A 43,096-nucleotide genomic window follows, 5' to 3' on the forward strand; every position below is an offset into this window, starting at 1 on the left:
CAACGCCAAAGGCGTCGGCGTCGGGGAGCGTTCGCGCGGTCTCGAGGAGACCGTGTCCGTAAGCGTTCGCTTTCACCACTGCAACCAGCTTGCTGGCGGGAGCCAGTTCACGCAGGCGTTGCAGATTGTGTCGCAGAGCGCGGCGGTTAACTACTACGGTTGCCGCTTGCATGTTATTCCTTATAAAAAAGACGAATCCTCAAAATCATTCGCGTTGCAGGAAGGCGACAAGTCCGGGAAGCCCCAGGAGCTTACTGAAGTAAGTGACTGGGGTGAGCGGACGCAGTCAACACACCTGCGGCGTGAAGGATGAAGAGGATTTATTCATCGTCATACTGTGGTCCCGCATAATTATCAAAACGCGACCACTGCCCGTTAAAGGTCAGGCGTACCGTGCCAATCGGGCCGTTACGCTGCTTACCAATAATAATTTCCGCGATGCCTTTCAGATCGCTGTTCTCGTGGTACACCTCATCACGATAGATAAACATGATCAGGTCGGCATCCTGTTCGATAGAGCCGGACTCACGCAGGTCGGAGTTGACCGGGCGCTTATCGGCACGCTGCTCCAGAGAGCGGTTAAGCTGCGACAGGGCCACCACCGGCACCTGTAACTCTTTCGCCAGCGCCTTCAGCGAGCGGGAGATCTCAGCGATCTCCAGCGTACGGTTGTCGGAGAGCGACGGGACGCGCATCAGCTGCAGGTAGTCGATCATGATCATGCTCAGGCCGTCATGCTCACGGAAAATGCGGCGGGCGCGGGAGCGTACCTCGGTTGGCGTCAGGCCGGAGGAGTCGTCGATATACATGTTACGCTTCTCCAGCAGTATGCCCATGGTGCCGGAGATACGCGCCCAGTCCTCATCGTCGAGCTGGCCGGTACGAATGCGGGTCTGATCGACGCGGGAGAGCGACGCCAGCATACGCATCATGATCTGCTCGGCGGGCATCTCAAGGCTGAAGATCAGCACCGGTTTATCCTGGAGCATCGCGGCGTTTTCGCACAGGTTCATGGCGAAGGTGGTTTTACCCATCGACGGACGCGCCGCCACGATGATCAGATCCGAGCGTTGCAGGCCCGCCGTCTTCTTGTTCAGATCCTGATAGCCGGTATCGACGCCGGTAACGCCGTCATGGGGCTGCTGAAACAGCTGCTCAATTCGCGCAACGGTGGCCTCAAGGATCTGGTCGATGCTTTTCGGCCCTTCATCCTTATTCGCCCGGTTTTCGGCAATCTGGAAAACGCGGGATTCGGCGAGGTCGAGCAGATCTTCACTGGAGCGGCCCTGAGGATCAAAGCCAGCGGTAGCGATCTCGTTGGCGACGGAGATCATCTCACGCACGACCGCACGTTCGCGAACGATGTCGGCATAAGCGCTAATGTTCGCCGCGCTTGGCGTATTTTTCGATAGCTCTGCCAGGTAGGCGAAGCCGCCGACGCTGTCCAGCTGGCCCTGCTGCTCCAGCGACTCCGCGAGGGTGATCAGGTCGATGGGCTTGCTCATCTCCTGCAGGCGGTGCATCTCCGTGAAGATATGCCGGTGTGGGCGGGTATAAAAGTCTTCCGCAACAACGCGCTCGGCAACATCGTCCCAGCGTTCGTTATCCAGCATTAAACCGCCCAACACCGACTGCTCCGCTTCGATTGAGTGTGGCGGCACTTTCATCCCCTCGACTTGCATATCGCGGGGTTCAGTCTGTTTGTTGAAGGGTTTATTTCCTGCCATAGTGAATGGAGTACCGAGATAAATTGTGGGTCGAAATTTTATCATATTTTAGATTATGCACCGACCCTAATGTCGCATTGGCTTAGGATCTTTGGGAGGAAACATGGCAACAAGAATTGAATTTCACAAGCATGGTGGCCCTGAGGTATTAAAAGCGGTGGAGTTTACTCCCACCGATCCGGCAGAGAACGAGGTGCAGGTCGAGAACAAGGCCATTGGTATCAACTATATCGATACCTACATCCGTAGCGGGCTTTATCCGCCGCCGGCACTGCCAAGCGGTCTCGGTACAGAGGCGGCAGGCGTAGTCAGCAAAGTGGGAAAAAACGTTAGCCACATTAAGGCTGGCGATCGGGTGGTCTATGCCCAGTCGGCGCTGGGGGCCTACAGCTCGGTGCACAACGTACCTGCTGATAAGGTTGCTATTCTGCCCAACGCCATCTCCTTTGAGCAGGCGGCAGCCTCGTTCCTGAAGGGGCTGACGGTTTTCTACCTGCTGCGTAAAACCTATGAGATTAAGCCCGACGAGCCGTTTCTGTTCCATGCGGCAGCAGGCGGCGTAGGGCTGATCGCCTGCCAGTGGTCCAAGGCGCTGGGCGGCAAGCTGATTGGCACGGTAGGCAGCGCGCAGAAGGCGCAGCGGGCGTTGCAGGCTGGTGCATGGCAGGTGATTAACTACCGCGAAGAGAGCATCGTTGAGCGCGTCAAGGAGATCACTGGCGGTAAAAAAGTGCGCGTAGTCTATGACTCGGTAGGCAAAGATACCTGGGAGTCATCGCTGGACTGCCTGCAACGTCACGGCCTGATGGTCAGCTTCGGCAACGCCTCTGGCCCGGTCACCGGCGTTAACCTTGGCATTCTCAACCAGAAAGGCTCCCTCTACGCTACCCGCCCTTCCCTTCAGGGCTACATCACTAACCGTGAGGAGCTGGAAGAGGCGAGCAACGAGCTGTTTTCGCTGATTGCCAGTGGCGTGATTAAAGTCGACGTGGCGGAGGATCAGAAGTTCCCGCTGGCGGAGGCGCAGCGCGCGCACGAGACGCTGGAGAGCCGCTCAACTCAGGGGTCGAGCTTACTGATCCCCTAAAAGAATTAGGGCTTCCCTTAAGGAAGCCCTTTCTTTTTTTAGTTCGGCTGTATGTAGGGTACAGCTCGATGAATACTAAGACGCGCAATAGTGACAGATTCGATACCTAAATCCTATGCGGTTTGGCTGAACCTGCCAGAGAAAAGTGCCAGGTTGTGATCAAGACCGCATAACTTAGTAACGCCAGCGGCTATTACGCTGATACAGCGGCAGTTTTGGTTTTTTCACCGCCCGGATCACCCAAACAATGGCCACCGCCAGCAGCAGCCAGGGTAACAGCTTAAACATTAACGCAAACAGTCCGCCGACAAACATCAGCGCCGTGGCCACCGCAAGGGCGACAATAATGCCCAGCAGCGAGACGCCCGTTACCAGCAGCATCATAAAAAATCCAATTACAAACAGTAGCTCCAGCATGGTTCTTCCCCCTCAATAGTTACCTGAGGTATTACAAGAAACGTGCCAGATTGTAATCTATTGATAATAAAACAAAACGCCCCGCAGAGGGCTGCGAGGCGTGGTGAATTTAGCTAACTTTTAGCGGATTTGCTAACGCTTATCAGCTACCAACTTTAGTGCCTGCTCCAGGACATTAATATCTGCCCCAGCCTTATGGGCGTTTTCACTCAGGTAGCGACGCCACTGGCGCGCACCGGGAACGCCCTGGAAAAGCCCGAGCATATGGCGGGTAATATGACCGAGATAGGCTCCGTTGCTCAGCTCGCGCTCAATGTAAGGATACATGGCGCGCACCACCGCAACCGGATCGGCATCGTCACGCTCGACACCAAAAATCTCACGGTCAACCGCGGCCAGAATGCCTGGATTTTGATACGCCTCGCGCCCCACCATTACCCCATCCATATGCTCAAGGTGCGTCTTCGCCTCCTCAAGCGATTTGATGCCGCCGTTGATCGACATGGTCAGATGAGGGAAGTCGCGCTTAAGCTGATAGACACGCGGATAATCCAGGGGCGGGATCTCGCGGTTCTCTTTTGGGCTGAGACCAGAGAGCCAGGCTTTACGGGCATGGATAATAAACGTTTCACACTCGCCTTTGCCGGAAACGGTATCAATAAAGTCGCAGAGAAACGCGTAGCTATCCTGATCGTCAATGCCGATACGGGTTTTCACCGTCACCGGGATGGAGACCACATCGCGCATGGCTTTGATGCAGTCCGCCACCAGTTGCGCATTGCCCATCAGGCAGGCCCCGAACATGCCGTTCTGCACGCGATCGGACGGGCAGCCGACGTTAAGGTTGATCTCATCGTAGCCGCGGGCTTCTGCCAGCTTCGCACAGTGGGCCAGCTGCGCCGGATCGCTGCCGCCTAGCTGAAGCGCCACGGGATGTTCTTCTTCGCTGTAGGCCAGGTAGTCGCCTTTGCCATGAATAATCGCCCCGGTAGTCACCATCTCGGTATAGAGTAGCGTCTCCCGCGACAGCAGGCGCAGGAAATAGCGACAGTGGCGGTCGGTCCAGTCGAGCATGGGCGCGATGGAGAAGCGGTGGGCGGCGAAGGCGGTAGCGGGCGTGACTGGCGGCATAGCGTACGTTTTTTCATCAAAATGGAAAAGGGGCGCTACTATAGCATACTCATTTAGCCTGAACAGCCCGCCGGAGGCATTGCGCCTTCGGCGGGTTAATCATCAGAACGTCAGGCTAAGCTGCGCGCCTGCGCCCCAGGTTTCATCTTCGCCATACAGGCCCATCAGGTCAACGTGGACGCGGTTAAACGGCGCAAAACCGATACCGGCGGTAGCAACATTGCTGTCGTCCCCTTTCACATCGGCGCGATAGCCCGCCCGAACAGCCAGCCAGTCGAGCGGACGCACCTCGGCACCGACGCCAACATACTGGGAAGCCTCTTCACTTTTGAAACCTTTGGTTTCGGTCAGATCGCCGTCGGCGCTCAGAGTAACCAGATCTGTATGCCAGGCCAGGCCAGCGGTAACTACCGGGCTTATCTGGTAGGTATCTTTATAGTTGCGAACTTCCTGAGTACGGCCATCGCGGATCTGGATATCTTTGGTATCGATATCGCGGGAGATCAGGTTCTGCCCACTCAGGCCCACCGTCCAGTTATCGCCAAAGTCAGCGGCAATACCGGCGTCAACGTTGAAGCCGGTATCGTCGTTACGGTAGCGGCTGCTGTTGAAGTCGCTGCTGTCGTAGTCGTAGATGGAAGTGGTATAGTTGAACAGCCAGGTTTTTTGCAACTTCGGCGTCACGCCGATTGAGACAGGCACGTCACCAAACTGGAACTGGTGCGCTACGGCCACGCCGTAGTCGGAAACAATAGCCGCCCGTCCGGAGGCGGTGGAGTTGAGGTTACGAGTGATGATATCCGAGCTGCTTCCAATGGCAACAAGTCCAGCATCCGCAACAATCCGATCGCCGCGCAAGTAGTCAATATCCTGCTGATCGATGTTGGAGCTGACCCGAGCGTGAGCATAAGCCTTTGCCACGAAAGCAAATGACAGCACATCGTTAGGAATGCTTACCGCAATACCGGCTCCCGCATTGGCGCGTGCGGTTTTGCCGTCGAGATACTCCAGCTCATCGGCTAAATCGGTTGCTGCACCGCGCACCTGATTAATTGTTCCCGTTGGGTTGGTAATGAACTGGGCAAAGGTCAGGTTATCAATAACGTCATCGTAATAGTCAACCTTATCGCTGATATCATCGATTTCGTCCTGCAAATTATCCTTGTCGCTAATCTGCGCCCGTACGCTCGGCAGGATAACCGTTACGTTATCCTCCGGTTTAGCCTTGGCCAGCAGCGCCGGGTTAATCAGTACGCCGCTGCCGTAGCTGGCGGAGGCTACCCCGGTTCCGCCCATAGCATCGCTACGTGCTTCTGCCCAAGTATTAGCAGCCCCAGCCTGAGTGACTACCCCAAAAGAGACCGCAAGTGTTACCACTGAAAGTTTAAAAATTTTTTTCACAGTATGCCCGTCTTATTGATCAAAGGTCGATTTATGCCCTGCCAGTTATCGCCTGGCGAGAGGTGAACTATTGCTGTGAAAAGCGATGCTAATTGCGGCTATTTCATTTTTTTTGCCGCATGAGGATATATTTATTGGTAACAAACTGCGTCTTTTTATAAACGCTATTTACTTATAGAGGAGGAAAATCGTTTCGGGAAGGTTTTCTGAGCGCGTAACGAAATTTTCAGGTAAATGCCAGAGTTGCGATCCGCACTGAGTGCGTAAGCATCGCCCGGATCTCGGCGTTTGCTGCGGAATATGGTAAAGTAGCGGTTTCAACGTTATTACATCACGTAACCTGAGGATGCCCTATGGATAAGACCACTTCGCAGCAGATGCTGGCACAGGCTGAAACGCTGTGCGCGCAGCGCAACGTGCGCCTGACCCCGCAGCGTCTTGAGGTTCTGCGCCTGATGAGCCTCCAGCAGGGTGCAATCAGCGCCTACGATCTGCTCGATCTGCTGCGCGCTTCGGAGCCGCAGGCTAAGCCGCCTACGGTATACCGCGCTCTGGACTTTCTGCTAGAGCAGGGGTTCGTTCACAAGGTCGAGTCAACTAATAGCTACGTGCTATGTCACCTCTTCGATCAGCCTACCCATACGTCGGCAATGTTCATCTGCGATCGTTGTGGCGTGGTGAAAGAGGAAGCGGCAGAGGGCGTGGAAGATATTATGCATGGCCTGGCAGCAAAGATGGGATTTGCGCTGCGTCATAACGTTATAGAAGCGCATGGGCTTTGTGCAGAGTGTTCAGAAGTTGAAGCCTGCCGTCATCAGGGCACTTGTCAGCACGATCACAGCATTTTAGTGAAGAAAAAGCCACGTTAGGCTAAAAATCTGGAGTGAATCGGGTAGAGTCGGTACGTCCTTGTACCGTCGGGCAGGGTAGTCAAGCTGTTGATTTAACGTGATTACCAGCGATAGTCGTTACGGGTTTCCCATTCGCCAACTTCTTTCTCGGCCTGGTCTTTCTGATAACCGTAACGTTCCTGGATTTTACCCACCAGCTGGTCACGTTTACCTTCGATAACGGTCATATCATCGTCCGTTAATTTACCCCATTGCTCTTTCGCTTTACCTTTGAACTGTTTCCAGTTACCGCCGACTTCGTCTTTATTCATAATGGTATCCTCATCATCGTTCGGTGTTGAATAGCAATATTCGTTGGTCCTTCGTTACGTTCGCTATCTGCTGAACGTGATAATAATTGTAGTTAAGGATTTTCTAACGTGGGGATTATTCGGAATATTTAACCATGCAGGCGTAAACAAACAACAGGAAGATGAGGCTAAAAAGAGATGAAAAAGGCAGGAATAAAAAAGAGATTAAGCGCTGTGGCAGTTTAAAGCTCACTGCCACAAGCACTTATACGATGTTACAGCCACTCGCCGTTGCGAATGACGCCCACCGCCAGCCCTTCAATGCTGAAGTTCTGCTGACGCAGGTCAACAACAATAGGCTCGAAGTCGCTGTTTTCCGGCAGCAGCTGCACGGTATTACCCTGCTTTTTCAGCCGCTTTACCGTCACTTCATCGTCAATACGCGCCACGATCACCTGGCCGTTACGCGCTTCCTGGGTTTTGTGCACCGCCAGCAGATCGCCATCCATGATGCCGATATCTTTCATCGACATCCCACTTACCCGCAGCAGGAAATCGGCGCTGGGCTTGAACAGTGATGGATCGACCTGGTAATGGCCTTCAATATGCTGCTGTGCCAACAGAGGCTCACCGGCAGCCACGCGGCCAATCAGCGGCAGGCCATCCTCTTCTTCCTGCAACAGGCGAATCCCGCGCGATGCGCCGGAAACAATCTCAATAGCGCCTTTTCGTGCCAGCGCCTTCAGGTGTTCTTCCGCCGCGTTTGGCGAACGGAATCCCAAACGCTGCGCAATTTCAGCACGCGTCGGCGGCATGCCGGTCTGGCTGATGTGATCGCGAATGAGATCAAACACCTCTTGCTGCCTGGCTGTTAACGCTTTCATCCCGCCCCCTGGGTGTATATACAGTTATGCTGTGAGTATATACAGCAAAAACCGTTTTTGAAACCAAATTTTGAGCAAATCCGCCCCGCAAGGCCGATTTTGCGTACCCTAGCGGTAATATGACCAGAGCAGGATGCCCCAGGTCGCCAGAGCTAACAGAATGGACATCAGCACCGCCGCCGATCCCATGTCTTTTGCCCGCCCGGAAAGCTCATGAAAATCAGTCCCGATACGGTCTACAACCGCCTCGATCGCGCTGTTCAGGATCTCCACTATCATTACCAGCACCACGGAACCAATCAGCAACACGCGGGTAATGGCATCTACGTCAAGCCAGCAGGCAATGACAATGGCCAGGATCACCGCCACGGACTCCTGGCGGAAAGCGGCTTCGTTGAGCCACGCAGCGCGAACACCCTTCCATGAGTAGCCTGCTGCTTTAATGATTCGCGTTAAACCAGTGGTATTATTGGCCATCAAAAGAACCTTTTTACGTAATTATCGTCAATGTCTATGCGAGCGTACCGAGGTACAAAAGATATTCTGCGCGCTTTCTGATATTCTTGCGGCGCAATGGCATTATTAACCAGAGGCTTCACATTGTTTATGTCCGGCTGGCCACGAATTTACTACAAATTACTGAATTTACCATTAAGCGTGTTGGTAAAAAGCAAGTCGATTCCGGCAGAACCTGCCCAGGAACCTGGACTCGATACCTCACGCCCTATTATGTACGTTTTGCCTTATAACTCGAAGGCAGACTTACTGACGCTGCGTGCCCAATGCCTGGCGCACGAGCTGCCCGATCCGCTTGAACCGCTGGAGATCGACGGCGCGCTGCTGCCGCGCTACATCTTTATTCATAGCGGCCCGCGTGTCTTTAGCTGGTACACGCCAAAAGAAGAGTCTATTAAGCTGTTCCATGACTATCTGGACCTCCACCGTAACCATCCGGATCTGGACGTGCAGATGGTGCCGGTCTCGGTGATGTTTGGCCGCTCACCGGGGCGCGAAAAAGGCGAAGTTAACCCGCCGCTGCGCATGCTGAACGGTATCCAGAAGTTCTTTGCCGTCTCCTGGCTGGGTCGCGATAGCTTTGTGCGCTTCTCCCCACCGGTCTCCCTGCGCCGGATGGCCACCGAGCACGGTACGGACAAAATTATCGCCCAAAAGCTGGCTCGCGTAGCGCGCATGCACTTTGCCCGCCAGCGCCTCGCCGCCGTGGGGCCACGCCTGCCGGCGCGTCAGGATCTCTTCAATAAGCTGCTGGCATCAAAAGCGATCGCCCGCGCGGTCGAAGACGAAGCGCGCAGTAAAAAAATCTCTCACGAGAAAGCGCAGCAGAACGCTATTGCGCTGATGGAAGAGATTGCCGCTAACTTTTCCTATGAGATGATCCGCCTGACCGACCGTATCCTGGGCTTTACCTGGAACCGGCTTTATCAGGGGATCAATGTGCATAATGCCGAGCGGGTACGCCAGCTGGCGCACGATGGCCATGAGATTGTCTACGTGCCCTGCCACCGTAGCCACATGGACTACATGCTGCTCTCTTACGTCCTTTATCACCAGGGGCTGGTACCGCCGCATATTGCTGCGGGGATCAACCTCAACTTCTGGCCAGCCGGACCGATTTTCCGCCGTCTCGGGGCGTTCTTTATTCGCCGTACCTTCAAGGGCAATAAGCTTTACTCTACGGTGTTCCGGGAGTATCTGGGCGAGCTGTTCAGCCGCGGCTACTCCGTCGAGTACTTTGTTGAGGGCGGGCGCTCGCGTACGGGCCGCCTGCTGGATCCGAAAACCGGTACCCTGTCGATGACCCTGCAGGCCATGCTGCGCGGCGGCACCCGTCCTATTACCCTGGTACCGATCTATATCGGCTACGAGCACGTGATGGAGGTAGGAACCTACGCCAAAGAGCTGCGCGGTGCGACCAAAGAGAAAGAGAACGTCTTCCAGATGCTGCGCGGCCTGAGCAAGCTGCGTAACCTCGGCCAGGGCTACGTTAACTTCGGTGAGCCGCTGCCGCTGATGAACTATCTCAACCAGCACGTGCCGGAGTGGCGCGAGTCGATCGACCCCATTGAGGCGATACGCCCGGCCTGGCTGACGCCGACCGTGAATACCATCGCCGCCGATCTGATGGTACGTATTAACAACGCGGGCGCGGCAAACGCCATGAACCTCTGCTGTACCGCGCTGCTGGCTTCGCGCCAGCGCTCGCTGACCCGCGAGCAGCTAACCGAGCAGCTGGACTGCTACCTCGATCTGCTGCGCAACGTGCCCTACTCCCCTGACGCCACCGCCCCAACGGCGAGCGCCAGCGAGCTGATCGCCCACGCGCTGCAGATGAACAAGTTTGAGGTAGAGAAAGATACCATCGGTGACATCATCATTCTGCCGCGCGAGCAGGCGGTGCTGATGACTTACTACCGCAACAACATCGCGCATATGCTGGTCCTGCCTTCGCTGATGGCGGCTATCGTGACCCAGCATCGCCAGATCTCTCGCGAAGAGCTGCTGCGCCACGTTGATGTGCTCTATCCGATGCTGAAAGCGGAGCTGTTCCTGCGCTGGGATAACAGCGAGCTGCCGGAGGTGCTGAACGCGCTGATCGCCGAGATGGTGCGCCAGGGCCTGCTGGTGGATAAAGACGACCGTCTGTATCTCAACCCGCAGCGCTCACGCACTCTACAGCTGCTGGCGGCTGGCGCGCGCGAGACGCTGCAGCGCTATGCCATTACCTTCTGGCTGCTGAGCGCTAACCCGGCCATTAACCGTGGAACGCTGGAGAAAGAGAGCCGTACCCTGGCCCAGCGTCTGTCGGTGCTGCACGGGATCAACGCCCCGGAGTTCTTCGATAAGGCGGTGTTTAGTACCCTGGTGCTGACCCTGCGCGATGAAGGCTATATCAGTGATACGGGAGATGCCGATCCGGCTAAAACCATGCAGGTCTATCTCCTGCTGGCGGATCTGGTGACGCCTGACGTGCGATTGACCATTGAGAGCGCAACGCAGGCGGAAGCGTAATAGTGAGGCCCGGCAAGCTTGCCGGGCCTATTTTTTAGGGTAGATAGCTCACCGCCAGCCCGACAAATAGCGCCAGACCAACGTAGTTATTATTGAGGAAGGCTTTAAAGCAGGCGTCGCGATCGCGATGCACAATCATCTTCTGCTGCCAGACAAACAGCGCCCCGGCCACCGCGATCGAGGCATAGAAAGGCCAGCCCAGCCCGTTCAGCCAGCCCACCGCCGCCATCAGCACCAGCACCAGCACCTGCAAAATGCCGACGATCAGCTTATCGTGCCGTCCAAAAAGAATCGCCGTCGATTTAATACCAATCTTGACGTCGTCATCCCGATCCACCATTGCATACAGCGTATCGTAGGCCACCGCCCACAGGATGTTGGCAAAGAACATTAGCCAGCAGCTCAGCGGTACCGACTCGCTGACGGCAGCAAAGGCCATCGGAATCGACCAGCCAAAGGCGGCTCCCAGCACCACCTGCGGCAGGTGGGTATAGCGCTTCATAAAGGGGTAGGTCCAGGCCAGCGCCAGCGCCGCCACCGACAGCAGGATGGTCATCAGGTTTAGCGTGAGTACCAGTACAAAGGCGATCAGCACCAGCACAACAAACAGGTTACGCGCCTCTTTTTCGCTCACCGCGCCACTCGGCAGCGGCCGGTTGGCGGTGCGCTTCACGTGGCCGTCAAATTTGCGATCGGCGTAGTCGTTCACCACGCAGCCTGCGGCGCGCATCAGCCAGACCCCGGCGATAAACACCGCGAGGATCCCCAGCGGCGGCACGCCCGGCGTCGCCACCCATAGCGCCCACAGGGTGGGCCACAGCAACAGCAGCGCACCAATTGGCTTGTCCGTGCGCATTAAGCGGTGATAAGCCAGCAGCTTACCCTGCGTAAGACTCCACTCCATTTCTACTCCTCTCGATACAGCGGTGATGCAGGCAAAAAAAGCTCCGTCAGCAGCAGCGGCTTGCCGCCGAGGCGTAGCCGGGAGCGGCGTCCCCAGAGTTCGGCGTGACGGCCTATTTCAATAAAATCACGGGTCAGGGTTGATGAGGTAAAGAGATAGCGCCCCAGCGGCGTATTGCCTAACCGCTGTAATGCCAGCTCAGGACCGGACAGGGTCGATTCCGGCACCACCGTACGCCCGGCCAGCCACGGCTCGCCATCGGCACAGAGCAGGATCTCCCGCAGCCAGTAGCGCGATGCCTCAGGCAGCAGCGGGCGCTCTTCCGGCACCTCATCGGCGGTGACGAACGCTTCTCTTATGAGCGTAACACTCACCTGGCAACCCTGCTGCTCAAAACGCTTGGTCATTGAGTCTTCCAGCAGTAGCCAGTCAAGCAGGTGCGGTTCAAGTGCGGGGATTGCGTCAAAATAGCGCAGCGCGCGCAGTTGCGTTAGCGCAGGGTGTGGCATGCCTTACTCTCCGGTACATAACGTAGCAACAGTGTATCGCAGAACAGGCAGATCGGGAAAAAGGGTGCACCGGTGAAGGTGCACCAAGCGGACAAAATCAGCATTGTGGGGAAACGGTTACCCCTTGCCTTTTACACTGCTGATAAACGTAGCGCGGGCAGAGGTGGAGCCCAGGCTTTCAGCCTCGTTCAATAGCTTCAGCGCCTTATCGATATTGCCGCTGGCAACGGCCTGTTTAATACCTTCGTTAAAGTAGTTTTCTGTATCGTTCAGCACCGGCTCACGCTTCGCTGCTGGGGCCGGAGCCGGAGCAGGCGCTGCTGCTGGAGCTGGCGCAGGTGCAGGTGCAGCCGCCGGGGCGCTATAGGCCGTTGCCGGTGCGGCAGTGTTGCCCACGGTCACGGCCGCATGGCCGGATGAGCCAAAGATCGGCCCGACCAGAATGCTCGACGCGGAGTTGGTGCTAACTTTGAGTTTCACCGTGCCGTCCGGCGTATGGCGCGCCTGCGGGTCCGGAATATCCGGTACTGCGTTACCCACCCCTTTCGCATAGGCTTTCGCCGGGTTGATCATGGTGGTGGTCCGCTGCAAATCTTCCGGGGTAGTGAAGACCAGCAGATAGATTTTTTGCTGGCCCAGCGCGGGGGTCAGCTTGACGATCCCTTCCAGACGGTCGGCGGACATCACGCCCGGCTCCTGATAAGTGAAGTAGCTGCTCGGGAACCACGCGGCAGGAGTCAGGTTTTGATCCAGCACCAGCACGTTAGGCGCAAAGATCGATTTTTGCTTATCCGCGACGCTGGTCAGGGTAATGGTTAATTCACCGATATTGGCCGGCACGCTGTAGGCCGCCACTTTACCGGTAATGCCGGGCACGTTCAGGGTCTGACCTGCCGTTGCCAGGTTGGTGGTCTGAGTTTGTGAGTTAGCCACCGGCGTCCAGGCGAGCTGCTGGAGTGCACCTGTTGGGATAGCCGGTGCGGCTGAGGTATCCTGCGGAACCAGATTCACGTCAGCGAAGCTGACTGCGGGCACACAGGCGAGCAGCCCTGCACCGAGGCAGAGCGCGAGAAGCGTTTTTTTCATTTTCATTATAGTGACCTCTGTAGAGATGACGGGATGGTAGCCAGGCAATAGCGCGCCGCGTCAGAGATGGATCTTTACTGAGTAAGAGGGGCCGAAGCCCCTCTCTGGTACTGCGTTAAATCAATGCTGTCTTACCACCAGATTTCCATCTGGGCACCGAAGGTCCACTCGTCATCATCGCCGCGGCTGAAGGTACGTGCGGAGGTATCCTGATAGGCATAACCGGTGGTGTAAGCCGGACCATCATTGTTGTTAGCGAAGCCGAAGGACTCATCCCACTTGGCGTAGGTCGCGAATACGCGCAGCGCCGGACGGGACCAGATGCTGTCGCCTGCCTGCCACTGCTGGGCCAGGGTCACTTTGACCTGGTCGTTGGTGGAGTCAGTACGCTGAGACTTCACGTTGTCATAGCCCACTTCCAGCAGGGTGCTCATGATCGGAGTCCATTTGAACATCGGACGCACGCCCACGGTCCACCAGCGGGTGCCGTTGCCGTTATCCAGATCGATATCCTGGTACATACCGACGTACATCATGTCCCAGCGGTCGCCCATCGAGATAGAGCCGTGGTCGATAAAGCGCAGCAGGTGGCCGTCATTGTTCAGCTGAGCGCCCTGCGGAATGCCTTTACCGTTCGAGGTCATCGAGTCGGTTGCGTACTGGACGATGAACTTGTTGAAGCCGGTGCCGATGGTCTGCACATGCTCACCGGTGAACAGCCAGCCATCTTTACTGGCGTTTGGCTGCAGGTAGTAGTCATCCGGCAGGTTGGTGTGACCGTAGTCCACGCCAAACTCCAGGGTGCCGCCTGGGTTAACTTCCAGACCGGCTAAACGCACGTCAAAGACGTCGTTCGGCACGATATTGTCATAGGTACGCTCGCCGGTAATCGGATCGCGATCGGCGAAGGTGGAGGAGCCGCCGGACTCAGACGAACGGGTGCCCGCCAGAGAGAGTTTACCGAAGCCGAGATCGATGTTTTCGATACCTGCACCCGGGCCGGAGATATCCCAGTAGTAGAAGTCGATCATGTGGACGTCATGACGCTGGTAGAAGCGTTTACCTGCCCAGATGGTCGAGCCTGGCAGCGCCTCGATCAGGTTTTTACCCTGAACGTTGGCTTCACGGAAGGCCGGGCTGGTGGCTTCCCAGTCGTTCTGCTGGGAAACAGAGTAGGCGACGTTAGTGTCGAAGTAGAAGCTCTTATCGCCCTCTTTCCACACTTCCTGGCCCAGTTTTAATTCAGCATAGGTTTCACATTCGTTACCAAGACGGTATTTACTTTGAGCCCCGGTTGCCTGGAAACACTCTTGCGGGCCGCCGCTACCGGTCCAGCCGATGCCGGAACGTGCGTAGCCTTTGAAATCAACAGCACCCGCCTGGGCAGCCATCACGCCTGCTGCTATGGCGACGGCCAGAGGGAGTTTGCGCAGAGTAATCATCATTCTATCTCCTGAAGCTTTGCTTGCTTTTCTTTGTAATGGGAATGCTTAAACGCCAGGCTCCTGATGCAGTCTCCGACAGGCGCTGCCGTCCTCACGGAACAGATGGCAGCGCTCCGGCGGCAAGCCGATAGCGAATGTGGCACCCTCTTCTACCAACACCACGTCTCCCTGGCGGTAAACCAGGTTTTGACGGATGGCGGGGATCTGGATATGAATTTGTGTTTCGTGACCCAACTGCTCTACAACCTGTACCTGTCCCTCCAGCGTGACATCGGCAATGTCGCTGGGCAGCAGATGCTCGGGACGGATGCCAAGCGACATATTTGCGCCCACCTGCACGTTGGCGCTGTCTACCGGAAGCCAGACCTGCTGACGGTTCGGCAACTCCACCTGCACCTGTTCAATAGCCGTGGCGGTCACCTTAACCGGCAGGAAGTTCATCTTCGGCGAGCCGATAAAGCCCGCGACAAAACGGTCTGCCGGGTAGTGATAAAGCTCCAGCGGCTTGCCAATCTGCGCCACACGCCCGGCGTCCAGCACCACAATCTTGTCTGCCAGCGTCATCGCCTCCACCTGATCGTGGGTGACGTAGATCATCGTGCGCCCGAGACGCTTGTGCAGGCGGGAGATCTCAATCCGCATCTGCACGCGCAGCGCCGCATCAAGGTTTGAGAGCGGCTCATCGAGCAGGAAAACGCGCGGCTCCGCCACCAGCGTACGGCCAATGGCCACGCGCTGGCGCTGGCCCCCGGAGAGCGCTTTCGGCTTGCGATCCAGCAGATGGCCCAGCTGTAACACTTCAGCGACCTGGGTTACGCGCTGGTTAATCACCTCTTTCTTTGCGCCAGCCAGCTTGAGGCCGAACGACATATTTTCTGCGACCGAAAGATGGGGATAGAGCGCATAGGACTGGAACACCATGCCAACGCCGCGATCCGCAGGGGGGATCTCGTTCATTCGCGTGTCGCCAATCATTAAGTCACCGCTGGTGATGGTTTCCAGCCCGGCGATCATGCGCAGCAGGGTCGATTTTCCGCAGCCTGACGGTCCAACAAAGACCACGAACTCCCCTTCCTCGATATCGAGATTGATGTCTTTTGACACCACCACGTCGCCCCAGGCCTTCGTCACATTCCGCAGCTGCACGCTCGCCATGCCCTTCTCCCTTCCTTCGTTACAACCCTGAAACATTCAGTTGCAGTGACTATGCGTGATGTATAAGTCAGGCGAATCCTCCGCCCCCCGGTTTTTTATGGGGGAGGAGACGGGAGGATGAGCGGCCCTGCTCTGCCACCGGGGCAGCGGGCTGCGGGCGATTTTCGTGATGCCGCCTGCAAAAATTGCGGTACTTTTGTGTGCGCCGGTACGCATAACTCTGTTTTATGTAACAAAGATCACACATCGCGGTGGCAGGGCGTAGGCCGGGGGAGGATGAGAAGCGCTTGTCAAACCAGGAGACTGATAGGCGTCAATTTATCGCTACCTAAAGGACGGGATTTATGAACATGAAAACTGGCGCTCGCATTCTTGCGCTCTCCGCGCTGACGACGATGATGTTTTCCGCCTCGGCCCTCGCCAAAATTGAAGAAGGCAAGCTGGTGATCTGGATCAACGGCGACAAAGGCTATAACGGCCTTGCAGAAGTCGGCCAGAAATTCGAGAAGGATACCGGGATTAAGGTCACCGTTGAGCATCCGGATAAGCTGGAGGAGAAATACCCGCAGGTGGCGGCGACCGGTGACGGCCCGGATATTATCCTTTGGGCGCATGACCGTTTTGGTGGCTATGCCCAGTCTGGCCTGCTGGCAGAAATCACCCCGGACAAAGCCTTCCAGGACAAGCTGTTCCCGTTCACCTGGGATGCGGTGCGCTACAACGGCAAGCTGATCGCCTATCCGATCTCCGTTGAAGCCCTGTCGCTGATCTATAACAAAGACCTGGTGCCAAACCCGCCAAAAACCTGGGAAGAGATCCCGGCTCTCGATAAAGAGCTGAAAGCGAAAGGCAAGAGCGCGCTGATGTTTAACCTGCAGGAGCCGTACTTCACCTGGCCGCTGATCGCCGCTGACGGTGGTTACGCCTTTAAGCTTGCCGACGGCAAGTATGACGTGAAGGACGTGGGCGTGGACAACGCCGGGGCGAGAGCGGGCCTGAACTTCCTGGTTGATCTGATCAAGAATAAACAGATGAATGCGGACACCGACTACTCCATCGCTGAAGCCGCCTTTAATAAAGGCGAAACCGCGATGACCATCAACGGTCCGTGGGCGTGGTCAAACATCGACAAGAGCAAGGTGAACTACGGCGTGACGCTGCTGCCGACCTTCAAGGGCAAGCCGTCGAAACCGTTCGTGGGCGTGCTGAGTGCAGGTATCAACGCCGCCAGCCCGAACAAAGAGCTGGCGAAAGAGTTCATTGAGAACTACCTGCTGACCGATCAGGGTCTGGACGCGGTTAATAAAGATAAGCCGCTGGGTGCCGTGGCGCTGAAATCCTTCCAGGAGACGCTGGCGAAGGATCCACGCATTGCTGCCACCATGAGCAACGCCGAGAAGGGCGAAATCATGCCGAACGTTCCGCAGATGGCTGCCTTCTGGTACGCGGTACGTACGGCGGTGATCAACGCTGCCAGCGGTCGCCAGACCGTGGATGCGGCGCTGAAAGATGCCCAGGGACGTATTACCAAGTAATAACAATGGCGGGTGGCGCATTGCTACCCGCCCTACAACTGACAATGTTTTCCACGGTTGTTGAGGAAGTGTCTCATGGATGTCGTTAAAAAGAGTGCCTGGTGGCAAAGCAACACGCTGAAGTGGTCGGCGATCGCCCTGCTTGGGCTGCTGGTGGGCTATCTTGTTGTTTTGATGTACGCCCAGGGAGAGTACCTGTTTGCCATTACGACGCTGATCTTAAGCTCGATTGGCCTCTATATTTTTGCCAATCGTAAAGCCTACGCCTGGCGCTATGTCTACCCTGGTCTCGCCGGGATGGGCCTGTTTGTTCTCTTTCCGCTGATCTGCACCATCGCTATCGCTTTCACTAACTACAGCAGCACTAACCAGCTGGCGCAGGAGCGCGTGCGCGACGTGCTGATGGATCGCGTTTATCAGGCGGGCAAGACCTTTAACTTTGGCCTCTACCCGGCAGAAAATAAATGGCAGCTAGTGCTGACCGACGGTGAGAGCGACAAGCATTACGTTTCGGAACCTTTTACGCCCGGTGGCGAGCAGACCTTGCCTCTGAAAGAGGCGGCGGCCCTGCCTGCGGGTGAACGCGCCAACCTGCGCGTGATTACCCAGCAGCGCCAGGCGCTGACGCAGCTCACCGCCGTGCTGCCGGATGAGAGCCACGTGGTAATGAGTTCCCTGCGCCAGTTCTCCGGCACGCGCCCGCTCTATACCCTCGCCGACGACGGCACGCTCACCAATAACCAGAGCGGCGTTCAATACCGTCCCAATAACGATGTCGGTTTCTATCAGGCCGTCAACGCCGACGGCGGCTGGGAAAGCGAGCGCCTCAGCCCGGGCTATACCGTGACCATCGGCTGGGACAACTTTATGCGTGTCTTCACCGATGAGGGCATCCAGAAGCCGTTCCTGGCGATTTTCGTCTGGACCGTGGTCTTCTCGCTGCTGACGGTGGTGCTGACCGTGGCCGTCGGCATGGTGCTGGCGTGTCTGGTGCAGTGGGAGGCGCTGCGCGGCAAGGCCATCTACCGCGTGCTGCTGATCCTGCCCTATGCCGTACCGTCGTTCATCTCAATCTTGATCTTTAAGGGGCTGTTTAACCAGAGCTTCGGGGAGATCAACATGATGCTGGGGGCGCTGTTTGGTGCCAAGCCCGCCTGGTTTAGCGACCCGACCACCGCCCGGGCGATGGTGGTGATCGTTAACACCTGGCTCGGCTACCCCTACATGATGATCCTCTGCATGGGCCTGCTAAAAGCGATCCCTGACGATCTCTATGAAGCCTCGGCAATGGACGGTGCGGGACCGATGCAGAACTTCTTCCGCATTACCCTGCCGCTGCTGGTCGTGCCGCTCACGCCGCTGATGATCGCCAGCTTTGCATTTAACTTTAACAACTTCGTGCTGATCCAGCTTCTGACCAACGGTGGTCCGGATCGCCTGGGGACAACCACCCCCGCCGGCTATACCGATCTGCTGGTGAGCTATACCTACCGCATCGCCTTTGAAGGCGGCGGCGGACAGGATTTCGGCCTCGCAGCGGCCATTGCCACGCTGATCTTCCTGCTGGTGGGTGCGCTGGCGATTGTGAACCTGAAAGCCACGCGCATGAAATTTGATTAAGGGAGAGAGATTATGGCTATGGTACAACCCAAATCTCAAAAGCTACGTCTATTTGCGACTCACGCCGGCCTGCTAATTTTTATCGCGGCGATCATGTTCCCGCTGCTGATGGTTATTGCCATCTCACTGCGCCCCGGTAATTTCGCAACCGGCAGCCTGATCCCGGACCAGATCTCCTGGGAGCACTGGCGTCTGGCGCTGGGCTTCAGCGTTGAACATGCGGATGGCCGCGTTACCCCGCCCCCCTTCCCGGTGCTGCTGTGGCTGTGGAACTCGGTCAAAATCGCTGGCATCACGGCGGTGGGCATCGTAGTGCTCTCTACCACCTGCGCCTACGCGTTTGCCCGCATGCGCTTTACCGGTAAGTCGTCGCTGCTGAAAGGGATGCTGATTTTCCAGATGTTCCCGGCGGTGCTCTCCCTGGTGGCGCTCTATGCCCTGTTCGATCGCCTCGGCCAGTACGTGCCCTTTATCGGTCTCAACACCCACGGTGGGGTGATCTTCGCCTATCTGGGCGGCATTGCCCTGCATGTCTGGACCATTAAGGGTTATTTTGAAACCATCGATAATTCACTGGAAGAAGCGGCCTCGCTGGATGGCGCGACGCCGTGGCAGGCGTTCCGTCTGGTCCTGCTGCCGCTCTCGGTGCCGATTCTGGCGGTGGTGTTTATTCTGTCGTTTATCGCCGCCATTACCGAAGTGCCGGTGGCCTCGCTGCTGCTGCGCGACGTTAACAGCTATACCCTGGCGGTGGGCATGCAGCAGTATCTCAACCCGCAAAACTATCTGTGGGGCGATTTTGCCGCGGCGGCGGTGCTCTCTGCTATTCCGATTACCCTTGTCTTCCTGCTGGCCCAGCGCTGGCTGGTTAACGGCCTGACGGCAGGCGGGGTGAAAGGCTAGGTTTCATCATGTTTTGCCACTGTTATCCTCAACCTTGATCTATCCGTTTGTACTTTGACTCGTGACTGTTATTGGCGCTCCCAGGAGCGCCATTTTTTTATTCCCGCTTTAGCCGTTTCGAGTTACAGAGCCAGAGGGTGATCACCAGCAGCAGGATCGCGCCGGAGTAGATCAGCACGTCCATCGGCGTTTTATGATCGACAATGATCAGCCGCACGATGGCGGTGATCCCGATATAGACAAAGTAGCGTAGTGGGAAGTGGAAACCGGACTGAAAATACTTAACGATCAGGGCGATAAATTCGAAGTAGAGAAAATAGACCACCAGCCCCTCAACCAGTTCATATTTGCTGGTCTGTTCGGGTGCAAAGAGCACGTCCGCAAGGTGCACCGTCTCTTTACCGAGAAAGACAACCAGGATCAGGCCAAGACTCAGCAGCCCAAGATTCAGTACGGTCTGCAGGATGGTGGAGATGAACTCAACGCGTGGACGAATAAGCGATGTCATACGGCACCTCATTCTCAGTGGCGAGCTTCATGTATAGCGCAGAAGTGTGATCCAGATCTAGATTCTTTACTTATGGTTTGTGCAGACAGGCCGGGCAGCGTTGCGCCGCCCGGCGCAGTATTAACGGAAGTTCACGCTCCGATCGCTGGTCATGTCATACAGCTGGAACTTACGTCCAAGCTGCTGACCGCCGTCGCGGGTAAGCGGCGTCCAGCCGATGGCCGCCCGGCTGCGGGTCGGGCCAGCGGTAAAGAGATCCAGCGGAATCGAAACGTAGACTCCTTTTGTGAAATCCCCCTCCCCGTACTCGTCCGGCGACACGTTGGTCAGGGTGGCATAGGTGCCTACCACCACGCCGCTGTCGAAGTGCTTCGACACTTCCAGCGTACCGCCCTTATCCCCCGCCAGATACTGACCGACGCTGGCTTTAATCAGCACGTCCTGGGCGAAAGAGGGCGTCCAGTAGGCGGTCAGGTGTCCGGTTTTCACGCTGTAGTCGGTGAACTTCATCATCTCCTTCGCGCTGCGCCAGTCGCGCTGCTTAACGTAGTTAGCATCAATCCCAAACGCCCAGTTGCTGTCCACCGGTCGCCAGAGCACTTCGGCCCCGGCACCACCGTACATCGTCTCCAGATAGCCACCGTACACCTGGCCGTAGAAGCCGTTACCCAGGTACTGGAAGTAGTTGGCCTGCAGGTTGTTGACGTAGTAATCATTCGCCACATAGTCACGCACGTGGGTACGCACGCGTGGCAGATGGGAGTCGTCCGGCGGATCGGTGTAGTTAAACTTGTCGTAGTTATTGGCAATGTTGCCAAACAGGCTGCCGGTAGTCAGCAGGTGGTCGGTCAGCCAAAGATCGGCAGTCGCCATCACCCCAAGCTGGTACATATAGAAACTTTCCGGCCCGCCTACGGACTGGTTCAGTACCGGGTCGATGTGGAAATCGAAACGGGACTTCTCCATATACCAGCCCTGCTCCGTGCTCTCCGGCACCTCCGGCTCCATGCGTTTCTGCGCCAGGATCGTCTCATGCCCCAGCGGCTCCCCCGCCAGATGACGTTGCAGGCTCGCCACGTCAGTTTCGGTGGTCACCTGCGGCAGGTTGAGACGGTTCTCGGTGACGCGGATGGTTTTTACCCCTTCCGGCAAATCGTTGGCAATAATCCGGTTCGCCCGCTCAATGCCTTCCTCGGTATTACGATACTTCACCTGCTCGCCGGTGACGTAGAGCGTATCGCCTTTCACCTGGATCTTCGGATCTGCCAGCCCGGCATTGTACTTCAGCTGCGTCAGCTGATTCGCCACCACCGAGTGCTGCATAATGGCATCTTGTGGCTGCGGCTCATACTGCGGGCGGGCGTTATCGTTGTAAGAGGGGCGCAGGTCATTAAAGTTAGAGTGCAGGGTGAAGCCAAACATGACCGTGTTGCCACGCTCGTAGCTCAGGTTAACGTCGGCCCAGTCTGCCACGCGGTAGGTCGCCCCAACGTTAAACTTGCTTCGCTGCGGTAGGCGACCGGCAAAATCCTGCTGATAGTTGTTGCCTTCATACTCCAGCTTCAGGCGCAGCGGCTGCCAGGGCGTCTGGTACTCTACGCCGCCAAACAGCGATGCCGGGCCGTGGAACATCTCGCTCCCGTCAATGGAGCCGGCCTGGTTATAGCTGTTATCGCGGTAGCAATATTTCTCATCGTAGGAGCAGAGCGGGTTTTTGATATTGCCCGCCGTGCCGAGGTAGCCCCAGCCCAGCCCGAGAGTAAAATCAAACGGTCCCCAGGCCTTGCTGGCCACGAGGTACTCGGCATCAAACAGCCCCGTCCCGCCGATATCCCGCGCACCGACTGCCACCTGCGGCAGCCAGTATCCCTCCTCCCACAGACGCAGCTTCAGGTCGAAGGCTTTATCTTTGTAGGTCTGGTTACCGGAGAAGGCATCCACGCTGCTGTACTGCCGGGTGCGCACGTCGGTGTAGCGCAGGGTCGTCTCCAGCCATGGAAACAGCTGGATCGAACCGGAGTAGTAGCGGTACTGATCGTTATCGCGATAGTTAAGGCTGATCTCACCCTCGCGCGCCATCCGGGCGGTGGGGGTTTGTAGCAGCCCCACGCCGCCAAAGTCGGTCTGGGTAGGACCAGACGGCGCCGGATACGTTTCCGCATGGCAGGCGGCGCTGACGCTGAGCGCCAGCAGGCTATACAGAGAAATTTTCTTCATTAATCCGGTATCCGATGCGTCAGGGAGGTGAGAATATCGGCATTTATGCCGTCCCGGCTTTTCGTCCAGACGCTTTCAGCAAAGCCAACAAAAATCGTACTACCCGGCATGGGTTCCACATGGCGTTTGTTCCAGTAGGCCACCGGCACGCTCTGAGTGCGGCCATCGGGATAGATCACCCATGCCGTATTGCGATCGGCCCCGCTCAGCAGGCCCATCTCATCTAAATATCCCGCCACGTCGCGTCCCGGCGTGAACGGCTTTTTGCCAGGGCTACTCACCAGTCCCAATACGGTAACCGTAGAGGGCTGCGTGCCGACCCACAGGGTGTACTCCCCCTCCAGCGGCGGATTGGCACCAGGCTGCACCCGCACCCGGTCTGGATCGAGCGCCACCAGCTGGCGTCCCGTGACCTTGATGCCCTGCAGCTGCTGACGGAGAGCGTTAATTGCGGCGGCATCGTCTCCCTCTTCATCTGCCGCGAGGGCGGCCAGACGCGCCAGCAGCGCCCGGTGACGCAGCTCTTCGCGCTGGGTGGAGTGCTGCTCGCTAATAACCGCTCCCGGCCACCAGCTGTTGGCCAGCCGGGGCTGACCCACTAAATCGATGAGGTGCGCGGCATCGGTCAGCGTTTTAGGCTCCGCGCTCTCCGGGGTGTAGACCTTCACGGTGCCCGCCGCGAAAGCGAGCGCAGGGGCAAGGCTTAATATGAGCGAGGCGATCGCGGTGAGCTTCATTGTTTTGCCGCCTTGATGAGCGTGGTCTCTACCGGGAACCAGTCCGCGCCAAGGTACTGTAGCGAGCGCCGGATCTGCCCGTCGCTGTCTATCCAGAAACGGTTGGTCCAGCTTTTTTGATCGGTCTCAACGTGCTCTTCCAGCACGCGCACAAGGGTGACGTCGCTACCCACCGTGACCGTATCCTGTCCCGCCCAGCGGAACTGCGAGCGGGCAGTGGCATAGCGCACCTGGCCATGCTCGGTCCAGCCCAGGGTTCGCGTCCAGCCTGCGCCATCGGTAATGCGGTTGGGTTTGATCAGCGGATCCGCCGCCAGGTTGTTCACCTCCAGCAGGTTATCGCCGGGAAGCTGGGTTTTGACGAAGCGGCCATGCTGGGTCACCAGGATAGACTGGTCCTGGGTCGCCCACTTCTGCTGGCCGTTTTCGGAAAAAGCGAGCACCACAAAGAGCTGAGGGCCGCCGTTCAGCTGCATATACTGGCTGGCGTAGGGCATATCCTGAATATCTTCATCGGTGAGATGCACGCCGGGGGTGCCAAACATACTGTCCCACAGCGCACCGCCCAGCCCTTTAGTCGTGCCGGAGCACGCCTGCAGCAGCAGACAAAGCAGAATAATTCCCGGTCGCTTCACGACAATTCTCCAGGGGCAAAATAACCACACCGAAGTGTGGTTAGAGTTAAAGCACTAGTGATTACTGAGTGCTGGTCGTTGTTGTGGTGGTGGTGCCGGTATTAGAACCGTCTCCGCCACCGGTCGCCGCCAGGGCGACGCCTACCGCTGAGCTGACGGTGCTAACGCTGGTCGCGGAAGAGCTTCCCGCCGAGACCGACGTTGCCGCCGACCCTGCTGCGTCACCTACTTGTACCGGAGCGGCATAAGCAGAGGTCGCGGCAAGCGCGGTGATGGCAAAAATGCCATACAGGACTTTATGCATATCGATTTCCCTTCATTGAATGAATGGATATTTACCTGAACGGAGTCAGGCGCAGTCGAGTATACACAACCGATTCACGTGATTGGCGTTACCGGGAATTAGAGGGTGGGTTTTAGGATAAATGGAAATAGATGGAAATTTGAGCATAAAATTATTATATGCTGATAAAAATCAAATAGTTAAAATAAAACACAAAAACTACAATACCCGTTTTGTCCTAAAAATTTAATAAGCTCATAATCTGAGAGTGCCGATTTTCGGAATAAACTCAAGCCCATAAAAAATGCCGGCATTATGCCGGCACTTATATTTATTATGACTTAAGTAATATTAACGCCAGGACTTATAGCGGTTAATTAAGCCGTTGGTCGAGCTATCGTGGCTGCTGATATCGCTGTCGTCACCCAACTCCGGCAGAATACGGTTCGCCAGCTGTTTACCCAGCTCCACGCCCCACTGATCGAAGGTGAAGATGTTGAGAATTGCACCCTGGGTGAAGATTTTGTGCTCATACAGCGCAATCAGCGCCCCCAGGCTAAACGGAGTAATTTCCCGCAGCAGGATAGAGTTGGTCGGGCGATTACCTTCAAACACTTTAAACGGTACAACGTGCTCCAGCGTGGCCGGATCTTTACCCTGGTCACGATACTCCTGCTCAACTACCTCGCGGGATTTACCGAACGCCAGCGCTTCGGTCTGAGCGAAGAAGTTGGAGAGCAGCTTCTGGTGGTGATCCGACAGCGCGTTATGGGTGATGGCCGGGGCGATAAAGTCGCACGGTACCATCTTGGTTCCCTGATGGATCAGCTGATAGAAGGCGTGCTGGCCGTTGGTGCCTGGCTCACCCCAGATAATCGGGCCGGTCTGGTAGTCTACGGCGTTACCGTTACGGTCAACGTATTTGCCGTTGGACTCCATATTGCCCTGCTGGAAGTAGGCCGCGAAGCGGTGCATATACTGGTCGTAAGGCAGAATCGCTTCTGTCTCTGCGCCGAAGAAGTTGTTGTACCAGATACCAATCAGCGCCAGCAGCACCGGCAGGTTTTTCTCCGCCGGGGTAGTGGCAAAGTGCTGGTCCATAGCATGCGCGCCAGAGAGCAGCTCAACGAAGTTGTCGTAGCCCACGGAGAGAATGATCGACAGGCCAATTGCCGACCACAGGGAGTAGCGGCCGCCGACCCAGTCCCAGAACTCAAACATGTTGGCGGTATCGATACCGAACTCGCCCACCGCTTTCGCGTTGGTAGAGAGCGCGGCAAAGTGTTTCGCCACGTGCTGCTGGTCACCGGCCGTTTTCAGGAACCAGTCGCGCGCGCTGTGGGCGTTGGTCATGGTCTCCTGAGTGGTGAAGGTCTTCGACGCCACCAGGAAGAGAGTAGATTCAGGATTGACCTTCTTCAGCACTTCAGCGATATGCGTGCCGTCAACGTTAGAGACAAAGTGCATATTCAGGTGATTTTTGTACGGGCGCAGCGCCTCGGTCACCATGAACGGGCCAAGGTCGGAGCCGCCGATACCGATGTTAACGACGTCGGTGATCGGTTTACCGGTGTAGCCTTTCCACTGGCCGGAGATGATGGCCTCAGAGAAGGTTTTCATCTTCTCCAGCACGGCGTTCACTTCCGGCATCACGTCTTTGCCATCGACGATAATCGGCGTGTTGCTGCGGTTACGCAGCGCCACGTGCAGCACCGCACGATCTTCAGTGCGGTTGATCTTCTCGCCAGAGAACATGGATTTGATCGCGTCGGCCAGTTCAGTCTCTTTCGCTAAGTCCAGCAGCTTTGCCAGCGTCTCTTCGTTGATGCGGTTTTTAGAGAAGTCCACCAGCATCTGATCGTTAAAGGTCGCGGAGAATTTGCTGAAGCGATCGCTATCGCTGGCGAACAGCTCGGCGATAGTGACCTCTTTCATTTCATCGAAGTGTTTCTGTAGTGCCTGCCAGGCAGAAGTCTGCGTTGGGTTGATATTTTTCATAGCAATACTCTTCTGATTTAGGATCCTAACTGCGGTCGATTGTAGCGCCTGCGAGCAAAAATTGTGACGGTTTTTATGCTTTTGCCTGAACGGGATCGCTATGCGCCAATGAGAGCGGAACAGGGCAAAGTATAGCGTCTATAAGTTATTTTCCTGGGATAACCCTGAACATGAAAAATCCGCATAACCGCAGCGTTGACAGCACACCCCAGAAACCTTTATTTATAAAGAATTACTTATGTACATCAAAGTATGTATTCCCAATGGGAATAGCCAGAAGAGGCGCGTCGTCCAGGTTAATGTGCTTGAGGAGCCAGTCCGCAGAGAGCACAGGAGGGGGAACAACGCCGAGGTGGTAGAGCGTCTGGTCGCGCTTACCATCGGCTACAGGGGCTGAATCCCCTGGGCTGTCACCAGAGACGTTCGCAGTCGTGCGTTTCGCAAGGTGGAGCGCTTCTGGGTGTAATCGTAGCGGTTCATTGCTCTGCGCCTACCCCGTTTTTCGCTCTCTCCTTGTTCCAGGGCTGAACACTTGCACCTGATACGAGGTTGTTATGATCAAAGCAGTTTCCCCGCTTGTTGTTGCCAAATTTGGTGGGACCAGCGTCGCCGATTTCGAGGCCATGAACCGCAGCGCCGACGTGGTGCTCTCCGACGCCAGCGTTCGCCTGGTGGTGCTCTCCGCCTCTGCGGGGGTGACCAACCTGCTGGTGGCGCTCGCCGAAGGGCTGGAGGCCAGCGAGCGCTTCGTGAAGCTCGACGCCATTCGCAAAATTCAGTTCGATATCCTTGAGCGCCTGACGCGCCCTGACGTCATCCGCGAGGAGATCGAGCGCCTGCTGGAAAATATTACCACCCTGGCGGAAGCCGCCTCCCTTGCTACCTCTACCGCACTAACGGATGAGCTGGTGAGCCACGGCGAGCTGATGTCGACCCTGCTGTTTGTTGAGGTGTTGCGCGAGCGTAGCGTACAGGCGCAGTGGTTTGACGTGCGTAAAGTGATGCGCACCAGCGATCGCTTTGGCCGTGCCGAGCCGGACATTGCCGCGCTGGCCGAGCTGGCGACCCAACAGCTGGCACCGCGCCTGGGCGAAGGTTTAGTGGTGACGCAAGGCTTTATCGGCAGCGAGCCGAAGGGACGCACCACTACCCTGGGCCGTGGCGGCAGCGACTACACCGCCGCCCTGCTGGGCGAAGCGCTGCACGCCTCCCGGGTAGACATCTGGACCGACGTTCCCGGCATCTACACCACCGATCCGCGCGTTGTGCCAGCGGCCAAGCGCATCGACGAGATCGCCTTTGAAGAGGCCGCCGAGATGGCGACCTTTGGTGCGAAAGTACTGCACCCGGCGACGCTGCTGCCTGCGGTACGCAGTGATATTCCAGTATTCGTTGGCTCCAGTAAGGATCCTAAAGCGGGCGGCACGCTGGTCTGTAATAAGACAGAGAACCCGCCGCTGTTCCGCGCCCTGGCGCTGCGTCGTAAGCAGACCCTGGTGACGCTGCACAGCCTGAATATGCTCCACTCTCGCGGCTTCCTGGCCGAAGTGTTTGGTATGCTGGCGCGCCATAATATCTCCGTCGACCTGATCACCACCTCGGAAGTGAGCGTGGCCCTGACGCTGGACACTACCGGCTCTACCTCGACGGGCGATACGCTCCTTACCCAGGGGCTGCTGACCGAGTTATCGTCCCTCTGTCGCGTGGAAGTTGAAGAGAACCTCGCCCTGGTGGCGCTGATTGGCAACGATCTGTCGAAAGCCTGCGGCGTGGGCAAAGAGGTGTTTGGCGTGCTCGATCCGTTTAACATCCGCATGATCTGCTATGGCGCATCAAGCCATAACCTCTGCTTCCTGGTGCCAGGCGCAGAAGCCGAACAGGTTGTGCAGAAGCTGCATCATAATTTGTTTGAATAAAATTCCAGCGCACGATAAAAAATACCTATTGCCGGGCTTGAACCCGGCTTTTTTATAACTAAACAACACGACAATACTGCAAGGAATACACATGTTAACCGCCATTACGCGGCTGTTCCCCCTGTGGGCGCTGCTGCTCTCTGTTCTCGCGTATTATACCCCCACCACCTTCACTCCTATCGGGCCGTGGGTGACCACGCTGCTGATGCTGATCATGTTTGGCATGGGCGTGCACCTGAAGCTTGATGACTTCAAACGCGTTCTGTCGCGCCCGGCTCCCGTCGCGGCGGGTACCTTTCTCCACTACCTGGTGATGCCCCTCGCCGCCTGGCTGCTGGCGACGCTCTTTAAGATGCCGCCGGATCTCTCTGCCGGAATGGTGCTGGTAGGCAGCGTCGCCAGCGGTACGGCTTCCAACGTCATGATCTACCTGGCCAAAGGGGACGTGGCGCTATCGGTAACCATCTCGTCGGTCTCCACGTTGGTGGGCGTGATAGCAACGCCGCTGCTAACCCGCCTCTACGTGGATGCGCACATTCAGGTGGATGTGATGGGAATGCTGCTCAGCATTCTGCAAATTGTGGTGATCCCGATTGGCCTGGGGCTGATTGTTCACCACCTCTTCCCGCGCCTGGTGAAGGCGGTAGAGCCATATCTGCCAGCCTTTTCGATGGTCTGCATTCTGGCGATCATCAGCGCGGTAGTGGCTGGCTCTGCCGCACACATCGCCTCCGTCGGCTTCATGGTGATTATCGCGGTGATCCTGCACAATACCATCGGCCTGCTGAGCGGCTACTGGGGCGGTAAGCTGTTTGGCTTTGACGAATCCACCTGCCGGACGCTGGCGATTGAGGTAGGGATGCAGAACTCAGGCCTCGCCGCCGCGCTGGGTAAGATCTACTTCTCACCGCTGGCCGCCCTGCCTGGCGCGCTCTTCTCGGTCTGGCACAACCTCTCCGGCTCGCTGTTGGCGGGTTACTGGTCGGGCAAACCGCTTGATAAGCAGAAAAGAAGAGAGGCGGTGAAAGAGAGTTAATTCGCTTCGCGCCGGGTCAGGCATGCTTTACACTGAAGCCTCTTCTACAGGAGGCTTCAGCGATGGCTACACCCAGACTGACTCAAAAAGATATGACGGAGAGCGAGCAGCGCGAGCTGAAAACCCTGCTGGATCGCGCCCGTATCGCCCATGGACGTACCCTGACCAATGCCGAAACCAACCAGGTTAAAAAAGAGTACATCGACAAGCTGATGGCGCTACGTGAAGCCGAGGCGAAAAAAGCCCGCAAGTTAAAAAAAGAGCAGGCTTATAAACCCGATGCAGAGACGACCTTCTCATGGTCAGCCAACACCTCAACCCGGGGCAGGCGCTAATTAGCGCCCTTTCTTTTTACGTCCCGGCTGGGTAAAGCGTTTCCCGGCCGGCTTACCGCGCCCTTTCTCTTCGCTCTGCGGTGCCTTCACTACCGGTCTTTTGACCGCTGGGGTTTTCGGTTTAGCCTTCGCTTTTGGCTTCGCCTCTGACGATGAGTTTTCGATCAGCTTGAACAGCTCAATCAGCTCATCGCCAGTGAGATCGCGCCACTCGCCTACCGGGATACCGGACAGGCTGACGTTCATAATGCGCGTACGTTCCAGCTTCGTAACTTCGTAACCAAAGTGTTCACACATCCGGCGGATCTGACGGTTTAAGCCCTGAACCAGCGTAATACGGAAGGCAAACGGCGCCTCTTTTTTGACTTTACACTTCTTGGTTACCGTTCCCAGAATCGGCACGCCCGCGCCCATGCCGCGAATAAACTCGTCCGTAATCGGTTTATTCACCGTGACCACATACTCTTTCTCGTGATCGTTTCCGGCCCGCAGAATTTTGTTTACCAGATCGCCGTGGTTGGTAAGGAAGATCAGCCCCTGTGAATCTTTATCCAGGCGACCAATGGGGAAAATACGGCTGCTGTGGTTAACGAAATCGACAATGTTATCTCTCTCGCTATCTTCCGTGGTGCTGACAATTCCCACCGGCTTGTTCAGCGCGATAAACACCAGATCGTCCTCTTCCCGAGGCTCGATAAGCTGGCCGTTGACCTTGACCACGTCGCCAGCGGCAACCTGATCCCCTATCCCGGCACGTTTGCCGTTGATAAAGACGTTGCCCTGCTCAATGTAGCGATCGGCTTCGCGACGCGAGCAGATCCCGCTCTCGCTGATGTATTTGTTTAGTCGGGTGGATTGTGGTGTCAGCATAGTTTCTCCTGTAAAGGCGAAATATACCCTGGGTGCCGTTTTGTGTGCCAGAGGGAAATCGGTACTGACAGTAGGCCGGATAAGCGCAGCGCCATCCGGCATCTTAATCAATACTCCGTGCGCTCCTCATCCTCATCCGGCTGCTCCAGCACGCTGTAGGCCACCGCACAGAAGAGCGAGTTGAGGCGCTTCATATCGCCCAGCAGGCCCAGATGCAGCGAACTGGTTTCAATGCTCTGTACGTTCTGCTGATGCAGACGGTCCACGTGAGCGTGGGCGTAACGGCGGTTAAGAATACGGAAACGGTGCTTGCGGCGGCGCAGGCGGCGGGCCCCCGCCATGTCGCTGGAGAAGAAGACTGACATTGCCAGCTGAAGATTACTGCGCAGCTGCTCTAGCAGGCTATCCAGTTCGTTAAGGCCCTCTACGGAGAAGGCTCGCCGGGCGGCCAGCGACTTATCAGCAATCTCGCTGCCCATCCGCTCGATTATGTCTGATGCCTGCTCGAGGTTGAGCGACATCTCAATAATCTCCGCCCAGCGCCGCGACTCCTCGTCAGCCAGCTCATCTTTCGGCATCCGCGCCAGATAGAGCTTAATGGCGGTATAGAGCACGTTGATGTCATCGGCGATCTTGCGCAGCTCTTTCTCCTCGCGCGGCTCGCCATGCATAATCTTCTTCAGGCCATCGAGCATCTGCTCCATGGCGTCACCCATGCGCAGCGACTCGCGGGCGGCGTTAGCCAGCGCCAGCGTCGGCGTATCCAGCGCCGAGGTATCGAGATGCTTCGGCTTCAGGCGCATATCCAGCTCAGGCTCGTCGCGGATCAGCCGCTCGCACAGGCGGGCCATCGGCCCGGCAAAGGGCACCATCATGAGGCAGCGGATCAGGTTGTAGAAAACGTGGAAGTAGATGACCAGCTCCGCATCCGGCAGCGGTAGCCTGTCCAGCACCTCTGCCAGCGGATGAACAAAGGGAAGGATCAGCAGGCTGCCCACCAGCTTAAACAGCAGGCTGCCCATTGCAACACGGCGTGCAGCGGCGCTGCTGGCGCTGTTATTCAGCACCGCCAGCAGACCCGAGCCAAGGTTGGCACCAATCACCAGGCACAGCGCCACCGGAAACGAGATGATCCCCGCCGCGGTCAGCGTTGCGGTCAGCAGCACCGCCGCAAGGCTTGAGTAGCTGATGATGGCAAAGACCGCGCCAATCAACGCATCCAGCATGATATCGCCGGTCAGCGAGGCGAAAATGACTTTGACGCCGCTGGCCTGGGTTATCGGCGTCACGGCCTGCACAATAAGCTCGAGCGCCAGCAGGATCAGCCCAAGGCCGATGCTGACGCGCCCGAGCTGCCCAACGCGGGACTGCTTGCGCCCGAGGAAGAAGATAACACCAAGAAAAATCAGTAGCGGCGAGAGCCAGGAGAGATCGAAGGTAAGCACCCGCGCCATCAGCGCGGTACCGACGTCTGCCCCCAGTACAATCACCAGCGCCGGGGTCAGGGCCACCAGATCCTGCGCCACAAAGGAGGTGACCAACATGGTGGTGGCATTGCTGCTCTGCACCAGCGCGGTGACGCCAATGCCCGCGCAGAAGGCCAGCGGTTTTTTCTCCACGCTGCGGCCCAGCACGGTACGCAAACGCGCGCCAAAAACGCGCATCACGCCAGTACGTACGATATGCGTGCCCCAGACCAGCAGCGCAACGGCAGAAAGCAGGTGTAGCAACGTCAGCACGGATTTATGATCCTCTTTGTTTTCTCCTGTAATAAGAGCTTAACGTAAATCAGTCCGCATCGTAGCCGAGATTCGGCGCTAACCAGCGCTCAACCTCACTGACGCTCATTCCTTTCCGCTGGGCGTAATCTTCGACCTGGTCACGCTGGATCTGCGCCACGGCAAAGTACTTGCTGTCCGGGTGGCTGAAGTACCAGCCGGAAACAGACGCGCCGGGCCACATGGCGAAGGATTCGGTCAGCTTCATGCCGGTGTGTTTCTCAACGTCCAGCAGCGCCCAGATGGTGCCCTTCTCCGTATGCTCCGGACAGGCCGGGTAGCCTGGTGCAGGGCGGATCCCCTGATAGTTTTCGCGGATCAGCTCCTCGTTGCTGAGGTTCTCATTCGGGGCATAGCCCCAGTAGACCTTACGCACACGCTCGTGCAGATACTCTGCAAACGCCTCTGCCAGGCGATCGGCGATCGCCTTCACCATGATCTTGTTGTAGTCGTCGTGCTGAGCATCATAGGTCTCGGCCAACGCATCCTCCTCCAGCCCGCCGGTGACGGCAAACGCGCCGATGTAGTCCTCTTTGCCGCTCAGCTTCGGCGCGATGAAATCCGCCAGGCAGTAGTTAGCAAAGCCCACCTTTTCGGTCTGCTGTCGCAGATGACGTGAAACCGTCAGCACCTGGGTGCGGGAAGGGTCGCGGTAGATCTCCACGTCATCGCCGACGCGGTTGGCCGGGAACAACCCCACCACGCCGCGCGGGTTAAGACGTTTCTCCGCGCTGAGCAGGTCGAGCATCTCGTTCGCATCCTTAAACAGGCGCTTCGCCTCCTCGCCAACAATCTCATCTTCCAGAATGCGCGGATATTTACCCGCCAGCGACCAGGTCATAAAGAACGGCGTCCAGTCGATGTAGTTGCGCAGCGTCTCAATGCTGGCGGTCACCTCCTGTACGCCCAGGCGATGGGCCACAGGTGGGGTGTAACTCTCCCAGTCGAAGGCCAGATCGTTCTCCCGCGCTGCCTGCAACGTTACCGGCGGCGTGCGCGGCTTTTTGCGCCCGTGCTGGATACGCACGGTCTCATACTCTTTGCGGATGCGAGCCACGAAGTCGTCCCGCTGGGTCGCCGACAGCAGCGCGGACACTACGCCTACCGTGCGCGACGCGTTCTGCACGTACACCGTTGGGCCGCTGTAGTTCTGCTCGATTTTCACCGCCGTATGCGCTTTCGAGGTGGTTGCCCCGCCAATCAGCAGCGGAATGGTAAAGCCCTGGCGCTCCATCTCTTTCGCCACGTTGACCATCTCATCCAGCGAGGGAGTGATCAGCCCCGAGAGGCCAATCAGGTCAGCATTCACTTCCCGAGCGGTTTTCAGGATTTTATCCGTCGGCACCATCACGCCCAGATCGACAATCTCGTAGTTATTACACTGCAATACCACGCCAACGATGTTTTTACCGATGTCATGCACGTCGCCCTTCACGGTGGCAATCACCATCTTGCCGTTGCTGGAGCCTTTCTCTTTGCTGGCTTCGATAAAGGGTTCGAGATAGGCCACCGCCTGCTTCATCACGCGGGCGGATTTCACCACCTGCGGCAGGAACATTTTCCCCTCGCCAAAGAGATCGCCCACCACGTTCATGCCGTCCATTAGCGGCCCTTCAATCACCTGAATAGGGCGCTCGGCCTGCTGGCGCGCCTCTTCGGTATCTTCCTCAATAAACTCGGTGATGCCTTTAACCAGCGAGTATTCGAGACGCTTTTTGACGTCCCAGGAGCGCCACTCCGCCTGCTGGGCGTTCGCGCTATCGTCGCTCTTGCTGCCTTTGTATTTCTCAGCCAGATCCAACAGGCGCTCGGTACTGTCATCCCGACGGTTAAGGATCACATCCTCTACCGCATCGCGTAGCTCGGCGGGCAGATCGTCATAGATGGCCAGCTGTCCGGCGTTGACGATCCCCATATCCATTCCGTTGCGGATGGCGTAGTAGAGAAAGACGGCGTGGATCGCCTCACGAACCGGATCGTTGCCGCGGAAGGAGAACGAGACGTTGGAGACGCCGCCGGAGATCAGCGCATGCGGCAGCTCGCGTTTGATGTCTTCACACGCGCCGATAAAGTCCTGGGCGTAGTTGTTATGCTCTTCGATACCCGTTGCTACGGCAAAGATGTTGGGGTCGAAGATGATATCTTCCGGTGGGAAACCGACATCTTTGGTAAGAATGTTGTAGGCCCGGCGGCAGATCTCAATCTTCCGCGCTCGCGTGTCGGCCTGGCCCACTTCATCAAAGGCCATCACCACCATCGCGGCCCCGTAACGGCGCACCAGCTTCGCATGGTGAACGAAGGCCTCCACGCCCTCCTTCATCGAAATGGAGTTAACGATGCCTTTGCCCTGGATGCACTTCAGTCCTTTCTCGATGACCTCCCACTTGGAGGAGTCGATCATGATCGGCACCCGGGCGATGTCCGGCTCGCCGGCAATCAGGTTGAGGAATTTGACCATCGCCGCCTCGGCGTCGAGCATCCCCTCATCCATGTTGATATCGATAATCTGCGCGCCGTTCTCCACCTGCTGGCGGGCCACGTCCAGCGCCTCGCTGTACTTCTCTTCTTTAATCAGGCGCTTGAATTTTGCCGAGCCGGTAACGTTGGTACGCTCACCGACGTTAACAAACAGGCTATCGTCGCCGATGTTCAGCGGCTCCAGCCCTGCCAGACGGCAGGCTACAGGCAGCTCGGGAAGCTGACGCGGCGGCAGCCCTTCCACGGCGCGGCTCATGGCGGCGATGTGCTCCGGGGTCGTGCCGCAGCAGCCACCCACAATGTTCAGGAAGCCCGCTTCGGCCCACTCGCGGATCTGCGCGGCCATCGGCCCGGCGTCAAGATCGTATTCGCCAAAGGCGTTGGGCAGCCCGGCGTTCGGGTGAGCAGTGACGTAGCACTCGGCGATGCGCGATAGCTCCTGCACGTACTGGCGCAGCTCATCCGGTCCCAGGGCGCAGTTCAGCCCGAAGGTGAGCGCATCGGCGTGGCGAAGTGAGTTGTAGAACGCCTCGGTAGTCTGCCCGGAGAGCGTGCGTCCGGAGGCGTCGGTGATGGTACCGGAGATCATGATCGGCAGCTCAATGCCTAGCGCCTCGAACTCCGCTTTCACCGCAAAAATTGCCGCTTTGGCGTTGAGCGTATCGAAGATGGTTTCGATAAGGATCAGGTCGCTGCCGCCCTCCACCAGCGCCCGGGTAGACTCCCGGTACGCCGCGACCAGCTGGTCGAAGGTGACGTTGCGGTAGGCCGGATCGTTAACGTCCGGGGAGATAGAGGCGGTGCGGTTGGTTGGACCAAGCACCCCGGCTACGTAGCGCGGCTTATCCGGCGTGCGAGCGGTCCACTCATCGGCACAGGCGCGGGCCAGTTTCGCAGCGGCAAGGTTGATCTCTGCCGACAGCGACTCCATCTGGTAGTCCGCCATCGCAATCGTTGTCGAGTTAAAGGTGTTGGTTTCAACGATATCCGCCCCCGCCGCAAAATAGGCGTCGTGGATCGCGGAGATGACTTCCGGCTTGCTGAGCACCAGCAGGTCGTTGTTTCCTTTGAGATCGCAGGGCCAGTCGGCGAAACGCTCGCCGCGAAAATCCTGCTCGCTCAGACGATAGCCCTGGATCATGGTGCCCATGCCCCCATCCAGAACCAGAATACGCTCTTTTAACTGCTGATGCAGTTGGTCAACTTTGCTGCTCACACGTGCTCCCGACAACGCTCAACCAGGCCAGAAAGGCCAGCAGGACATACTGGCATAAAGCCAGCAGGTGGAAAAGAGAGCAACGCGAAACATGAGAGATGTTCACCTGAACTCATCCGATCAGTCTAATGGCAGGTTGCATTATAATCAGATAAAACGAAAATGATTTCCACGATACAGAAAAGGAGTTGGCCATGGTGGCTTCCGTACCCGCGAAACGCGGCAAAAAACCCCGTACCGCCGCCGCCGCGGCCACCCCGCCCGCGACCGGACAAGTGCAGTCCTTGACCCGCGGCCTGAAGCTGCTGGAGTGGATCGCTGAGTCTTCCGGCAGCGTGGCGCTGACCGAACTGGCCCAGCAGGCTGGTCTGCCTAACTCGACTACCCACCGTTTGCTGACAACCATGCAGCAGCTGGGCTTTGTCCGTCAGGTGGGCGAGCTGGGCCATTGGGCAATTGGCGCGCATGCGTTTGTTATTGGTGCCAGCTTCCTGCAGAGCCGCAATCTGCTGGCCATTGTGCACCCGATCCTGCGCAGGCTGATGGAGGATTCTGGAGAGACGGTCAACCTGGCGGTGCTCGACCAGAACGATCACCAGGCCATCATTATTGATCAGGTGCAGTGTACCCAGCTAATGCGTATGTCTGCCCCTATCGGCGGCAAGCTCCCGATGCACGCCTCCGGCGCGGGAAAAGCCTTCCTCGCGCAGCTGGAGGAGGATCAGGTTACCGGGCTACTGCATCGCCAGGGGCTGCATACCTATACCCACGCCACGCTGGTCTCGCCGCTGCACCTGAAAGAGGATCTGGCCCTGACCCGCAAGCGCGGCTACTCCTTTGACGATGAGGAGCACGCGCTGGGCCTGCGCTGCGTGGCGGCCTGTATCTACGATGAGCATCGCCAGCCTTTTGCGGCCATCTCTATCTCCGGGCCGATCTCGCGTATCACCGACGATCGCGTCACCGAGCTGGGGGCGTTAGCGATCAAGGCAGCGAAAGAGGTGACGCTGGCCTATGGCGGGAGCCGTTAAACCGCACGCTGAAACGCTGCCGCCTGCGGTAGGCGTAGACATCCTCCACGTGGCCCTCTCTGATGCGCGTTTGCAGCGAGCGCCAGTAGCTGGCGCGGAACAGATCCGCGTGCATCTCCTCAAAGAGCGGCCCGATTCGGGGGTCGGCGCAGAGCCAGTGGCGAAACTCTTCCGGAAAGACATCCCCCGGTGACACGCTGTACCACGGCTCGGCGCTTAGCTCATCCTCCGGGTAGCGCGGCGCGGGAACGTCGCGAAAGTTTACCTCGGTCATGTAGCAGATCTCATCGTAGTCATAGAACACCACCCGCCCGTGGCGCGTCACGCCAAAGTTTTTAAACAGCATGTCGCCGGGAAAAATATTGGCGGCCGCTAGCTGGCGAATGGCGTTGCCGTACTCTTCAATAGCATCCCGCAGCGGCTGGCCGTCAACCTGCTCTAGCCAGATATTAAGCGGCACCATGCGTCGTTCGATATAGAGATGGCTGATGGAAATGCTGTCGCCCAGATCGGTAATCTTCCCCGCCGCCTCCGTCATCAACAGAGTCATCAGCGCAGGCGCAATCTGCCGCTTCTCCAGCACAAAGTTTTCAAATTCCTGGGTATCGGCCATTCTCCCGACGCGATCGTGCTCTTTTACCAGCTGGTAACAGGCGCGTACGTGCGCGGCGCTCATCTCCTTCTGCGGGGCAAAGCGATCCTTGATTACCTTGAAGACCCGATCGAAACCCGGCAGCGTAAAGACCAGCATCACCATGCCGCGAATGCCCGGCGCTTCAATGAATTGCTCGTCGCTGCTGGCGATGTAGTGCAGATACTCCCGGTAGCTCTCGGTTTTGCCATGCTTCTGGCAACCAATCGCCATATAAAGCTCAGCGGTGGTTTTACCCGGCAGGATCTCCCGCAGCCACTCCACCGTTGCGGCGGGCAGCGGGGCATAAACCATAAAGTAGGATCGGGCGAAGCCGAAGACGATGCTAGCCTCGTCGTGCGTGGTCAGACAGGCATCGACAAAAAGCTCGCCCTCATCGCTGCGGTGGATCGGCAGTAAAAAGGGAACCGTACTGCCGGACAGGATAAGCTTGCCCACCAGCCAGGCGGCTTTATTGCGGTAGAAAAGCTCGTTTGCCACCTGTAAATGTGCGTGCGCCAGCGCCGCGTCGCCAACGCTCTCCGCCAGCTGCGTGAAGATATAGCCCACGTCGCGAGCGCGATCCTGCCACGGCAGACGCAGGGGGAGATCGGCAAGCAGCTTAGTCAGTAGCGCTTCCCAGCCGCCGGTGGGATAAAAGTCTTTTGCCAGCGGACGAGGAATGGTGCGAAAGCGGCGCTCGGGCTGGGAGCTAAAAATAAATAGCCGTTCAGGGGTTAAGGCCCGGTGATCGAATAGCCGACAGTAGACCGAGTTGAAAAAGCTTTCGGCAATTTCGAAGCGCGGATAGTCCGGCAGCAGCTGAGTATAGTGCGCCTTTACCCGCAGCAAATAATCTGCGTCAAGGCGTCGGCCCTCGGTAATACAGCGCAGCTGCTCGACCACCAGCCCAACATGGTGGTCATAAAGATGGATGCGGCTTTTCATCGCCTGCTGGACAGCATGCCAGTCCGCCTGCTCAAAGCGCTGCTGCGCGCCAGCGGTAATCTCCAGAAAGCGACCGTACTGGGCATCAAAACCCTGGAGGATAGTTTGGGCGATCAACAGCTCTCGGCCACGCGTCATAGTGTGTCCTCTGTAAGCCCGGACGCTGCCGGGCATCAGAACAATTAGAACTGCTGCTCTTCCGTCGATCCGGTCAGCGCGGTCACCGAGGATGTGCCACCCTGAATGATCGTCGTCACCCTGTCGAAATAGCCGGTTCCCACCTCCTGCTGATGGGAGACAAAGGTGTAGCCCTCCTTCGCTGCGGCAAACTCCGGCTGCTGAACCTTCTCGACGTAGTGTTTCATTCCCTCTCCCTGCGCGTAGGCATGAGCAAGGTCGAACATGTTGAACCACATACTGTGGATGCCTGCCAGGGTAATAAACTGATACTTATAGCCCATCTCCGCAAGCTGCTGCTGGAAGCTGGCAATGGTGTCGTCGTCCAGGTTCTTCTGCCAGTTGAATGACGGCGAGCAGTTGTAGGCCAGCAGCTTGCCAGGGAATTGGGCATGGATGGCGTCGGCAAAGCGCCGGGCCTGCTCCAGATCCGGCGTCGAAGTTTCACACCAGACCAGGTCAGCATAGGGGGCGTAGGCCAGACCGCGGCTAATAGCCTGCTCTATGCCAGCGCGGGTGCGGTAGAACCCTTCGCTGGTGCGCTCGCCGGTAATAAACTCGCGATCGTACTCATCGCAGTCAGAGGTGATCAGGTCCGCCGCATCGGCATCGGTACGGGCGATCAGCAGCGTCGGCACGCCCATGACGTCCGCTGCCAGCCTGGCCGCTACCAGCTTCTGGATAGCCTCCTGCGTAGGAACCAGCACTTTACCGCCCATATGGCCGCACTTTTTCACCGAAGCCAATTGATCCTCAAAGTGCACCGCCGCCGCGCCCGCTTCAATCATCGACTTCATCAGCTCAAAGGCGTTCAGCACGCCGCCAAAGCCTGCTTCGGCATCGGCGACGATCGGCAGAAAGTAGTCCACGTAGCGCGGATCCTTTGGATCGATCCCCGCTGACCACTGGATCTGATCCGCCCGTCGAAACGTGTTGTTGATCCGATCCACCACCGCCGGAACCGAATTGGCCGGGTAGAGAGACTGATCAGGATACATGCTGGAGGCGAGGTTCGCATCCGCCGCCACCTGCCAGCCGGAGAGATAAATGGCCTCAATCCCCGCCTTCGCCTGCTGCAATGCCTGCCCACCGGTCAGCGCACCGAGGCTGTTGATGTAGCCTTTTTTCGATTCACCATGCAGCAGACGCCACATTTTCGCTGCGCCAAGCTGCGCCAGGGTGCACTCCGGATTCACCGAGCCGCGCAGTTTTACCACCTCTTCCGCGCTGTACGGGCGGGTAATGCCCTCCCAGCGTGCGGTTTGCCACTCTTGCTGTAACGCTTCTGTTTGTTGGGTACGAGTTTTCATGGCTGTGCTCCACTGTTTTTATTAGGCTAAGAGGCGGTAACCCGGCAGGGTCAGGAAGTCGATCAGGTCGTCAGAGGTGGTGATCTGCTCCATCAGGCGGGCGGCGTCCGCAAAGCGCCCGTGGCTGAACCGGTGCTCGCCCAGCTCCTGCTGGATCACCTGCATCTCCTCGCCGAGCATCTCGCGGAACAGCGCTTTGGTCACCGGCGTACCGTTGCTGAGCGTCTTTTGATGATGGATCCACTGCCAGATAGAGGTGCGGGAGATCTCCGCCGTTGCGGCGTCCTCCATCAGGCCATAGATTGGCACGCAGCCGTTGCCGGAGATCCACGCTTCGATGTACTGAACCGCAACACGGATATTGGCGCGCATCCCCTCTTCCGTGCGTTCACCGTCGCAGGGCGCAAGCAGCTCATCGGCAGTAATCGGCGCGTCCTCCTCTCGGGTAACAAAGAGCTGGTTTTTGTTGTCACCCAGCGCGGCATCAAAGATTTCCATTACCGTATCGCCCAGACCGGGATGGGCAATCCAGGTGCCGTCATGGCCGTTTTTCGCCTCCAGCTCTTTATCCGCCCTCACCTTATTCAGCACCCAGCTATTACGCTCGCTCTCTTTGCTGGGAATAAACGCCGCCATGCCGCCCATCGCAAACGCACCGCGCCGATGACAGGTCTTAATCAGCAGACGCGAGTAGGCGTTAAGGAAAGGCTTATCCATGGTGACCGCCTGACGATCGGGCAGCACGCGATCGGGGTAGTTTTTTAAGGTTTTAATGTAGCTAAAAATGTAGTCCCAGCGGCCGCAGTTGAGGCCCACGATGTGATCCTTCAGGGCGTGGAGGATCTCATCCATCTGGAAGACCGCTGGCAACGTTTCAATCAGCAGGGTGGCTTTGATTGTGCCGCGCGGCAGGTTGAAGCGATCTTCCGTATAGCTAAAGACTTCGCTCCACCAGGCTGCCTCCTGCCAGGCCTGAGTTTTGGGCAGATAGAAGTAGGGACCGCTGCCCTTTGCCAGTAGGTTTTTGTGGTTGTGGAAGAAGTAGAGGGCAAAATCAAACAGGCTGCCGGGGATCGCCTCATCGCGCCAGGTTACGTGCTTTTCCGGCAGGTGCAGACCGCGAACCCGACAGATCAGTACCGCCGGATCGGGCTTGAGCTGATAGATCTTTCCGGCTTCGTTGGTATAGCTGATGGTGCCGTTAACCGCATCGCGCAGGTTGATCTGCCCGTCGATCACCTTCTGCCAGTTGGGTGCCAGCGAGTCCTCAAAATCTGCCATGAAGACTTTGACGTTGGCATTCAGGGCATTGATTACCATCTTGCGCTCGACCGGCCCGGTGATCTCCACCCGGCGATCCTGCAGGTCAGCTGGAATACCGCGAATTTTCCAGTCGCCCGCCCGTATGGAAGCCGTTTCCGAAATAAAATCTGGAAGCGTACCGCCATCGATTGCCTGCTGCTGCTGGATACGGGCAGCAAGCAGCTTATTGCGGGCTGGCGTAAATTGGGTCACCAGATCGGTAAGAAATGCGGTGGCCTCTGGGGTCAGAATATGTTGCTCCTGCTCACCATACGGCTGGGTAAAGGTCAGTCTATCGGTAGTCGTTGCCTGTTGTGCCATAAGCTGGCTCCTCGTCGTTGATCCGAATACATCCCCATCGCGAACAAAAGATCGTGTTCAGTTTTCGTTCAGCTCCGTTAAGCCTACTCAATAAAAAATCAAAATCAAAAACAATTTCCATTTTCAATTTAAAAATAATGCAATGTACTGATAAATGACGAGTTAAAGTTGAAGTGAACTGTGAAGTGGTTTTCAGAAATAAAAAAAGCACCCGAAGGTGCTTTTTAGCTGGCTGAAACGCTTAATCCAACGTGGGGTTCATATGACGCAGATCGAACGGTGTGATCTGATAGACATAGTAGTTAAGCCAGTTAGTAAACAGCAGGTTGCCGTGACTGCGCCAGGTGGCACGCGGCGTGTTCTGCGGATCGTCCTTCGGGAAGTAGTTATACGGCACAACCGGGTCAAGACCGGCTTCAACATCGCGGAAATACTCCCCTGCCAGGGTATTGGCATCATATTCAGGGTGACCGGTAACAAAGGCGATGCGTTTATCTTTGCTGGCAAACAGATAGGCATCGCCTTCACTCGTTTCAGCAAGAATGTCGAGATCGGTATAGTCACGGATCAGCGCCGAGGGGAAATCGGCATAGCGCGAATGCGGCGCAAGAAATGAGTCGTCAAAGCCTCGGGTTAACAGCGCATGCTGCTGGGTAATATTGTGTTCATATACGCCGGAGAGTTTGTCTTTGCGGGTCTGCTTGGGGATTCCATAGAGGATATTGAGAGCGGCCTGTACGGCCCAACAGACAAACAGCGTTGAGGTGACGTGATCCTTCGCCCACTCCAGCACCTGCTTGATCTGCGGCCAGTAGGCGACGTCGTTAAACTCAACCAGCCCCAGCGGTGCGCCAGTGACGATCAGGCCATCGAAGTTCTCTTCGCTGATCTCATCGAAGTTACAGTAGAAGTTATTCAGATGCTCAGCAGGCGTATTGCGTGATTCACGCGCATCGATACGCAGCAGGCGAACATCCACCTGCAGGGGTGAGTTAGAGAGCAATCGCAGGAACTGGTTTTCCGTTTCGATTTTCTTGGGCATCAGGTTGAGGATAAGCACCTTCAGAGGGCGTATCTCCTGTCCTGTCGCACGTGATGTCGTCATAACAAAGACGTTTTCATCTCGCAAGAAATTGACGGCTGGCAGCTCGTCCTGCACCCGAATCGGCATAACCTTATTACCTCACAGCATACGTTTAAACGTTTAGACATCCAGATAGCTGACAATAACCAGGAATGAGCAAAATGTCGAGCCTGCATGTTCCAGGTGAGAAAGTTTCAAGAAGGATAGAGAAAAAATCAAAGCAAAAAACCCCGCACCTTTCGGTACGGGGTTCTTTTGTTTGATGCCTGGCAGTTCCCTACTCTCGCATGGGGAGACCCCACACTACCAT

36 protein-coding genes and 1 riboswitch (1 of these 37 running past the window's edge) are annotated in these 43,096 nt (G+C 57.2%); of the genes, 10 read left to right on the forward strand and 26 right to left on the reverse strand.

What is annotated here, in order from left to right; all coding sequences use genetic code 11:
* Positions 1 to 172 carry the 5' end (the start) of an alanine racemase gene (alr, locus tag RTN40_RS18275; protein ID WP_312229709.1) on the reverse strand. It extends 908 nt beyond the left edge of the window, so the window shows 172 of its 1,080 coding nt (coding positions 1-172); the start codon lies at positions 170 to 172; its stop codon lies off the left edge, out of view.
* Between the two features lie 148 nt (positions 173 to 320).
* Positions 321 to 1,727 carry a replicative DNA helicase gene (gene dnaB, locus RTN40_RS18280; protein WP_312229710.1) on the reverse strand — a complete coding sequence of 469 codons (1,407 nt, stop codon included), beginning with the start codon at positions 1,725 to 1,727 and terminating at the stop codon, positions 321 to 323.
* A gap of 103 nt (positions 1,728 to 1,830) precedes the next feature.
* Here dnaB and RTN40_RS18285 point away from each other — a divergent pair, with 103 nt between their 5' ends.
* The gene (locus RTN40_RS18285) at positions 1,831 to 2,814 is read left to right on the forward strand and encodes a quinone oxidoreductase (RefSeq protein ID WP_312229711.1); all 984 of its coding nucleotides are present in this window, start codon (positions 1,831 to 1,833) and stop codon (positions 2,812 to 2,814) included.
* Positions 2,815 to 2,988: 174 nt separating this feature from the next.
* Here the strand turns inward: RTN40_RS18285 and pspG are convergent, their stop codons facing one another.
* The 3 genes from pspG to RTN40_RS18300 form a co-directional block, all read right to left on the reverse strand.
* On the reverse strand, positions 2,989 to 3,231 hold the full coding sequence (pspG, locus tag RTN40_RS18290) for an envelope stress response protein PspG (RefSeq protein WP_042388868.1): 243 nt from the start codon (positions 3,229 to 3,231) through the stop codon (positions 2,989 to 2,991).
* A 132-nt stretch (positions 3,232 to 3,363) separates the two neighbouring features.
* Positions 3,364 to 4,362, reverse strand: coding sequence for a tRNA dihydrouridine(20/20a) synthase DusA (gene dusA, locus RTN40_RS18295; protein ID WP_312229712.1), 999 nt, complete (start codon positions 4,360 to 4,362; stop codon positions 3,364 to 3,366).
* A gap of 102 nt (positions 4,363 to 4,464) precedes the next feature.
* A complete protein-coding gene (locus RTN40_RS18300) occupies positions 4,465 to 5,763 on the reverse strand; it encodes a conjugal transfer protein TraF (RefSeq protein ID WP_312229713.1) in 1,299 nt (432 codons plus the stop codon).
* Positions 5,764 to 6,116: 353 nt separating this feature from the next.
* Here RTN40_RS18300 and zur point away from each other — a divergent pair, with 353 nt between their 5' ends.
* Positions 6,117 to 6,632: a zinc uptake transcriptional repressor Zur gene (zur, locus tag RTN40_RS18305; RefSeq protein ID WP_312229714.1), complete on the forward strand. Its 516-nt coding sequence runs from the start codon at positions 6,117 to 6,119 to the stop codon at positions 6,630 to 6,632.
* A gap of 83 nt (positions 6,633 to 6,715) precedes the next feature.
* Here zur and RTN40_RS18310 read toward each other — a convergent pair whose 3' ends face one another.
* The 3 genes from RTN40_RS18310 to RTN40_RS18320 form a co-directional block, all read right to left on the reverse strand.
* A complete protein-coding gene (locus RTN40_RS18310) occupies positions 6,716 to 6,925 on the reverse strand; it encodes a CsbD family protein (RefSeq protein ID WP_064324434.1) in 210 nt (69 codons plus the stop codon).
* 254 nt (positions 6,926 to 7,179) lie between these two features.
* The gene (gene lexA / locus RTN40_RS18315) at positions 7,180 to 7,788 is read right to left on the reverse strand and encodes a transcriptional repressor LexA (RefSeq protein ID WP_312229715.1); all 609 of its coding nucleotides are present in this window, start codon (positions 7,786 to 7,788) and stop codon (positions 7,180 to 7,182) included.
* A 108-nt stretch (positions 7,789 to 7,896) separates the two neighbouring features.
* Positions 7,897 to 8,265: a diacylglycerol kinase gene (locus RTN40_RS18320; RefSeq protein WP_312229716.1), complete on the reverse strand. Its 369-nt coding sequence runs from the start codon at positions 8,263 to 8,265 to the stop codon at positions 7,897 to 7,899.
* A gap of 129 nt (positions 8,266 to 8,394) precedes the next feature.
* Between RTN40_RS18320 and plsB the strand changes: the two genes are divergently transcribed.
* Positions 8,395 to 10,818, forward strand: a complete 2,424-nt coding sequence (gene plsB / locus RTN40_RS18325) for a glycerol-3-phosphate 1-O-acyltransferase PlsB (protein ID WP_312229717.1) — start codon at positions 8,395 to 8,397, stop codon at positions 10,816 to 10,818.
* 34 nt (positions 10,819 to 10,852) lie between these two features.
* On the opposite strand, the gene ubiA is transcribed toward plsB, so the two are convergent.
* From ubiA to malK, 5 genes are all read right to left on the reverse strand, one after another.
* Positions 10,853 to 11,722: a 4-hydroxybenzoate octaprenyltransferase gene (gene ubiA, locus RTN40_RS18330; RefSeq protein WP_312229718.1), complete on the reverse strand. Its 870-nt coding sequence runs from the start codon at positions 11,720 to 11,722 to the stop codon at positions 10,853 to 10,855.
* Positions 11,723 to 11,724: 2 nt separating this feature from the next.
* Positions 11,725 to 12,231: a chorismate lyase gene (gene ubiC, locus RTN40_RS18335; protein ID WP_312229719.1), complete on the reverse strand. Its 507-nt coding sequence runs from the start codon at positions 12,229 to 12,231 to the stop codon at positions 11,725 to 11,727.
* Positions 12,232 to 12,348: 117 nt separating this feature from the next.
* Complete coding sequence (malM, locus tag RTN40_RS18340; protein ID WP_312229720.1) at positions 12,349 to 13,323, reverse strand: maltose operon protein MalM; 975 nt, start codon at positions 13,321 to 13,323, stop codon at positions 12,349 to 12,351.
* Between the two features lie 125 nt (positions 13,324 to 13,448).
* A complete protein-coding gene (locus tag RTN40_RS18345; RefSeq protein WP_312229721.1) occupies positions 13,449 to 14,762 on the reverse strand; it encodes a maltoporin in 1,314 nt (437 codons plus the stop codon).
* 45 nt (positions 14,763 to 14,807) lie between these two features.
* Positions 14,808 to 15,917 (reverse strand): maltose/maltodextrin ABC transporter ATP-binding protein MalK, encoded by a 1,110-nt coding sequence (gene malK, locus RTN40_RS18350; RefSeq protein ID WP_312229722.1) that lies wholly within the window; start codon positions 15,915 to 15,917, stop codon positions 14,808 to 14,810.
* A 344-nt stretch (positions 15,918 to 16,261) separates the two neighbouring features.
* Here malK and malE point away from each other — a divergent pair, with 344 nt between their 5' ends.
* The 3 genes from malE to malG all read left to right on the forward strand — a co-directional run bounded on the left by malE (position 16,262) and on the right by malG (position 19,975).
* Positions 16,262 to 17,452, forward strand: a complete 1,191-nt coding sequence (gene malE / locus RTN40_RS18355) for a maltose/maltodextrin ABC transporter substrate-binding protein MalE (RefSeq protein WP_312229723.1) — start codon at positions 16,262 to 16,264, stop codon at positions 17,450 to 17,452.
* 75 nt (positions 17,453 to 17,527) lie between these two features.
* Positions 17,528 to 19,072: a maltose ABC transporter permease MalF gene (malF, locus tag RTN40_RS18360; protein ID WP_312229724.1), complete on the forward strand. Its 1,545-nt coding sequence runs from the start codon at positions 17,528 to 17,530 to the stop codon at positions 19,070 to 19,072.
* A 12-nt stretch (positions 19,073 to 19,084) separates the two neighbouring features.
* A complete protein-coding gene (gene malG, locus RTN40_RS18365) occupies positions 19,085 to 19,975 on the forward strand; it encodes a maltose ABC transporter permease MalG (protein ID WP_312229725.1) in 891 nt (296 codons plus the stop codon).
* 97 nt (positions 19,976 to 20,072) lie between these two features.
* On the opposite strand, the gene psiE is transcribed toward malG, so the two are convergent.
* The 6 genes from psiE to pgi form a co-directional block, all read right to left on the reverse strand.
* On the reverse strand, positions 20,073 to 20,483 hold the full coding sequence (gene psiE, locus RTN40_RS18370; protein ID WP_312214177.1) for a phosphate-starvation-inducible protein PsiE: 411 nt from the start codon (positions 20,481 to 20,483) through the stop codon (positions 20,073 to 20,075).
* A 120-nt stretch (positions 20,484 to 20,603) separates the two neighbouring features.
* Entirely contained in the window at positions 20,604 to 22,700 is a 2,097-nt protein-coding gene (locus RTN40_RS18375; RefSeq protein WP_312229726.1) for a YjbH domain-containing protein, read from the reverse strand.
* Positions 22,700 to 23,437, reverse strand: a complete 738-nt coding sequence (locus RTN40_RS18380) for a capsule biosynthesis GfcC D2 domain-containing protein (RefSeq protein WP_312229727.1) — start codon at positions 23,435 to 23,437, stop codon at positions 22,700 to 22,702. The genes RTN40_RS18375 and RTN40_RS18380 overlap by 1 nt, the downstream gene beginning before the upstream one ends.
* Positions 23,434 to 24,072: a YjbF family lipoprotein gene (locus RTN40_RS18385; protein WP_312229728.1), complete on the reverse strand. Its 639-nt coding sequence runs from the start codon at positions 24,070 to 24,072 to the stop codon at positions 23,434 to 23,436. The genes RTN40_RS18380 and RTN40_RS18385 overlap by 4 nt, the downstream gene beginning before the upstream one ends.
* Before the next feature lie 61 nt (positions 24,073 to 24,133).
* Positions 24,134 to 24,376: an exopolysaccharide production protein YjbE gene (gene yjbE, locus RTN40_RS18390; protein WP_144816784.1), complete on the reverse strand. Its 243-nt coding sequence runs from the start codon at positions 24,374 to 24,376 to the stop codon at positions 24,134 to 24,136.
* A 330-nt stretch (positions 24,377 to 24,706) separates the two neighbouring features.
* Positions 24,707 to 26,353, reverse strand: a complete 1,647-nt coding sequence (gene pgi, locus RTN40_RS18395; protein ID WP_312229729.1) for a glucose-6-phosphate isomerase — start codon at positions 26,351 to 26,353, stop codon at positions 24,707 to 24,709.
* A gap of 269 nt (positions 26,354 to 26,622) precedes the next feature.
* Positions 26,623 to 26,817: riboswitch (Lysine riboswitch) on the forward strand.
* 90 nt (positions 26,818 to 26,907) lie between these two features.
* On the opposite strand from pgi, the gene lysC reads away from it, so the two are divergent.
* The 3 genes from lysC (at position 26,908) to RTN40_RS18410 (ending at position 29,640) form a co-directional block, all read left to right on the forward strand.
* Positions 26,908 to 28,269: a lysine-sensitive aspartokinase 3 gene (lysC, locus tag RTN40_RS18400; protein WP_312229730.1), complete on the forward strand. Its 1,362-nt coding sequence runs from the start codon at positions 26,908 to 26,910 to the stop codon at positions 28,267 to 28,269.
* Positions 28,270 to 28,360: 91 nt separating this feature from the next.
* Positions 28,361 to 29,305 (forward strand): ketopantoate/pantoate/pantothenate transporter PanS, encoded by a 945-nt coding sequence (gene panS / locus RTN40_RS18405; protein WP_312229731.1) that lies wholly within the window; start codon positions 28,361 to 28,363, stop codon positions 29,303 to 29,305.
* Positions 29,306 to 29,367: 62 nt separating this feature from the next.
* Positions 29,368 to 29,640 (forward strand): DUF3811 domain-containing protein, encoded by a 273-nt coding sequence (locus tag RTN40_RS18410; RefSeq protein WP_312229732.1) that lies wholly within the window; start codon positions 29,368 to 29,370, stop codon positions 29,638 to 29,640.
* Here the strand turns inward: RTN40_RS18410 and rluF are convergent, their stop codons facing one another.
* From rluF to metH, 3 genes are all read right to left on the reverse strand, one after another.
* Positions 29,641 to 30,510, reverse strand: a complete 870-nt coding sequence (rluF, locus tag RTN40_RS18415; protein WP_312229733.1) for a 23S rRNA pseudouridine(2604) synthase RluF — start codon at positions 30,508 to 30,510, stop codon at positions 29,641 to 29,643. It abuts the gene before it with no gap.
* Between the two features lie 107 nt (positions 30,511 to 30,617).
* On the reverse strand, positions 30,618 to 32,249 hold the full coding sequence (locus tag RTN40_RS18420) for a Na/Pi cotransporter family protein (RefSeq protein WP_312229734.1): 1,632 nt from the start codon (positions 32,247 to 32,249) through the stop codon (positions 30,618 to 30,620).
* Positions 32,250 to 32,298: 49 nt separating this feature from the next.
* The gene (gene metH / locus RTN40_RS18425) at positions 32,299 to 35,982 is read right to left on the reverse strand and encodes a methionine synthase (protein WP_312229735.1); all 3,684 of its coding nucleotides are present in this window, start codon (positions 35,980 to 35,982) and stop codon (positions 32,299 to 32,301) included.
* 194 nt (positions 35,983 to 36,176) lie between these two features.
* Between metH and iclR the strand changes: the two genes are divergently transcribed.
* Entirely contained in the window at positions 36,177 to 37,013 is an 837-nt protein-coding gene (iclR, locus tag RTN40_RS18430; protein ID WP_312229736.1) for a glyoxylate bypass operon transcriptional repressor IclR, read from the forward strand.
* Here iclR and aceK read toward each other — a convergent pair.
* The 4 genes from aceK to metA all read right to left on the reverse strand — a co-directional run bounded on the left by aceK (position 36,967) and on the right by metA (position 42,873).
* Positions 36,967 to 38,730, reverse strand: coding sequence for a bifunctional isocitrate dehydrogenase kinase/phosphatase (aceK, locus tag RTN40_RS18435; protein WP_312229737.1), 1,764 nt, complete (start codon positions 38,728 to 38,730; stop codon positions 36,967 to 36,969). The genes iclR and aceK overlap by 47 nt on opposite strands.
* A gap of 44 nt (positions 38,731 to 38,774) precedes the next feature.
* Positions 38,775 to 40,079 (reverse strand): isocitrate lyase, encoded by a 1,305-nt coding sequence (aceA, locus tag RTN40_RS18440; protein ID WP_312229738.1) that lies wholly within the window; start codon positions 40,077 to 40,079, stop codon positions 38,775 to 38,777.
* Between the two features lie 21 nt (positions 40,080 to 40,100).
* Positions 40,101 to 41,702, reverse strand: a complete 1,602-nt coding sequence (gene aceB / locus RTN40_RS18445; protein WP_312229739.1) for a malate synthase A — start codon at positions 41,700 to 41,702, stop codon at positions 40,101 to 40,103.
* Positions 41,703 to 41,943: 241 nt separating this feature from the next.
* A complete protein-coding gene (metA, locus tag RTN40_RS18450) occupies positions 41,944 to 42,873 on the reverse strand; it encodes a homoserine O-succinyltransferase (RefSeq protein WP_312229740.1) in 930 nt (309 codons plus the stop codon).
* Between the last annotated feature and the right edge of the window lie 223 nt (positions 42,874 to 43,096).

Source organism: Pseudescherichia sp., assembly GCF_031987975.1.
In the GTDB taxonomy this organism is placed as follows: Bacteria; Pseudomonadota; Gammaproteobacteria; order Enterobacterales; family Enterobacteriaceae; genus Pseudescherichia.

Excerpts from the sequence above, each read along its gene's own strand:
- dnaB (WP_312229710.1), bottom strand. The coding sequence starts at position 1,727 with ATGGCAGGAAATAAACCCTTCAACAAACAGACTGAACCCCGCGATATG.
- RTN40_RS18285 (WP_312229711.1), top strand. The coding sequence starts at position 1,831 with ATGGCAACAAGAATTGAATTTCACAAGCATGGTGGCCCTGAGGTATTA.
- pspG (WP_042388868.1), bottom strand. The coding sequence starts at position 3,231 with ATGCTGGAGCTACTGTTTGTAATTGGATTTTTTATGATGCTGCTGGTA.
- dusA (WP_312229712.1), bottom strand. The coding sequence starts at position 4,362 with ATGCCGCCAGTCACGCCCGCTACCGCCTTCGCCGCCCACCGCTTCTCC.
- zur (WP_312229714.1), top strand. The coding sequence starts at position 6,117 with ATGGATAAGACCACTTCGCAGCAGATGCTGGCACAGGCTGAAACGCTG.
- RTN40_RS18310 (WP_064324434.1), bottom strand. The coding sequence starts at position 6,925 with ATGAATAAAGACGAAGTCGGCGGTAACTGGAAACAGTTCAAAGGTAAA.
- lexA (WP_312229715.1), bottom strand. The coding sequence starts at position 7,788 with ATGAAAGCGTTAACAGCCAGGCAGCAAGAGGTGTTTGATCTCATTCGC.
- RTN40_RS18320 (WP_312229716.1), bottom strand. The coding sequence starts at position 8,265 with ATGGCCAATAATACCACTGGTTTAACGCGAATCATTAAAGCAGCAGGC.
- plsB (WP_312229717.1), top strand. The coding sequence starts at position 8,395 with ATGTCCGGCTGGCCACGAATTTACTACAAATTACTGAATTTACCATTA.
- ubiA (WP_312229718.1), bottom strand. The coding sequence starts at position 11,722 with ATGGAGTGGAGTCTTACGCAGGGTAAGCTGCTGGCTTATCACCGCTTA.
- ubiC (WP_312229719.1), bottom strand. The coding sequence starts at position 12,231 with ATGCCACACCCTGCGCTAACGCAACTGCGCGCGCTGCGCTATTTTGAC.
- malM (WP_312229720.1), bottom strand. The coding sequence starts at position 13,323 with ATGAAAATGAAAAAAACGCTTCTCGCGCTCTGCCTCGGTGCAGGGCTG.
- RTN40_RS18345 (WP_312229721.1), bottom strand. The coding sequence starts at position 14,762 with ATGATGATTACTCTGCGCAAACTCCCTCTGGCCGTCGCCATAGCAGCA.
- malK (WP_312229722.1), bottom strand. The coding sequence starts at position 15,917 with ATGGCGAGCGTGCAGCTGCGGAATGTGACGAAGGCCTGGGGCGACGTG.
- malE (WP_312229723.1), top strand. The coding sequence starts at position 16,262 with ATGAACATGAAAACTGGCGCTCGCATTCTTGCGCTCTCCGCGCTGACG.
- malF (WP_312229724.1), top strand. The coding sequence starts at position 17,528 with ATGGATGTCGTTAAAAAGAGTGCCTGGTGGCAAAGCAACACGCTGAAG.
- malG (WP_312229725.1), top strand. The coding sequence starts at position 19,085 with ATGGCTATGGTACAACCCAAATCTCAAAAGCTACGTCTATTTGCGACT.
- psiE (WP_312214177.1), bottom strand. The coding sequence starts at position 20,483 with ATGACATCGCTTATTCGTCCACGCGTTGAGTTCATCTCCACCATCCTG.
- RTN40_RS18375 (WP_312229726.1), bottom strand. The coding sequence starts at position 22,700 with ATGAAGAAAATTTCTCTGTATAGCCTGCTGGCGCTCAGCGTCAGCGCC.
- RTN40_RS18380 (WP_312229727.1), bottom strand. The coding sequence starts at position 23,437 with ATGAAGCTCACCGCGATCGCCTCGCTCATATTAAGCCTTGCCCCTGCG.
- yjbE (WP_144816784.1), bottom strand. The coding sequence starts at position 24,376 with ATGCATAAAGTCCTGTATGGCATTTTTGCCATCACCGCGCTTGCCGCG.
- pgi (WP_312229729.1), bottom strand. The coding sequence starts at position 26,353 with ATGAAAAATATCAACCCAACGCAGACTTCTGCCTGGCAGGCACTACAG.
- lysC (WP_312229730.1), top strand. The coding sequence starts at position 26,908 with ATGATCAAAGCAGTTTCCCCGCTTGTTGTTGCCAAATTTGGTGGGACC.
- panS (WP_312229731.1), top strand. The coding sequence starts at position 28,361 with ATGTTAACCGCCATTACGCGGCTGTTCCCCCTGTGGGCGCTGCTGCTC.
- RTN40_RS18410 (WP_312229732.1), top strand. The coding sequence starts at position 29,368 with ATGGCTACACCCAGACTGACTCAAAAAGATATGACGGAGAGCGAGCAG.
- rluF (WP_312229733.1), bottom strand. The coding sequence starts at position 30,510 with ATGCTGACACCACAATCCACCCGACTAAACAAATACATCAGCGAGAGC.
- iclR (WP_312229736.1), top strand. The coding sequence starts at position 36,177 with ATGGTGGCTTCCGTACCCGCGAAACGCGGCAAAAAACCCCGTACCGCC.
- aceK (WP_312229737.1), bottom strand. The coding sequence starts at position 38,730 with ATGACGCGTGGCCGAGAGCTGTTGATCGCCCAAACTATCCTCCAGGGT.
- aceA (WP_312229738.1), bottom strand. The coding sequence starts at position 40,079 with ATGAAAACTCGTACCCAACAAACAGAAGCGTTACAGCAAGAGTGGCAA.
- aceB (WP_312229739.1), bottom strand. The coding sequence starts at position 41,702 with ATGGCACAACAGGCAACGACTACCGATAGACTGACCTTTACCCAGCCG.
- metA (WP_312229740.1), bottom strand. The coding sequence starts at position 42,873 with ATGCCGATTCGGGTGCAGGACGAGCTGCCAGCCGTCAATTTCTTGCGA.